The sequence below is a fragment of the Nonomuraea monospora genome, assembly GCF_039531895.1.
Lineage (GTDB): Bacteria > Actinomycetota > Actinomycetes > Streptosporangiales > Streptosporangiaceae > Nonomuraea > Nonomuraea monospora.
Genome location: NZ_BAAAQX010000002.1, coordinates 115,344 through 171,551, shown reverse-complemented (window position 1 = coordinate 171,551; position 56,208 = coordinate 115,344). Strand labels below are relative to the sequence as shown.

The 56,208-nt window shown below is 72.0% G+C and carries 53 protein-coding genes and 1 tRNA gene (2 of these 54 running past the window's edge); 35 read left to right on the top strand and 19 right to left on the bottom strand.

The window, feature by feature from the left end:
• The 5 genes from ABD331_RS04120 to ABD331_RS04100 all read left to right on the top strand — a co-directional run.
• Positions 1-210, top strand: partial view of a carboxypeptidase regulatory-like domain-containing protein gene (locus tag ABD331_RS04120; protein ID WP_344470886.1) — the 3' portion only. The gene continues 3,768 nt to the left of window position 1, outside the view; only the last 210 of its 3,978 coding nucleotides appear in the window; the start codon falls outside the window, past its left edge; the stop codon is at positions 208-210.
• A gap of 5 nt (positions 211-215) precedes the next feature.
• Positions 216-1,229, top strand: coding sequence for a LacI family DNA-binding transcriptional regulator (locus ABD331_RS04115; RefSeq protein ID WP_344470885.1), 1,014 nt, complete (start codon positions 216-218; stop codon positions 1,227-1,229).
• Positions 1,230-1,398: 169 nt separating this feature from the next.
• Positions 1,399-1,806 carry a hypothetical protein gene (locus ABD331_RS04110; protein WP_344470884.1) on the top strand — a complete coding sequence of 136 codons (408 nt, stop codon included), beginning with the start codon at positions 1,399-1,401 and terminating at the stop codon, positions 1,804-1,806.
• A 48-nt stretch (positions 1,807-1,854) separates the two neighbouring features.
• Positions 1,855-2,178, top strand: coding sequence for a YbaB/EbfC family nucleoid-associated protein (locus tag ABD331_RS04105; protein ID WP_344470883.1), 324 nt, complete (start codon positions 1,855-1,857; stop codon positions 2,176-2,178).
• Between the two features lie 246 nt (positions 2,179-2,424).
• Positions 2,425-2,616, top strand: coding sequence for a hypothetical protein (locus ABD331_RS04100; protein ID WP_148439593.1), 192 nt, complete (start codon positions 2,425-2,427; stop codon positions 2,614-2,616).
• Between the two features lie 82 nt (positions 2,617-2,698).
• Here the strand turns inward: ABD331_RS04100 and ABD331_RS04095 are convergent, their stop codons facing one another.
• Positions 2,699-4,129 (bottom strand): vanadium-dependent haloperoxidase, encoded by a 1,431-nt coding sequence (locus ABD331_RS04095; RefSeq protein ID WP_344470882.1) that lies wholly within the window; start codon positions 4,127-4,129, stop codon positions 2,699-2,701.
• A gap of 284 nt (positions 4,130-4,413) precedes the next feature.
• Here ABD331_RS04095 and ABD331_RS04090 point away from each other — a divergent pair, with 284 nt between their 5' ends.
• The gene (locus tag ABD331_RS04090; protein ID WP_344470881.1) at positions 4,414-6,744 is read left to right on the top strand and encodes a beta-glucosidase; all 2,331 of its coding nucleotides are present in this window, start codon (positions 4,414-4,416) and stop codon (positions 6,742-6,744) included.
• On the opposite strand, the gene ABD331_RS04085 is transcribed toward ABD331_RS04090, so the two are convergent.
• The 9 genes from ABD331_RS04085 to ABD331_RS04045 all read right to left on the bottom strand — a co-directional run bounded on the left by ABD331_RS04085 (position 6,737) and on the right by ABD331_RS04045 (position 18,084).
• Entirely contained in the window at positions 6,737-8,518 is a 1,782-nt protein-coding gene (locus ABD331_RS04085) for a PA14 domain-containing protein (protein WP_344470880.1), read from the bottom strand. The genes ABD331_RS04090 and ABD331_RS04085 overlap by 8 nt on opposite strands.
• A gap of 86 nt (positions 8,519-8,604) precedes the next feature.
• The gene (locus ABD331_RS04080; RefSeq protein ID WP_344470879.1) at positions 8,605-9,615 is read right to left on the bottom strand and encodes an endonuclease/exonuclease/phosphatase family protein; all 1,011 of its coding nucleotides are present in this window, start codon (positions 9,613-9,615) and stop codon (positions 8,605-8,607) included.
• Positions 9,616-9,682: 67 nt separating this feature from the next.
• Positions 9,683-10,474: an SAM-dependent methyltransferase gene (locus ABD331_RS04075; protein ID WP_344470878.1), complete on the bottom strand. Its 792-nt coding sequence runs from the start codon at positions 10,472-10,474 to the stop codon at positions 9,683-9,685.
• A gap of 85 nt (positions 10,475-10,559) precedes the next feature.
• Positions 10,560-11,435: a Cof-type HAD-IIB family hydrolase gene (locus tag ABD331_RS04070; protein WP_344470877.1), complete on the bottom strand. Its 876-nt coding sequence runs from the start codon at positions 11,433-11,435 to the stop codon at positions 10,560-10,562.
• Positions 11,428-13,857: a phosphoketolase family protein gene (locus tag ABD331_RS04065; protein ID WP_344470876.1), complete on the bottom strand. Its 2,430-nt coding sequence runs from the start codon at positions 13,855-13,857 to the stop codon at positions 11,428-11,430. The genes ABD331_RS04070 and ABD331_RS04065 overlap by 8 nt, the downstream gene beginning before the upstream one ends.
• 99 nt (positions 13,858-13,956) lie before the next feature.
• The gene (locus tag ABD331_RS04060; RefSeq protein ID WP_344470875.1) at positions 13,957-15,312 is read right to left on the bottom strand and encodes a dipeptidase; all 1,356 of its coding nucleotides are present in this window, start codon (positions 15,310-15,312) and stop codon (positions 13,957-13,959) included.
• Between the two features lie 3 nt (positions 15,313-15,315).
• Positions 15,316-15,765, bottom strand: coding sequence for a hypothetical protein (locus ABD331_RS04055; protein ID WP_344470874.1), 450 nt, complete (start codon positions 15,763-15,765; stop codon positions 15,316-15,318).
• Positions 15,762-17,204, bottom strand: coding sequence for a glutamate/gamma-aminobutyrate antiporter GadC (gadC, locus tag ABD331_RS04050; protein ID WP_344470873.1), 1,443 nt, complete (start codon positions 17,202-17,204; stop codon positions 15,762-15,764). Before gadC ends, ABD331_RS04055 begins: the two co-directional genes overlap by 4 nt.
• 124 nt (positions 17,205-17,328) lie before the next feature.
• Entirely contained in the window at positions 17,329-18,084 is a 756-nt protein-coding gene (locus ABD331_RS04045; RefSeq protein ID WP_344470872.1) for a PP2C family protein-serine/threonine phosphatase, read from the bottom strand.
• A gap of 314 nt (positions 18,085-18,398) precedes the next feature.
• Here ABD331_RS04045 and ABD331_RS04040 point away from each other — a divergent pair, with 314 nt between their 5' ends.
• From ABD331_RS04040 to ABD331_RS04030, 3 genes are read left to right on the top strand one after another with little or no spacing between them, the layout of a single operon-like run.
• The gene (locus ABD331_RS04040) at positions 18,399-19,553 is read left to right on the top strand and encodes a sensor histidine kinase (RefSeq protein WP_344470871.1); all 1,155 of its coding nucleotides are present in this window, start codon (positions 18,399-18,401) and stop codon (positions 19,551-19,553) included.
• A gap of 31 nt (positions 19,554-19,584) precedes the next feature.
• The gene (locus tag ABD331_RS04035) at positions 19,585-20,703 is read left to right on the top strand and encodes a hypothetical protein (RefSeq protein WP_344470870.1); all 1,119 of its coding nucleotides are present in this window, start codon (positions 19,585-19,587) and stop codon (positions 20,701-20,703) included.
• Positions 20,673-21,365, top strand: a complete 693-nt coding sequence (locus ABD331_RS04030) for a response regulator (RefSeq protein WP_344470869.1) — start codon at positions 20,673-20,675, stop codon at positions 21,363-21,365. The genes ABD331_RS04035 and ABD331_RS04030 overlap by 31 nt, the downstream gene beginning before the upstream one ends.
• Before the next feature lie 60 nt (positions 21,366-21,425).
• On the opposite strand, the gene ABD331_RS04025 is transcribed toward ABD331_RS04030, so the two are convergent.
• Both ABD331_RS04025 and ABD331_RS04020 read right to left on the bottom strand, forming a co-directional pair.
• Positions 21,426-21,992 (bottom strand): Uma2 family endonuclease, encoded by a 567-nt coding sequence (locus tag ABD331_RS04025; RefSeq protein ID WP_344470868.1) that lies wholly within the window; start codon positions 21,990-21,992, stop codon positions 21,426-21,428.
• A gap of 316 nt (positions 21,993-22,308) precedes the next feature.
• Positions 22,309-23,526 (bottom strand): helix-turn-helix domain-containing protein, encoded by a 1,218-nt coding sequence (locus ABD331_RS04020; RefSeq protein ID WP_344470867.1) that lies wholly within the window; start codon positions 23,524-23,526, stop codon positions 22,309-22,311.
• Between the two features lie 275 nt (positions 23,527-23,801).
• On the opposite strand from ABD331_RS04020, the gene ABD331_RS04015 reads away from it, so the two are divergent.
• Positions 23,802-24,467 (top strand): lytic polysaccharide monooxygenase auxiliary activity family 9 protein, encoded by a 666-nt coding sequence (locus ABD331_RS04015; protein WP_344470866.1) that lies wholly within the window; start codon positions 23,802-23,804, stop codon positions 24,465-24,467.
• A gap of 51 nt (positions 24,468-24,518) precedes the next feature.
• Here ABD331_RS04015 and sigJ read toward each other — a convergent pair whose 3' ends face one another.
• The gene (gene sigJ, locus ABD331_RS04010; protein ID WP_344470865.1) at positions 24,519-25,418 is read right to left on the bottom strand and encodes an RNA polymerase sigma factor SigJ; all 900 of its coding nucleotides are present in this window, start codon (positions 25,416-25,418) and stop codon (positions 24,519-24,521) included.
• Between the two features lie 164 nt (positions 25,419-25,582).
• Between sigJ and ABD331_RS04005 the strand changes: the two genes are divergently transcribed.
• Positions 25,583-25,945: a hypothetical protein gene (locus ABD331_RS04005; RefSeq protein ID WP_344470864.1), complete on the top strand. Its 363-nt coding sequence runs from the start codon at positions 25,583-25,585 to the stop codon at positions 25,943-25,945.
• A 20-nt stretch (positions 25,946-25,965) separates the two neighbouring features.
• The gene (locus ABD331_RS04000; protein ID WP_344470863.1) at positions 25,966-27,132 is read left to right on the top strand and encodes an NAD(P)/FAD-dependent oxidoreductase; all 1,167 of its coding nucleotides are present in this window, start codon (positions 25,966-25,968) and stop codon (positions 27,130-27,132) included.
• On the opposite strand, the gene ABD331_RS03995 is transcribed toward ABD331_RS04000, so the two are convergent.
• A complete protein-coding gene (locus ABD331_RS03995; RefSeq protein ID WP_344470862.1) occupies positions 27,129-28,145 on the bottom strand; it encodes a LacI family DNA-binding transcriptional regulator in 1,017 nt (338 codons plus the stop codon). The genes ABD331_RS04000 and ABD331_RS03995 overlap by 4 nt on opposite strands.
• A 288-nt stretch (positions 28,146-28,433) precedes the next feature.
• On the opposite strand from ABD331_RS03995, the gene ABD331_RS03990 reads away from it, so the two are divergent.
• The 9 genes from ABD331_RS03990 to ABD331_RS03950 are packed head-to-tail and all read left to right on the top strand — an operon-like array spanning position 28,434 to position 38,069.
• Entirely contained in the window at positions 28,434-30,338 is a 1,905-nt protein-coding gene (locus ABD331_RS03990) for a primary-amine oxidase (protein WP_344470861.1), read from the top strand.
• A 14-nt stretch (positions 30,339-30,352) separates the two neighbouring features.
• Entirely contained in the window at positions 30,353-31,969 is a 1,617-nt protein-coding gene (locus ABD331_RS03985) for an ABC transporter substrate-binding protein (protein WP_344470860.1), read from the top strand.
• A 2-nt stretch (positions 31,970-31,971) separates the two neighbouring features.
• Positions 31,972-32,940, top strand: a complete 969-nt coding sequence (locus tag ABD331_RS03980) for an ABC transporter permease (RefSeq protein ID WP_344470859.1) — start codon at positions 31,972-31,974, stop codon at positions 32,938-32,940.
• Positions 32,937-33,755: an ABC transporter permease gene (locus ABD331_RS03975; protein WP_344470858.1), complete on the top strand. Its 819-nt coding sequence runs from the start codon at positions 32,937-32,939 to the stop codon at positions 33,753-33,755. The genes ABD331_RS03980 and ABD331_RS03975 overlap by 4 nt, the downstream gene beginning before the upstream one ends.
• Positions 33,752-34,708, top strand: coding sequence for an ABC transporter ATP-binding protein (locus tag ABD331_RS03970; protein ID WP_344470857.1), 957 nt, complete (start codon positions 33,752-33,754; stop codon positions 34,706-34,708). The genes ABD331_RS03975 and ABD331_RS03970 overlap by 4 nt, the downstream gene beginning before the upstream one ends.
• Positions 34,705-35,442, top strand: a complete 738-nt coding sequence (locus ABD331_RS03965; protein ID WP_344470856.1) for an ABC transporter ATP-binding protein — start codon at positions 34,705-34,707, stop codon at positions 35,440-35,442. The genes ABD331_RS03970 and ABD331_RS03965 overlap by 4 nt, the downstream gene beginning before the upstream one ends.
• Complete coding sequence (locus tag ABD331_RS03960; protein ID WP_344470855.1) at positions 35,439-36,419, top strand: P1 family peptidase; 981 nt, start codon at positions 35,439-35,441, stop codon at positions 36,417-36,419. Before ABD331_RS03965 ends, ABD331_RS03960 begins: the two co-directional genes overlap by 4 nt.
• Before the next feature lie 4 nt (positions 36,420-36,423).
• Positions 36,424-37,008, top strand: coding sequence for an FMN-binding negative transcriptional regulator (locus ABD331_RS03955; protein ID WP_344470854.1), 585 nt, complete (start codon positions 36,424-36,426; stop codon positions 37,006-37,008).
• Positions 37,005-38,069: a C45 family autoproteolytic acyltransferase/hydrolase gene (locus ABD331_RS03950; protein ID WP_344470853.1), complete on the top strand. Its 1,065-nt coding sequence runs from the start codon at positions 37,005-37,007 to the stop codon at positions 38,067-38,069. Before ABD331_RS03955 ends, ABD331_RS03950 begins: the two co-directional genes overlap by 4 nt.
• A gap of 3 nt (positions 38,070-38,072) precedes the next feature.
• On the opposite strand, the gene ABD331_RS03945 is transcribed toward ABD331_RS03950, so the two are convergent.
• A complete protein-coding gene (locus ABD331_RS03945; RefSeq protein ID WP_344470852.1) occupies positions 38,073-39,236 on the bottom strand; it encodes an acyl-CoA dehydrogenase family protein in 1,164 nt (387 codons plus the stop codon).
• Positions 39,237-39,302: 66 nt separating this feature from the next.
• Here ABD331_RS03945 and ABD331_RS03940 point away from each other — a divergent pair, with 66 nt between their 5' ends.
• The 3 genes from ABD331_RS03940 to ABD331_RS03930 are packed head-to-tail and all read left to right on the top strand — an operon-like array spanning position 39,303 to position 42,513.
• A complete protein-coding gene (locus tag ABD331_RS03940) occupies positions 39,303-40,736 on the top strand; it encodes an aldehyde dehydrogenase family protein (RefSeq protein ID WP_344470851.1) in 1,434 nt (477 codons plus the stop codon).
• A complete protein-coding gene (locus tag ABD331_RS03935) occupies positions 40,733-41,854 on the top strand; it encodes a CaiB/BaiF CoA transferase family protein (protein WP_344470850.1) in 1,122 nt (373 codons plus the stop codon). Before ABD331_RS03940 ends, ABD331_RS03935 begins: the two co-directional genes overlap by 4 nt.
• Positions 41,851-42,513, top strand: a complete 663-nt coding sequence (locus ABD331_RS03930; RefSeq protein ID WP_344470849.1) for a GntR family transcriptional regulator — start codon at positions 41,851-41,853, stop codon at positions 42,511-42,513. The genes ABD331_RS03935 and ABD331_RS03930 overlap by 4 nt, the downstream gene beginning before the upstream one ends.
• 13 nt (positions 42,514-42,526) lie before the next feature.
• Here ABD331_RS03930 and ABD331_RS03925 read toward each other — a convergent pair whose 3' ends face one another.
• The gene (locus tag ABD331_RS03925; protein ID WP_344470848.1) at positions 42,527-43,105 is read right to left on the bottom strand and encodes a hypothetical protein; all 579 of its coding nucleotides are present in this window, start codon (positions 43,103-43,105) and stop codon (positions 42,527-42,529) included.
• A gap of 210 nt (positions 43,106-43,315) precedes the next feature.
• Between ABD331_RS03925 and ABD331_RS03920 the strand changes: the two genes are divergently transcribed.
• Positions 43,316-44,026: a thioesterase II family protein gene (locus ABD331_RS03920; RefSeq protein WP_344470847.1), complete on the top strand. Its 711-nt coding sequence runs from the start codon at positions 43,316-43,318 to the stop codon at positions 44,024-44,026.
• On the opposite strand, the gene ABD331_RS03915 is transcribed toward ABD331_RS03920, so the two are convergent.
• On the bottom strand, positions 44,023-44,886 hold the full coding sequence (locus ABD331_RS03915) for a MurR/RpiR family transcriptional regulator (protein ID WP_344470846.1): 864 nt from the start codon (positions 44,884-44,886) through the stop codon (positions 44,023-44,025). The genes ABD331_RS03920 and ABD331_RS03915 overlap by 4 nt on opposite strands.
• Before the next feature lie 149 nt (positions 44,887-45,035).
• On the opposite strand from ABD331_RS03915, the gene ABD331_RS03910 reads away from it, so the two are divergent.
• From ABD331_RS03910 to ABD331_RS03895, 4 genes are read left to right on the top strand one after another with little or no spacing between them, the layout of a single operon-like run.
• Entirely contained in the window at positions 45,036-46,409 is a 1,374-nt protein-coding gene (locus tag ABD331_RS03910) for an MFS transporter (RefSeq protein WP_344470845.1), read from the top strand.
• Entirely contained in the window at positions 46,406-46,828 is a 423-nt protein-coding gene (locus ABD331_RS03905) for a GAF domain-containing protein (protein ID WP_344470844.1), read from the top strand. The genes ABD331_RS03910 and ABD331_RS03905 overlap by 4 nt, the downstream gene beginning before the upstream one ends.
• Positions 46,825-48,033, top strand: a complete 1,209-nt coding sequence (locus tag ABD331_RS03900) for a metal-dependent hydrolase family protein (RefSeq protein WP_344470843.1) — start codon at positions 46,825-46,827, stop codon at positions 48,031-48,033. The genes ABD331_RS03905 and ABD331_RS03900 overlap by 4 nt, the downstream gene beginning before the upstream one ends.
• Positions 48,034-48,081: 48 nt before the next feature.
• Complete coding sequence (locus ABD331_RS03895; RefSeq protein WP_344470842.1) at positions 48,082-48,909, top strand: alpha/beta hydrolase; 828 nt, start codon at positions 48,082-48,084, stop codon at positions 48,907-48,909.
• Between the two features lie 264 nt (positions 48,910-49,173).
• Here the strand turns inward: ABD331_RS03895 and ABD331_RS03890 are convergent, their stop codons facing one another.
• A complete protein-coding gene (locus tag ABD331_RS03890) occupies positions 49,174-49,746 on the bottom strand; it encodes a hypothetical protein (RefSeq protein ID WP_344470841.1) in 573 nt (190 codons plus the stop codon).
• 27 nt (positions 49,747-49,773) lie between these two features.
• The gene (locus ABD331_RS03885; protein WP_344470840.1) at positions 49,774-50,010 is read right to left on the bottom strand and encodes a hypothetical protein; all 237 of its coding nucleotides are present in this window, start codon (positions 50,008-50,010) and stop codon (positions 49,774-49,776) included.
• A gap of 46 nt (positions 50,011-50,056) precedes the next feature.
• Here ABD331_RS03885 and ABD331_RS03880 point away from each other — a divergent pair.
• The 6 genes from ABD331_RS03880 to fdnG all read left to right on the top strand — a co-directional run.
• Positions 50,057-50,150: transfer RNA gene (locus tag ABD331_RS03880), tRNA-Sec, on the top strand.
• A gap of 17 nt (positions 50,151-50,167) precedes the next feature.
• Positions 50,168-51,055, top strand: a complete 888-nt coding sequence (locus ABD331_RS03875) for a hypothetical protein (protein ID WP_344470839.1) — start codon at positions 50,168-50,170, stop codon at positions 51,053-51,055.
• On the top strand, positions 51,046-53,049 hold the full coding sequence (selB, locus tag ABD331_RS03870; RefSeq protein ID WP_344470838.1) for a selenocysteine-specific translation elongation factor: 2,004 nt from the start codon (positions 51,046-51,048) through the stop codon (positions 53,047-53,049). The genes ABD331_RS03875 and selB overlap by 10 nt, the downstream gene beginning before the upstream one ends.
• On the top strand, positions 53,042-53,794 hold the full coding sequence (locus tag ABD331_RS03865; RefSeq protein WP_344470837.1) for an LLM class oxidoreductase: 753 nt from the start codon (positions 53,042-53,044) through the stop codon (positions 53,792-53,794). The genes selB and ABD331_RS03865 overlap by 8 nt, the downstream gene beginning before the upstream one ends.
• A gap of 68 nt (positions 53,795-53,862) precedes the next feature.
• Positions 53,863-54,438 carry a hypothetical protein gene (locus tag ABD331_RS03860; RefSeq protein ID WP_344470836.1) on the top strand — a complete coding sequence of 192 codons (576 nt, stop codon included), beginning with the start codon at positions 53,863-53,865 and terminating at the stop codon, positions 54,436-54,438.
• Positions 54,439-54,450: 12 nt separating this feature from the next.
• Positions 54,451-56,208, top strand: the 5' portion of a protein-coding gene (gene fdnG / locus ABD331_RS03855; protein ID WP_344470835.1) for a formate dehydrogenase-N subunit alpha. Its footprint extends 666 nt past the window's final position; only the first 1,758 of its 2,424 coding nucleotides appear in the window; it begins with the start codon at positions 54,451-54,453; its stop codon lies off the right edge, out of view.

Here is a 56,208-nt window from a genome sequence, read left to right as displayed (position 1 = left end):
CTGTGGTGGGGCACCAACGGCACCACCTACCGCCTCTACGAGGACGGCGTGCTCATCGACACCCAGCAGCTCACCGCCGCCACCCCCGCCGCGCAGAGCGCCGCCACCGTCCTGACCGGACGCCAGGCGGGCACCCGCACCTACGTCGCGGAGCTGGCGAACGAGGCGGGCTCGACCCGCAGCGAACCGCTGGCCGTGGTGACAAAATGACCGCCATGGACGACGGGGCCGCGCCCACCCTGCACGACGTCGCCCGGGAGGCGGGGGTCTCCGTCGCCACCGCCTCCCGCGCGCTCAACGGCAGCTCACGCAACGTCAGGGCCGAGAACGCCGACCGCGTCCGCGCGGCGGCGGCCCGGCTCGGCTACGAGCCGCACCTGTCGGCCCAGGCCATCGCCAAGGGCTCGACCAGGACCGTCGCGCTCGTGGTGCGCGACGTGGCCGACCCGTACTTCTCCTCCATCGCCGCCGGCGTCGGCCAGGCGGCCGAACGGGACGGGCTCATCGTCACCATGGCGGTGGCCGGCGGGTCGCCCGAACGGGAGCTGGAGATCGTCAGGACCCTGCGCGGCCAGCGCCCGCGCGTCATCATCGTCACGGGCAGCCGCATCGACGGGGCGGGCACCAGGGACGAGCTGATCGACGAGCTGGAGGCGTACCGGACGGCGGGCGGGCGGGTCGTCCTGATCAGCCAGCGCGACCTGCCGTTCGGCACCGTCACCATCGACAACCACGGCGGAGCCGCCGCCCTGGCCCGCGCCCTGGTCGGCGCGGGCTACCGCCGCTTCGCCGTCCTGCACGCGCCGCCCGCGCTGCGCACCTCCCGCGACCGGCACGAAGGCTTCCTGTCCGCGCTGCAGGGGCTGCCGCCGCCGCTCGCCCTCGAGACCGACTTCACCCGCGCGGGCGGCTACGACGCGGCGCGGCGGCTGGTGGAGCGGGGGATCGGTGACGTGGAGGCGGTGTTCGCGGTCAACGACGTGATGGCGATCGGCGCGATGACGGCGTTACGCGACGCCGGGGTGGTGCCGGGGGCCGGCATCGGGGTGGCGGGGTTCGACGACATCGCCTCGACCGTGGACGTCGTGCCCGCGCTCACCTCGGTGGCCGTGCCGCTGCGCGAGGCGGGGGTGAGCGCGATGCGGCTGGCGCTGTCGGACGACGAACTGGGGGAGACCCGCCTGCCGGCCACCGTCGTCCTGCGCGACAGCACCCCGCCTTTAACGTGATGCGGACCGCGCGGCCCGTCCGCTCGCCTCCCTCACCCCGCTGCCCCCGCGCGCCGCCGCCACGGAGAGCCACCCGCCGAACCTGCCCATCGCCAGAACCCGCCTGGCGCCCCTGGGCGTCGAGGTCGCCGGCCACCCCCGCGCCTTCCCCGGCGCCTCCTTCGACCTCATGCTCAACCGCCACGCGGGCTACGACCCGGCCGAGGTCCGCCGCCTGCTCGCGCCCGGCGGGACGTACCTCACCCAGCAGGTGTCCGGCCACGACCTGGCGGAACTCAACACCGCCCTCGGCGCCCCGCCGCACCCGGCCCACGGCTGGGACCTCGCCACGGCCACGGCCGGCCTGGGGCTGACGGTCACGTGGAGCGCGGCGGCGTCCTTCACCACCACGTTCCACGACGTGGGGGCGCTCGTGCTGTTCCTGCGTGCGGTCTCCTGGCAGGTGCCGGGGTTCGAGGTGGCCGCGTACGAGGACCGGCTGCGCGCCCTGCACGAGGAGATGTGCCGCGGCCGTCCCCTCAAGGCCACCGCGCACCGCTTCGCCCTGCTCGCCATGAAATCGCAGGAAATTTTGTGAAGTGACCGCGTGTGCCCGTACGCTCCCCGCAACAGAACGGGAGGTTCGGTGAACGACTTCGATCCCGATGACCTGGGACGGATCACGGCACGGGCCGAGGAGATGCTGGTCCACGTCGAGCAGCTCAAGAACGAGATCGACGTGGTGGTCGGCCGTGGGGAGGCGGCGGACGGCCTGGTGCGCGTGACGGCGGGCGCGACCGGCAGGCTCACGGACGTCACACTCGCGCCGGGCGCCCTGCGCCTGGACGGGCGGCGGCTGGCGGAGGCCGTGCTGCGCGCCGCGCAGGAGGCGCACGACGACGCCGCCCGCCAGGTGGACGCGATCATGGTGGGGCCGCCCGGAGACGATCTGGATGCGTTCCGGTTCTAGGCGAACGGCTGTGACGGGTGCGTCACTCGCCCACCTATGACCGATGTGTCCACCCTGGTGGGCTGCCTTTTTACCACCCGGCTACAAAGATCAGCATCTATGGAGGGGTTTTCCTCACCGGTTCGCCCGCGATTGAGGTGGCCTTCTGGGCCGCCGGGATGCGAGGCTGCCCGCAACCGCCCCGGTCCTCCTGCGAATGGGTGACCGGGGTGGCGCCCGCAGGGTGCACCGAGAGGAGTGCTGCAGATGTCACACGACGCCAGCCGCGTCGCGGCGAAGCGGATCAACGACCACGTGGAGCTCATCCACGCGGACAACCCGGACACGGTGTTGGAAGTTCCTCGCCGTGACTGGGAGGCGTTCACCGCGGCCGTCAAGTCCGGCGCGTTCGACCTCGAAACGCTCAACCGCCAGGCCGAGCAGAGCAACGTGGCCTGACCTTCCGCAGCACAACGGCGCCCGCCCCTCAGCCAAGGGGCGGGCGCCTTCCGCGCTGTCGTGGGAAGCCTCAGCCTCAGCCTCAGCCTCGGCCCGACCAGTAGGCCTGTGCGCGCTCCCAAGCCGCCGCCCCCACCGCACGCCCGAGCGACCGCCCCTGGAGGTCGCCGGAACGGAAGTGGATGCCGCCGTAGCGGCGCGACATCCCCGCCTCGTCGGCGGCCCCGCTGAACGTGGCCCACCGCAGCGTCACGTCCTGCGCGGGCACCACCCCCGGCTCCACCAGGGACGACCCGCGGGCGACCACGGCCTGCCCGCCGAACGTGTCGGCCCCCGTGAACCGCGTGAGCACCTCGGCCGCCGCCGCGCTGAACGTGCTGTGCCCCGACACGTACTCGGCGAACGGCGGCGTCGGGAAGGTGGACACCTGGTAGGGCGTCCACGAGGCCCCGTCCACGGTCCGCCCGCCCCAGGTCGGGATCCGCTGCCCCCGATACAGAAAGCGGATCGCGGTGATCGGCCGGGCGGAGTCGTGGTCGCGCTTGACCTCCCAGGAGGCGATGCCCGCGTCCATGACCGCGTTGGACAGCGAGAAGAACAGCTTGACGTCCTGGTCGAGGCCGTGCCGGTCGCGCGCGGAGACCTGCTGGGCGAACAGGCACCAGTGCCCGGGCGGCGTCTCGCTGCTGGGCCCGTCGGCCCAGTACTCGGCGATCGCCTTCTGCCGGTCGGTCAGCGCGGCCGTGCCGGACACGATCTCGGCGGCCTGGGTGCGGAACCCGGACGAGCCGTACGCGTACGGCGCGGGCACCCCGTCGGCCAGCGAGCGGGCGGCGCCGCTGAACGAGGTGACCCCGCCCCAGTGCGGCGCGAGGAACGGCGGCGTCACCAGGACGCCGGCCCGGTTGACGAACGTGAGCGGCGCCCACCGGCCGGGCGCGTTCAGCGTGGTCAGCGGGTCGGCCACGACGACGGGCGCGTTGACCGGCGCGTAGCCGCTGGTGTCGGCGTAGCCGCCGGACTGGTTGGAGCCGTCGGCGTGCCGGTGGCCGAGCACGGCCTGGCACGCGGCGACCCCGGTGCGGGCGGCCTGGCTGGCCGGGTCGGCGGGGTCGTACCCCAGGTCGGCCATCAGCGCGTCGAACTCGGCCCGCTGCGCCGGATAGAGGTCGGCCGCGGCGAGGTGAGCGGCGAAGCTGATCGCCTCGGCCTTGCCGGCCTGGGTGTGCTCGGCGGCGGGCCGCCGCAGCGTGCCGCCCAGCCGGGTGCCGACGGCCACCGGGTCGTAGGCGGCCCAGGCGTCGTGGGCGCAGGTGTGCGTGATGGCGAGCGCTCTGGCGACCATCGGCGGGCCGAGCGTGCCCGCGCGTACGGCGCTCAGCAGTGCCTGGTTCCACCGGACCACCACGTTCGGCGACGTGGCGGCCTGGGCGGTGGTGCCGGGCAGGACGGTGAGCGCGATCGCCGTCCCCAAGGCGATCGTCAGGGCGAGTAAGGATCTTCGAGCGGACATGAACGTCTTCTCCTGACGTGATTTCGTGAACCCCCGTGCGTCAGCCGACACTTCCAGCTTCGAACGTATTTTCGAAACTGCCGGAAAGGTGACAAGGCCCTGGCGCGACCGCCACGCCGCACAAGTTTCCTGAAAGTTTCACCGGCCCCGTGAAGCGGGCGCCGCTGGTCAATGAGGGCAGCGAAGAAGGGTTTCCCGGCTTACCGAAAGAGGGTCGCCGAAATTTTCGGCGGGATGTCGAAATATTCTTGACGAGCTTGCGGGCGCCACCTACGGTCGCACCCATGACATCTGTCGACGCGCCAGGCCTCGCGCCCTGGCGGGACGCCGCCCGTGCGGCCGAGGAGCGGGTGGAGAGCCTGCTGGCCGAGCTCACCCTGGAGGAGAAGGCCGCGCAGCTCGGATCCGTGTGGATCCAGAGCGGCGAGTCCGGCAACGTGGCGCCTCTGCAGGACCGGTTCGCGGTGGACGGCGGGATGGAGGAGCGGCTGCGCTACGGGCTCGGCCACCTCACCCGCGTCTACGGCACCGCCCCGCTCAGCCCCGCCGAGGGCGCGGCGCGCCTGCGCTCGCTCCAGGAGCAGGTGACGGCCGCCAACCGGCACGGCATCCCGGCGATCGCGCACGAGGAGTGCCTGACGGGGTTCGCCACGTACGGGGCCACCGCGTACCCGACGCCGCTGGCCTGGGCGGCCACCTTCGACCCCGGCCTGATCGAGCGCATGGCCGCGGCGATCGGCGCCGACCTGCGCGCGGCCGGGGTGCACCAGGGGCTCTCGCCCGTCCTGGACGTGGTGCGCGACTACCGGTGGGGCCGGGTCGAGGAGACGCTCGGCGAGGACCCGTACCTGGTGGGGCAGCTCGGGGCGGCGTACGTGCGCGGCCTGGAGAGCGCCGGCGTCATCGCCACGCTCAAGCACTTCGCCGGGTACGCCGCCTCGCGCGCCGGTCGCAACCAGGCGCCGGTCAGCATCGGCCCGCGCGAGCTGGCCGACGTGATCCTGCCGCCGTTCGAGACGGCGCTGCGCGAGGGCGGGGCGCGCTCGGTGATGAACTCCTACACCGACCTCGACGGCGTGCCGGTCGCCGCCAGCTCGCACCTGCTGCGCCGCGTGCTGCGCGAGGAGTGGGGCTTCGACGGGACGGTGGTGTCCGACTACTGGGCGATCCCGTTCCTGGCGTCCATGCACGGGGTGGCCGAGGACCTGGCGGGGGCCGGGGCGCTGGCGCTGGCGGCGGGCATCGACGTGGAGCTGCCCGAGACGCACGGCTACGGCGCGCACCTGGTGGCGCACGTCCGCGCGGGACGGGTGGACGAGGCGCTGGTGGACGAGTCGGTGCGGCGGGTGCTGCGGCAGAAGATCGAACTCGGCCTCCTGGACGGCGACGCCGCTGCCCAGCCCATCCCGGATCTCGACCTGGACAGCCCGCGCAACCGCCGCCTGGCCGCGACCGTCGCGGAACGTTCCATCGTCCTGCTCGGCAACCCCACCCGCGTCCTGCCCCTGGCCCCGGCCACCACCGCCCGCATCGCGGTCATCGGCCCGTGCGCCGACGACCCGCGCACGTTGCTGGGCTGCTACGCCTTCCCCAACCACGTGCTCGACCGCTACCCCGACCACGGCATGGGCCTGCCGATCGCCTCCGTCAGGGACCGGCTGGCGGCCGAGTTCCCGCACGCCGACCTGCGCCACGCGGTCGGCGCCGACGTGACGGGCGAGGACCGGTCGGGCATCGAGCCGGCGGCGGAGCTGGCCGCCGGGTGCGACCTGGCGCTGCTGTTCGTCGGCGACAGGGCGGGCCTGTTCGGCGGCGGCACGTCCGGCGAGGGCTGCGACGCGGCGGACCTGCGGCTGCCCGGCCTCCAGCCGGAGCTGGTGGAGGCGGTGCTGGCCACGGGCACGCCGGTGGTGCTCGTGGTGGTGTCGGGCCGGCCGTACGCGCTGGGGGCGTACCAGGACCGGGTAGCGGCGGCGATCCAGGCGTTCCTGCCCGGCGTCGAGGGCGGCGCGGCGCTGGCGGGCGTGCTGAGCGGCCGGGTGAACCCGTCGGGGCGGCTGCCCGTGCAGATCCCCGCCTCGCCGGCCATCAACCCCTCCACCTACCTGCAGCCGCCTCTCGGGAGGAAGGCCGAGGGCATCACGGTGCTGGACCCGACGCCCGCGTACGCGTTCGGCCACGGCCTGTCGTACGCGCCCATCGAGTACGTCTCCATGGCCACCGACCTGGCCGAGTACCCCACCGACGGCGAGATCGAGGTGTCGGTGACCGTGCGCAACGCCGGCGACCGGGCCGCCGAGGAGGTGGTGCAGCTCTACGCCGCCGACCCGGTCGCGCAGGTGGCCAGGCCGGCCGCGCAGCTCGTCGGGTTCGCGCGGGTCGCGCTGGAGCCGGGGGAGAGCCGCGTGGTGGTGTTCGAGGTGCCGGCGGACGCGTTCTCGTACACGGGCGTCGAGCTACGCCGCATCGTCGAGCCCGGGCTGATCACGCTCGCCGCCGGCCCCTCGGCGGACGAGCCGCCGCTGCGCGAGGTCATCCGGCTGACCGGTGACACCCGCGAGCTGGTAGGGGCGCGGCGGCTCACCACCGGGACGCGGCTCCTGGACGTCAGGTGAGCAGCTTCTCCTTGGGCACGATCTGCCTCGGGACGGTCGGGCTCGACCAGTGGAGCTGGGCGATGGCGTCGTAGCCGCCGTCGTAGAACTCCATCCTGAGGTCGTGCGTCCCGGCCGTCAGGGCGATCTGCCCGCTGTCCTCCCGTTTGGAGTGGTCGGTCCAGGCGTCCACGAGCAGCGTCCCGTCCACCCAGAGCCGCACGCCGTCGTCGCTGGTGGTGATGAACGTGTACGTCTCGGCGCGGTCCGCGATCACCTTGCCCGTCCACCGCACGCTGAACGTGTCGGGTGACACGGCGGGGTCGGGGGCGTTCGCTCCCCAGTCGAAGTCGACGTTCGGATCGACGCGGGTCACCTTGGGGGCGGTCAGGTCGGCATTGTCGAAGTAGGTGGCGCTCAGCCCCTGCTCCGAGATGACCAGGGTGGTGACCGAGCCGGCCGGGAGCGTGAGCGTGGCGGCGCCGCCCGCGACGGCGGCGGTCCCGGCGGGGTGCGGGGCCCACGCGTCGGAGGTGCTCCGCCAGACGGCGGCCGTGCCGGTGGTCAGGCCGCCGAACGTGAGCGTGGTGTCCATCGGCTGGTCGCCGACGTTGACCAGGACGACGTTCTTGGCCGCGTCGGAGGCGAACACGTGCAGGAGGTCGCTGTCGGCGGTCGCCGTCACCATCGTCGTGCCGAACGGCCTGAACAGGCCCTCGCCGGTGAACATGCCGATGCCGTGGTACATGGGCAGCGGCTCGTTGCGCGGCACCCCGCCCTCGCCGTCGGTGCTGGTCAGGCCGAGCCGGCCGTTCTTGTCGCCGTACTGGTAGGCGGCGGCTCCCGCACGCAGGATGCTGCCGAGCGCCGCCGCGCCCCACAGCGTGTTGAAGTGCGTCAGCGTACGGTGCCCGTCCTCGTCCTCGTAGTCCGAGTTGTACTCGCCGATCTGGAGGTCGATCTTCCGGCCGAGCACGGACTCGGCGAGCGCGGACACCTCCTTCAGATCGGTCTCGTACTGGCGGACGACGGGGCCGAGGAGCTGCTCGTCGGTGGCGGGGTCGGCGCCGCCGGTGCCGTAGTCGTGGTAGTCGAGGAAGTCGACCCGGTCGCCCGACCCCTCCAGGAACGTCCTGATGTAGCCCAGGTCGTTGTAGGCCGCGGCGGGCCCGCCGATCTTGACCTGCGGGTCCTCGGCGCGCAGGGCGTCGGCGATCAGGTTGAAGCGGGCGCTGTACTCGGCGGCCGGGATCGCCGCCTTGCCGGGCACGCAGCCGTCGCAGTCGGTCTCGTTGCCCGCGATGAACCGCCGCACCGGCTGCCCGGTGGCCGCGAAGTGCCGGTAGAGCGCGACGGCGTCGTCGCGGTTCACCTCGGCGCTCTGGCGCGGGTCCATCGGCAGGATGAGGACCGGCTCCGCGCCGAGGTCGCGGATGGCCGCGATCCAGGCGTCGCCCGTGACCTCGGTGTCGCAGTAGTAGCCGCCGCAGACGATCCGGCTGTCGTGGTCGCCGGGCCGCTCGTAGTGCAGCTCGATGCGCATCCGCCCGGCGCCGAGCTTGCCGATCAGCTCGCGGTGCCGGGCGTCGTTGGTGATGTAGGACTGGTTGCCGTACCCCGTGATGCCGATGCCGTAGTCGGCGGCGGACAGCGTACGGACGGGCTTGGTGAAGTCGACCGAGACGGACACGGGCGCGGCGGCCCGCGCCGGCGATGTCATCGGCCCGATCGCGACGGCGGCGGCCAGGCCGCCCGCGAGGGCGGCGCTCAGCGCCCGGCGCGCTAATGCGATCATCGTGCTCCTGTCACAAGATCCGGAATTTCCCGTGGATCATGACAGAGATCCATGACGATCGGGTGAACCGGGATGTGACGGCCAGGTCAGGGCAGCCGCAGCTCGGCGAGGACGGCGCGATGATCCGTCCTGGGCACGTTCAGGATGTCCACCCGGCTCACCGCCACGCGCCGGTCCGCCACCACGTGATCGATGGCGATGATCGGCGGCATCGCCCGGCCGCTCGGCCAGGTCGGCGTCAGCCCCTTGCCGGCCTGCTCGGCCGCGTCCACGTAGCCCCTGCTCAGGAGGTCGCGGAAGGCCCGGTGGTCGAGGGTGGCGTTGAAGTCGCCGGCCAGCACCCGCACCGCCGATGGCGAGGGCGCGGGCAGGGCCCGCAGTGAGGCGTTCCAGTCGGCCTCCTTCGGCCCCAGCGGCGGCCTCGGGTGCACGGCCACCAGCTCCACCCGGCCGCCGCCGGGCAGGGTCACGGCGGCGGCCGGCATGTTGTGCCCGATCACCGTGAACAGGCCGGGCAGCTCCGTCGCCGGATGCCGGGAGTAGATGCCGCTGCCGATCGCGTCGGACTCCGGCTGCAGCACCCGGTGCGGCATGAGCTGCCTCAGCCCGGCCGCGTCCAGCGACTCGGCCCCGGCGTGGGTGAGCTCCAGAGCGGTGAGCACGTCCACGTTGTTGCGGCGGACGAGGTCCACCACCGCCTGCGCGTCGCCCTTGGTGAACAGGTTGATCGTCAGGACCCGCAGCGCCGGGCCGCCAGCCGCCGGCTGCTCGGCGGCGATCGTCCGGGGCATCAGGACCGCGACCATCGCCACGCACGCCAGCGCGGCCACCAGCGCCCCCCAGCGGTTGCGCCGCAGCAGCGCGATCAGCGCGACCAGCGCCGCCAGGGCGGCGCCGTACGGCGTCACGGTCACGAGCTGCACCAGCAGCGTGCCCTGCTCCCAGCCGCCGATCCTGACCACGGCCCACGCGGCCAGCAGCACGGCGACCGCCCAGGAGAACCATCGCCTGCGCCGCCTCCTGGCCGGCGGCCGGTCGCCGGCCCCGGCCTCCTCGACGCCGGCCGTGGCGCTCACGCCGTCCCCGATGCGATTCACAGCCTGCACCTTAAACGGCTTCGGCGAAGAGGGCGCAGCGCTACCTGTGAACGCGCTCAGGTTCGGGCTACCGCTTGCGGCCCACCCCGGCGTACATCCAGGCCGCCTCCTCGGCGAAGAGCGGCTCGTCGCGCCACTTGGAGACCGCCACCAGGCCAGGGTCCAGCAGGTCGAAGCCCTCGAAGTAGCGGGCGATCTGCTCGCCGGTCCGCGGCGTGCGGTGCATCGCCTGCGGCCGGGTCGCCTTCAGGTAGTCGCCGGCCACCTTCGGCGGGACGAGGTCGAGCGTCAGGTGGCTGAGCACGAGGTAGCTGCCGGGCGGCAAGGCCTGCGCGTAGGCCTTGACCAGCCGCTCGGGGGCGTCGTCGTCCGGGATGTGCATCAGGATCGCCACCATGACCAGCGCGATCGGCCGGCTGAAGTCCAGCGTGGCCAGCACGTCGGGGTGCTCCAGGATCGACTGCGGCTCGCGCACGTCGGCCTCGATGTAGGCCGTCCGGCCCTCGGGGGTGCTGGTCAGCAGCGCCCTGGCGTGCGCCATGACGATCGGATCGTTGTCCACATAGACGACGCGGGACTCCGGCGCCTGCGCCTGGGCGACCTCGTGCGTGTTGCCCTGGCTGGGGATGCCGGTGCCCAGGTCCAGGAACTGGCGCACGCCGAGGTCGCTCAGGTGCCGCACCGCCCGGCCGAGGAAGGCCCGGTTGTTCCTGGCGCTCTCGCGGATGCCGGGCACCGCGGTCATGGTCTGCTCGGCCACCCGGCGATCGGCCTCGAAGTTGTCCTTGCCGCCGAGCCAGTAGTCGTAGACGCGGGCGGAGTGCGGGATGTTCGGGTTGATGCCGTGCGGTGCGCTCACAGCGACGATCTTAAGTCAGCCGACTGCCGCTATGGTGCGAAATCAGGTCACAGTGCTGGCGCGGCGACTTCGGTGCGAAGTCAGGTCACAGTGGTGGCGCGGCGACGGCTCTCGGCAGCACGTACTGCTCGATCGCCTGGGCGAAGCCGTCCTCCTCGTTCGACGCCGTCACGTACGTGGCCTGCCGCTGCACCTCCGGGCTCGCGTTCCCCATGGCGACGCTCATGCCGCTGCGCACGAACATCAGCACGTCGTTCGGCTGGTCGCCGACCGTGACGACCTGCTCCAGCGGGATCCGGTAGTAGCGCGACAGCCGTTCGACCACCACGCCCTTGTTGGCCGTCGGATGGGTGACGTCCAGATAGTACGCCTGCGACCGCGCGGCCGACACGTGCGCGGAGTAGCGCGCCTGGACGTCGGCCTCGCACCGCGCCACCAGGTCGTGGTCGTCGCTGACCCCGACGATCTTGACGACCCGGTCGAGCAGCCCGTCGTACGACGGCACCACCGTGGGCTGGAACCGCACCGTCCTGGACTCCCGCTCGGCGTGCGGGGCGTGCGGGTCGGTGACGAACCAGTCGGCGCCCCGGTAGATCCAGGCGTACAGGCCGTGCGAGCGGATCGTGGCGATCACGTCGGCCGCCACGTCCGCCGGGATCGACCGCTCGTCCACGACCGTCAGGTCCGGCAGGACCAGGATGCCGCCGTTGAAGGCGGCCATCGGGCCGGTCAGGCCGAGCGGCTCGATCAGCATGAACATGCCGCGCGGCGGCCGGCCGCTGGTGATCGCGAAGAGCGTGCCGCGCTCGTGCAGGCTCCTGATGGCCCGGATCGTGCGCGGCGTCAGCTCCTTGGTCCTCGGCACGAGGGTGCCGTCCACGTCGGCCAGCACGGCGGCGATCGGCTGCTCCTTGTCGCCGGGCAGCCTCCCGCCGCCGCTCAGGCCCGCCTCGTCAGTCATGGTCGGTCCACACCCAGTCGCGGATCTCGGGCTGGTCCTCGAAGTGCTCGCGCGCGTACGCGTTGGCCTCGGCGATGCGCGCCTCGCACTGCGCCACCAGGTCGGGAGCCCGGTTGCTGAGGCGCGGCACCCGCCGGATCGCCTCGGCCGCCAGGTGGAAGCGGCTCATCTCGTTGAGCACGACCATCTGGAACGGGGTGGTCGTCGTGCCCTGCTCGTTGAAGCCGCGCACGTGGATGCGGCCCACGTGCGGATGCCCGTGCACGATCTCGTGGATGGCCCGCCGGTAGCCGTGGAAGGCGAACACGACCGGCTTGTCCTCGGTGAACAGCTCGACGAACTCCTTGTCCGTCGTCCCGTGGGGGTGGTACTCGACCGGGAACAGGCGCATCAGGTCGACCACGTTGACGACACGTACCCGCAGGTCAGGAACGATCCTGCGCAGGTACCAGGCCGCCGCCACCGTCTCCATGGTCGGGATGTCGCCCGCACAGCCGAGCACCACGTCCGGGTCCCCGCCGTCGTCGTTGCTCGCCTGGTGCCAGATGGACACGCCGTTCTCGCAGTGCCTGATGGCCGTCTCCATGTCGAGGAACTGGAGCTGCGGCTGCTTGTCGATCACGATGAGGTTCACGTAGTCGCGGCTGCGCAGGCAGTGGTCGCCCACCGACAGCAGGCAGTTGGCGTCCGGCGGCAGGTAGATGCGGGTCACCGTGCCGCGCTTGGACAGCATCACGTCGATCAGCCCCGGGCCCTGGTGGCTGAACCCGTTGTGGTCGTTGCGCCAGCAGGTGGAGGTGAGCAGGATGTTGAGCGAGGCCACCGGCTCCCGCCACGGCACGTTGCGCGCCTCCTGCAGCCACTTGGCGTGCTGCACCGCCATCGACGCGGAGACCATCGCGAACGCCTCGTACGTGGCGAAGACGCCGTGCCGGCCGGTCAGCGTGTAGCCCTCCAGCCAGCCCTCGCACAGGTGCTCGCTGAGCACCTCCATGACGCGGCCGTCGGGCGACAGGTGGTCGTCGATGTCCAGCGTCCGGCCGACGAAGCAGCGGTTCTCGACCTCGAAGACGTTGCCGAGCCGGTTGGAGTTCGTCTCGTCCGGGCAGAACAGGCGGAAGTTGGCCGCCTCGGCGTTGCGCGAGTAGATGTCGCGCAACATCATGCCGAGCTGGCGGGGCGACTCGCGGCGGATCACGGCGGGCTGCTCCACCTTGACCGCGTAGTCGCGGAAGTCGGGGATGTTCAGGTCGATGAGCACCTTGCCGCCGTTCGCGTGCGGGTTCGCGCTCATGCGGCGCTCCCCGGCGGGCGCCAGCGCGGCCAGCTCGGGCACGAGCCGGCCGTTCTCGTCGAACAGCTCCTCCGGCCGGTACGACCGCAGCCAGTCCTCGAGCTGCGCCAGGTGCGCCGGGTTGGTCCTGGTGTCCGACATCGGCACCTGGTGTGAGCGGAAGGTGCCCTCGGCGGGCCGCCCGTCCACCTCCTTGGGCCCCGTCCAGCCCTTGGGCGTGCGCAGCACGATGGCGGGCCAGCGCGGCCGGTCGAAGACGCCGTGCCTCCTGGCCTCCCGCTGGATCGCCCTGATCTGCTCGTGGCAGCGGTCGAGCGTCGCGGCCAGCTCCTGGTGCACGCCGGGCGGGTCGTCGCCCTCGACGAAGTGCGCCTGGTAGCCGTTGCCGCGCAGGAACGCCTCGATGTCGGTGTCGCTGTCACGGCTGATCACGGCCGGGCCGCTGATCTTGTAGCCGTTCAGGTGCAGGATGGGCAGCACCGCGCCGTCCCTGGCCGGGTTGAGGAACGCGGTGCTCCGCCAGGCGCCCGCCAGCGGGCCCGACTCGGCCTCGCCGTCGCCCACCACCGCCGCGACGATCAGGTCGGGGTTGTCGAAGGCCGCGCCGAACGCGTGCGACAGCACGTACCCCAGCTCGCCGCCCTCGTGGACCGAGCCGGGCGTCGGCACGCTGACGTGGCTGGGTACGCCGTCAGGCGTCGAGAAGCGGCGGCACAGCAGCCGCAGCCCCGCCAGGTCCGACGTCACCGCAGGGTAGAACTCCGAGTACGTGCCCTCCAGCCACGCCTGGCCGACCAGGGCGGGGCCGCCGTGGCCCGGCCCGGCGAGGTAGATGACGCTCGCGTCCTCCTCCTTGATGAGCCTGTTCAGATGCAGGTAGATCAGGTTCAGGCCGGGGGAGGTGCCCCAGTGGCCGAGCAGCCGCGGCTTCACGTGCTCACGCCGCAGCGGCTCCCTGAGCAGGGGGTTGTCCTGCAGATAGATCTGCGCCACGGTGACGTAGTTGGCGGCCTGCCAGTACCGCTGCATCAGGTCCAGCTCCTCGGGCGACAGCGGTCCCGCCGTCGCCCTGCGCCGCTGCTCCTGTGCGCTCACCGCGCTGGATATGGTGACATCGAACCCGTACATGGGCGTGCGCCTCCTCGGGACGTGCCGTCATGCCGCTGGCCTCAACAGTCGGACCCGCCCAGGGCAGGGGCATCACCCGCGACGGGTGACGCGGCCGGGTCAGCGCGACAGGGCCGCGTACCTGCACAGGAACAGGGCCTCCGTCAGCGCCATCGAGGCCAGCTCGGCAGGGTCCACGCTCTCGTTGGGTGCGTGCATCAGCGTCCTCGGCTCCTCGACCCCCATCAGGATCAGCTCGGCCGCGGGGTAGGTCTCGGCGAGCACGTTGCACAGCGGGATCGAGCCGCCCTGCCCGAGCAGCGCCATGGGGCTGCCGTACGCCTCCTCCATGGCCCACCCGATCGCCTTGTACGCGGGCCCGTCGAGCCCCGCCATGAACGGCCGGCCCATGGCCTCGGTCCTGGTCGCCACCCGCACCCCCCACGGGGCGGCGGCGTGCAGGTGGGCGACGAGGGCGTCCCTGGCCTCCTCGACGTTCATGCCGGGCGGCACGCGCAGGTTGAGCCGCGCGGCGGCCCTGGGCACGATGGCCGCCGCCGACCCGACCACCGGCGGGCAGTCGATGCCGAGCACGGTCACCGTCGGGCGCGCCCACACCATGTCGGCGACGCTGCCGTCACCCAGCAGCACGACGTCGTCCAGCACGCCCGCGTCGCCGCGGAACTGCTCCGGCGGGTACGGCTCGCCGGTCCACAACTGCGTGGAGTCCAGCCCCGTGACGGTGGTGTTGCCGCGTTCGTCCCGCAGGCTCGCCAGCACGGCCACCAGCGCGGCCAGGGCGTCGGGCGCGGCTCCGCCGAACATGCCGGAGTGCACCTCCGAGGCCAGCGCCTCGACCGTCACCACGACGGTGACCAGGCCGCGCAGCGTGACCGTGGTGGCCGGGCGGCCGACCGCCGCGTTGCCGGTGTCGCAGATCAGGATCGCGTCGGCGCGCAGCAGGTCGGGATGGTTCTGCACGAACGTCTCCAGCCCGCCGGTGCCCTGCTCCTCCGACCCCTCGACGACCAGCTTCAGGTTGACGGGGACGTCGTCGCCGAGGGCCCGCAGCGCCAGCAGGTGCATGAGGATGTTGCCCTTGCAGTCGGCCGCGCCGCGCCCGTACCAGCGGCCGTCCACCTCAGTGAGCGTGAACGGCGGCGTCCGCCACTCGGACTCGGCCAGCGGCGGCTGCACGTCGTAGTGAGCGTAGAGCAGCACGGTCGGCGCGTACGGGTCGGCGCACGGCCTGGACCCGACCACCGCCTGGCTGCCGTCGGCCGTCTCGGCGAGGAACGCGTCGGCGAAGCCGAGCGCCGAGAACCTGCCGAGGACCCAGCGCGCCGCCCGCTCGCACTCCTCGGGCGGGAACTGGCGCGGGTCGGCCACCGACCTGATGGCGACCAGCTCGGCCAGCTCGTCGCGGGCCGCCGGCATGAGCTCCTGGACGCGTGATCGCAGCTCGGTCAGCTCCATGGCTCACCCTCCCGCCACGTCGGCCGTCAGCAGGCCCTCGATGAACTCCTGGTAGGCGGCGAGCTGGTCGGGGCAGTACGTCTGCACGATCAGCTTGCCGCCCTGGAGCACCTTGCTGTCGGCGATGACGGGCCGCGTGCCGGGCCCGCCGGCCCCGTTCGAGAGCTGGGCCTGCAACTGCGCCTGGTTCAGCGCCTCGTTGGGGCCCGCGCAGACGGCGCCGCCGTCCTCGCCGAGCACGCCCACGACCTGCTCCTGGGACGGCACGCGCGTCGCCCCCGCCTGCTGGAGCGCCGCGATGAACTGGTCGGCCTTCTGCTCGGCCGTGTCGGTCGGCGCGGGCGTGGGGACGACGAGCAGGGCGGCGACCATGGAGATGACCAGGACGACGCAGATGACGACGTACACGGTGGAGCGCTGCCCCCTGGTGGCGGTGCCCATGGTGGTGGTCATGACGCGTCCACCTGCTTCCACGAGGGCTTGCGCAGCCGGTAGAACAGGTACGGCACGACCAGGCCGAGCCCGAGCGCGCCGCCCGCCACGAACACGATGTAGAGCGCCGTGTTGCCCGACTCGAACTGCGACGGCGGCACGAACCCGACCAGCAGCGCCGCGAGCGAGGCGGCGAAGCCGACGCCGCAGAGCCCGGTCAGCATGGGGGCGCGGTAGCCGCGCGGATGGTCGGGGTGGCTGCGGCGCAGCCGGACCGCGGCCACGAACAGCAGCAGGTACATGATCAGGTAGACCTGCGTGGTGATCACCGAGAAGATCCAGTACGCGCTGGAGACGTCGGGGATGAACGCGTACAGCATCGCGATCACCGTGGTGATCAGGCCCTGCACGACCAGGATGTTCTGCTGCACGCCGTGCTTGTTGAGCCGCTGCAGGTACGGCGGCAGATAGCCTTCCTGGCGCGCGATCAGCAGCAGGCCCTTCGACGGCCCGGCCAGCCACGTCAGCATGCCGCCCAGCGAGGCGGTGACCAGCATGATGCCGATGATCGGGGTCAGCCACTGCGAGCCGAACTCGGCGAACACCGCGTCGAACGCCTGCATCACGCCCGCCGTCAGCGAGAGCTGCTCGGCCGGGACGACCCAGCTGATGGCCAGCGCGGGCAGGATGAAGATCGCCAGCACCAGGGCCATGGCCAGGAAGATCGCCTTCGGGAACTCCTTGCCCGGCTCGCGCAGCGACGACACGTGCACCGCGTTCATCTCCATGCCCGAGTACGACAGGAAGTTGTTCACGATCAGCACCAGGCTCGCCAGCCCGGCCCAGGCCGGCAGCAGGTTGTCGGTCGTCATCGGCGCGGCCGAGGCGTTGCCCTGGCCGAGGAAGACGATGCCGAGCACGACCAGCAGGACGCCCGGCACCAGCGTGCCGATCACGAGGCCGCCGCTGGCCAGGCCCGCCACGCCCTTCGTGCCGCGCGCGGAGATCCACACGCCGGTCCAGTAGCAGACCATGATGACCAGGGCGGTCCACACGCCGCTCGACGCCAGGTCCGGGTTGAAGACGTAGGCGAGCGTGCTGGCCACGTACCCCAGCAGGCTCGGGTAGTAGAAGATGGTCATCGCGAACTGGCACCAGACCGCGAGGAAGCCCATCGGCTTGGAGATGCCGAGGCTGACCCAGTTGTAGACGCCGCCCTCCCAGCCCGAGGCCAGCTCCGCCGACACCAGAGAGGTCGGCAGCAGGAACACCAGGGCCGGTATGAGGTACAGGAAGATGCAGGCCAGGCCGTAGACGGCCATGGTGGGTGCGGGGCGCAGGCTGGCCACGGAGCTCGTGGTCATCATGGCCAGGGCCACCCAGGAGATCCACACGGTGGCGGGGACGCGGGCTCGCGCCGTGGTCTCCCGCGGGTCGATCGGCGTGTCGGCGGCGCTCACGGCGCGTCCGTCCGCTGCGGAACCGTCATCCTGATACCCCCTGACATGGTGACAAAGGTGTTAATCAGGGTGGGTGACGGTAAGACGGCCGGATTCACCTCTTACGGGTGAGACCGGCCGCCTATCACGCCGTGACGTACTCCGCGATGATCACGGTGGCGTCGCCCTTCGGCTCCGCCGCGGCCATCTCGTCGTACATCCGGTCCAGGCAGGCCGCCGGTGACGCGCCGCCCGCGAACAGCTCCTTCATCCGCGCCGGGCCCAGCGTCTTGATCGCCCCGTGCGTGACGATCGCCACCCGGTCGCCCGGACGCAGCACCACCGCGCCCACCTCCGGCTTCAGCCCCGGCGGCAGCCCGATCCCGCGCAGCGGCGGGTCCTCGCCGAACACGTGCGGCGTCGTCAGCCGGCGCGGCTCGCCGCCCCTCGGGCACAGCCAGATCTCGCCGTCGCCCACGTGCGCGTACCGCAGCCGCGGGTTCTCCGCACGCTCCAGCACCACCAGGTCCAGGGTGCTGGCCAGCTCCGGCACGGCCGGGTCGCGCAGCGCCGCGTTCCGCACGGCGCGGTGCGCCGCCTGCGCGCACTCGTCCAGCGCCTCCTCGCCGTGCTGGGGGCGCGCCGCGACCACCGCCCCCAGGGTCAGTGCGGCGGCCAGGTGGGCGGGCTCGGCGCCGCCCACCCCCCGGGCCGCCGCGATCAGCCGCTCCTGGACGACGTACGCGTCCGACGGCCGCCCGTGCCCGCCCTCGTACGTGCCCCCGACCGCCACCAGCCGCGGCCGTGCGACCGGCATGCCGGCCGGCCAGTTCCCCTTCCTGCCCCTGACCGTCATCACCGACAGGCAGCCCAGCAGGAACGTGATCACGAACACTGTCATGAGGTCCCCTCCCACCGCGATCTCCGCGGCACATCGCGTCCTAGTACACGCTCTTGTGAAGGGACGCGGCTGACGGCCGTTCGGCCGTCGTAGCGCTCTGACGGCCGTTCAGCCGTCATGCCGCGGGCCTGGCCGCCGGAGAAGGTTCGATCAGGGCGGGACCACCGCAGCAGAGCCGAGGAAGACCACCATGAGGCCCACGACGCCAGGCGTCATCGCAAAAAGCACAAAATGCGCGGAGGAAACCCTTTCGCGTGCGCTTTTACCCGTTATCGTAAGATCCGTTCGATGCCCATATCGCGTGCGGACGGCTCATGGCTTCATCCGGCTCCACGAGATACGACTCGGCCACCAGGCAGCTGACCAAGGCCGTCGCGCGGACCGGGGCCGGGGCGCGCAGCGCGGTGGGCGCGGTGGCCGTCATCGCGGCCCTGTTCGGCGCGGTGCCGCCGGTGTCCGCGGCGTGGCTGACGCCGCTGCTGCTCGTCCACGCCGTGTGGACGGGGCTCTACATGCGGGTGTTCTTCCGCAAGGAGCTGCTGCCCTACTGGCTGGTGGCCAGTGACGTGGCCATCGTCGTCGCGCTGGGTCTCGCGCAGAGACACCTCGTCGCGACCGAGACGCTCGTCACGGGGTCGAGCTGGGTGCACGGGCTGGTCACGATGACCATCGTCATGGCCGGAGTGACCTGGCGGCCCGCGATCGCCGTCCCCATCGGCCTCGTCCTGGCCGGCGCCTTCGCCGCCGGCGTGCGACTGGCCTCACCCGAGCACGACGTGTACGGGCCCCTCGGCATCCACCTCGTGCAACTCCTCGCGATCGTGCTGCTCATGACGCTGCTGCGCCGCTCGGCCGCCTCGGCCGACACCTTCCTGCGGGAGAGCGCGCGTACCGAGATCTCCCTCATGGTCGAACGGCTCCGCCGCGAGGACGAGCTGCACCAGGTCGGCAGCATCCACGAGACCTCCCTGCACACGCTCACCATGGTCGGCCTCGGCACCTACGACCGGCCGTCGGCCACCCTGCGCGACCAGGTCGCCACCGACCTCGCCGCCCTGGAGAAGCTGCGCGACCAGCCGCACGCCGACTCCGCCCCCATCGCCCTCGACGCGCTGCTCGACGAGGTCGCCGGGCGGGCCACCGGCCTGGACGTACGCCGCCGCCTCACCCCCGAGACCGTCCCCGGCGACGTCGCGGAACGCTTCGCCCGCGCCGTCACCGAGGCCCTGGCGAACATCGCCCTGCACGCCGGCGTCCGCGAGGCCGAACTGGTCTCCGCCAGGCGCGGCGGCGAGATCGTGGTCGAGGTCGCCGACGCGGGCCGCGGGTTCGACCAGGAGCGGCTGCCGCCCGACCGGTTCGGCGTGCGCGGCTCCATCCTCGACACGATGCGCTCCCTGCCGAACGGCGGCGCCCAGATCTCCTCCGGCGACCGCGGCACCCGCGTCAGCCTGTGGTGGCGGCCATGACGGGGGAGACCGAGCGGGACGGGGGGCGCTCATGACCGAGGAGATCGAGCAGATCGCGCTGCGCTACGCCCGCTACACCGCCCTCGGCGCCGTCGTCATCGCCGGCGTCTGGCACCTCGGCTACGACCTCACCGTCACCCTCACCGGCTGGACCTCCTTCCGCTGGCCCTGGCTCGCCGTCGCGGCCTGGATCCTCTACTCCGTGATCTTCGTCATCGGCGCCCTCACCCTCTCGCGCCGCTCCCGCGGCCCCGACCGCATCCTGGCGCTCGCCCTCGCCACCCTCGCCGTGGACATCGCCGTGATCGTCGCCAGCCGCCCGGAAGAGCTGCTCGGCATCAGCGACTGGGGCTGGGGCTCCATCGGCTGGATCGGCGTCATGCTGATCTGGGGACGGCCGCGCTGGCGTACCGAGATCGTCGCCTTCCTGGCCGCGAACGCCCTCATCATGCTCACCGCCATGGCCCTGCTCGGCTCGTTCGACCGCGTCTCCATCGCCAAGTACCTGGTCGTCATCGCCGGCGGCGTCACCATGCAGCTCGGCTACATGGCGGGCTGCCACCTGCTGCGCACCCGCGCCGAGGAGACCGTCCTGCTGGCCCGCAAGCTCGCCGCCGACGACGCCTGGCGCGAGTCCGCCCACCGCATCCACGCCGACCGGCTGCGCCGCTACGAGGCCATCCGCGACGTCGCCGAGTCGCTGCTCACCCAGCTCGCCAACGGCGCCGACCCGGGCGACCCGCGCGTACGCGAGGACTGCACCGCCGGCGCGATGCGGCTGCGGCGGCTCATCACCGAACGCGAGGACGTCCCCGACGAGCTGGTCTCCGTCCTGCGCGAACGCATCGACGCCGCCGAACGCCGCCAGGTCCTCGTCACCGCCCCGCCGTTCGGCGAACACCTGCCCACCCTGCCGGACGGCGTCCGCGAAGACCTGCTCAGAGCGCCCGTCAGAGCACTGGACGGCGCCAGGACCCGCGCCAGGGTCACCGTGTCCGCCATGTCCACCATGGTGAGCGTGGCGGTCGTGGCCGACAACGACGACCTGCCCATCAGCCCCACCCCCGTGCAGGAGGCCAGCGGCGTCGTCGTCAGCTATCAGCGGCTGGGAGGTGAGGTATGGGTGAACAGCATCTGGCAGGACCGGTGACGGTCGCCCTGGTCGAGGACCATCAGGTCGTGGTGGACGGCGTACGGTCGTGGTTCGGGCCGCCCAGCCCGATCGAGCTCGTCGCCCAGGGCCCCACCATCGAGTCCGTCCGCGGCGCCACCGCCGACGTGCTCCTGCTCGACCTCAACCTCAACGGCACCATGGTCGTCGACCGCGTCGCCGAGCTGTGCGCGGGCGGCCAGCGCGTGATCGTCTTCTCCGAGCACGAGGAACCGGAGATCGTCCGCAAGGTCCTGGACGCGGGGGCCTCCGCCTTCATCGGCAAGGGCCGCGCGACCCGGGACTCCTGCGTGGAGACCATCCTGGAGGTGGCCGCCGACCGGCCCTCCGTCACCCCGCCGATGGCCCAGGCCATCGCGACCGACGAGGGCCCGCACCGGCCACAGCTGTCCGACAAGGAACGGGCGGCGCTGCTGTACTGGTTCCAGTCCATGTCCAAGGCGTCGGTGGCGGCGCGGATGGGGATCAAGGAACGGACGGTGCGGCAGTACATCGACCGGGCGCGGGTCAAATACGCGGCGGCCGGAAGGCCCGCGCCCACCAAAGAGAAACTGCTCATCTGCGCCATCCAGGACGGGCTGGTCCAGCCTGACGAGGTGACCGTCTACACTTCGCTGGCCGCTCGGGAGCAGCGGGAATGAGGCTCCTGGACCTCGGCACTCCCGGCAGGAGGGGGCCGGCAGAGCCGGGGTCCAGGTCTGTCAGAGGAGCTGGGCGGGGTCGAGGCTCACGGGAAACGGCTTCGTCAGCTTCGCCACTGTGCCGGCCTTGTGGGCGGTCGGTGGCTTGTACGCGCCGCCGTCGAGCTCGTAGACGTACAGGGTCGGGCCTTCGTCCGGCTCGACCCGCCAGTATGTGGGGACACCTGCCTCCGCATACGCCAGGGGCTTGAGTCCTCTGTCCTGCTTACTGGTGGCCTGGCTAACGATTTCCCCGATGAGCAATATGTGGTGAGGTGAGGCCATGGGCTCTGTGCTGAACGCTGCATCTCTGGGCATGACTACAAAATCGGGAATGTAGCAATCCGCGTCCGACGCGCGGAAGCCGACCTGCATCAGTGTCACCAAGTCATTCGTCGCTGCGTCTTCGAGGACGAACAGGGCGTTCTTGAGGGTCACTTGATGGCGAACGGTGTGCGGAGGGCTCACCAGAAGGCTGCCATTGCACAGTTCGTAGCGGTTTCCGTCGTCGGGGAACTGGAGTAAGTCGTCGGTGCTGAACGGTGGCTTGCCAGGAAGAACCGTGGGGCCGAAATCGTACGTGGTCACGTGCTCAGCCTAGACTCGGACAACAAATACTTGGCCAGCTCATCCAATGTGGCTCCACAGCGGACATTGGACAGCGGGCTTTCCCTGGGCACCAGGCTCGTGCGAACTGCCGCCCAGCCTCCGGCCATGTCGTGAATGTGCCATCCTGGGAAGGCGTCGATCACTTGTTGCAGGGTCATGGACATGGCTGAGCCTCGCGCACTTGTGCAGCCCATAGCCGTCGTGCACGTCCGAGGTTGCTTTGTCGCATGCCCTCTAAACTAGAGGCGTCCAGTGCGGGGAAATCGCATGCCTTGTGCGACCTGCCTTTACGGGGCTATGCGGTTGTCGTTTGGATACGTCGCGCCAATGACCGTAACGGCTCCGGAATGCGAGCGTGCGCACCAAGAAGTCCTCTGACGGTTTCGCGCGCCATGGGGTGATATGCGGTATGCTGCGGCGAGATTCGGTCGGCGTTCTTCAGAGAAGTCAGGGCGCGGTCCGCCTTTCCCGCCATGAGTTGCACGCGCGCGAGATCGATGTAGTGGTGTGAGGATCGCTCCGGGGAAAGGGTACGGGGCGGCGCAAAACCTTCGTTTCGCCGCAACGCCTCATCGGGATCTTCCAGTTCGATCGCGGCGGCTATCTCATGAATGCGTACGTTGCTCGGCCCGAAGGAAAGCCCGTAGTGGCTGGTGTCACGTCCGATGCGTGCGGCATATTCCCGCGCCAGCTCAAGGTGTTCCCAGGCTTCCGAGCTGCGTGGATGCATACGGGCGGACAGGATGGCGGATCGCAGATGCATGGAGCCCGCGACGGCGAGCCCCGGTTCGCTTCCTGAGATCAACGCGTCGAAGCTTCGATGGGCACGATCGAGAAAGGTGAGACCGGCACGGTAGGCCGCCGAGGCAAAGAACACCTGGGAGCGTTCTTCGGCGACGTAAGCCAGCAGTGCCGGGTCGTCAGTCTCGCGTGCCGCCTGCGTCGCGCGGTCCACCGCAACCGACGTCAGATCGACGTATCCCAGCCGGTATGCGATCGATTTCGCCGCCACGAAAACGTGCAACAGCATCTCCGCCACGGTCCGGCGGCCGGCGCCCGCGCTGCCGTGCAGGAGAAAGGCCAGCTCCTCGATCAGCCCCGGCAGGCGCTTGCCGAGTTCCACGTAGTCGATTTTGTCGAGCAGGGCGACGACCGCGCGCACGTCTTGTCGCAGCGCGTTCAGGCTTCTCGGCTCGGCCTCCAGTTCGGGCGGTACGTCCCAGTAGTTGAGCGCGACACGGATGGCCGGAATGCTGGCATGGACGCGGTCGGCGTGTCCGGTGGATCCCCGGTAGGGCTGGCCGGTCAAGTCGGTGACATCGATGCGCAACGCCCGGGCTATGGCCGCGATGAACCAGGGGGTCGCGGATTTGCTGCCCCGCTCGACCTGTGACACGAGACTCTTCGAGCAGGGAACGAGCATGGCCAGCCCGTCCTGTGTCAGTCCTGCGAGCTTCCGGGCTTCGGCGATGCGCGGGCCGATGCGTCCTTGATCCATGATCAGGATGTCCATCAGTTGCATCCTCTCCGGGTCCGCTGGCGACCTTCTGCCCAGAGTAAGCGGTAGTCGTTCGGACGGCTACGCAGAGCGAACAGCAGTCAGATTGAAACTTTCAACTTTGTGACCAGCTTCCGGAAAGCCCTTTCCGCAGTTCAGTCAGGGCTCCGGCCCGCCGCACCGCCCACTGACAACCGCCCTCACTTGGCCGCGCCCACCCCGTCAGATACCGTCCCCCACCGGGAGCGCTCCCCACCACCGGACCCCCGACCGGAACACGGAGACCGCACATGCCCCACGTAGCACCACCCCGCCGGGCGAAGCGTGCCCTGATCCTGCTGATGTCCCTGGCGATGATCTTCACCGTCCCGCTGACCGGCACCGCCTCGGCGCACGGCTCGGTCGTCGACCCGGCCTCCCGCAACTACGGCTGCTGGCTGCGCTGGGGCAGCGACTTCCAGAACCCCACCATGGCGCAGTCGGACCCGATGTGCTGGCAGGCGTGGCAGGACAACACCAACGCCATGTGGAACTGGAACGGCCTCTACCGTGACGGCGTCGCCGGCAACCACCAGGGCGTCATCCCCAACGGCCAGCTCTGCAGCGCCGGTCAGACGCAGGACGGCCGCTACCGCTCCATGGACACGCCCGGGGCCTGGAAGACGACGAACCTCGGCAGCACGTTCGACATCCGCCTGACCGACCAGGCCTACCACGGCGCCGACTACATCCTCGTGTACATCACCCGCCAGGGTTACGACGCGACGACCACGCGGCTCGGGTGGAACCACCTGGAGCTGGTGCGGACGACGCCCAGGTACGCCCCCGCCGGCACGTACCCGATCACCGGGCTCAGCAAGGGCTCGCGCACCGGCCGGCACGTGGTCTTCACGGTGTGGAAGGCCTCGCACATGGACCAGACGTACTACTTCTGCAGCGACGTCAACTTCAGCTAGCCGCCCCGCTTCGGCCCCGCCCGGCACCCGCCCGGCGGGGTCGTCCGTGACTCAGGACGTCCACGACCGCAGCTTGTCGGGGTTGCGGACGGCCCAGATGCGGGTGACCCGATCGCCGGAGACCTCGAACGCGCACACCGTCACCGTGACGCCGTCGCGCTGCACGATCAGCCCCGGCAGCCCGTTGACCGTCCGCTCCAGGATCGTCACGTCCCCCAGCACGCCGGACAGCCTGGTGAACCCCTGCACGATCTGCTCCGCGCCCTCCACCGGCCGGATCAGGGTGCTGACGACGCCTCCGCCGTCGGCGATCACCGTGGCGCCGGGGTCGAGGAGGGAGATGAGGGCGTCGATGTCCTTGGCCTCCCAGGCGCGCTTGAAGTCGCGTACGACGTCGGCCTGCCGGGACGGCCTGGCCTGCGTCGAGGTCGGGGCCTGCGCGTCGCGGATGCGGCGGCGGGCGGAGGTGGCGAGCTGGCGGCAGGCGGCCGGGCTGCGGCCGACGATGTCGGCGACCTCGGCGAACGGGTAGCGGAAGACGTCGTGCAGGATGAACGCGACGCGCTCGGCCGGGGTCATCGACTCCAGCACGACGAGGAAGGCCATGTTGACCGACTCGTCGAGGGTGACCCGGTCGGCGGGGTCGCCGTTGGCCGCCTCGGGCAGGTCGGGGAGCGGCTCGGGGATCCACTCGCCCACGTACGTCTCGCGCCGGACCCGCGCCGAGGAGAGCACGTTGAGGCAGAGGCGGCCGGCCACCTTCGTCAGCCAGGCGCCCGGCGACTCGATGGCCTGCTGCTCCTCGCGCGACATGGCGTACCAGCGGGCGTAGGTCTCCTGGACGATGTCCTCGGCGTCGGCGAGTGAGCCGAGCAGGCGGTAGCCCAGGTTGATCAGGTGCCGCCGCTCGCTCATGATCACGCTCAGGGCTGGGTCGGTTTCGGTGCCCATGGTGTCGCTGACTCCCTTGCTCGTCTCCGGCTGCACCTATTCGACCGCAGAGCCCCGCGAACTGTGAGGGCGGGGTACTCACCTCACATTCCGGACGGCAGTCCTGTCGGACGTACTGGAGCCGAAAGGCGCAAGCAAGGTACGAGCCGAGAAGAGAACACCTCATGCCCACACCCACGACGACCACGTTCCTGCGTGTCGTGATCGCCCTGCAAACCCTGGCCGTCTTCGCCGCACCCGTCACCGCCGGGCTGCTGCTGACCACGCCCAACGGCCACGTGCTGCACAGCGCCTCGGCGTACACCGTGTTCGTCGTCGCGGTGGTGCACGTCCTCGCGGCGGTGCTGGCGTGGCGGCCCGGCGGCGGCTCGCCCAAGGCCATCCTGTACGCGGCCGGATTCCTGACGGCCACGTCGGCGCAGGTCGCGCTGGGCATCGCGCACCTGACGACGCTGCACATCCCGCTGGGCGTGCTGATGTTCGGCATGAGTCTCCTGCACCTCAGCCGCGTGCTGAAGAAATCGTGATCGAGAAGGGACCCCGCATCATGTCCACACCGCACAAGGTCGTCGTCATCGGCGGCGGTTACGCCGGCACGCTCGCGGCCAACCACCTGCGGATGCGCTCCGACACGCACATCACGCTGGTCAACTCCCGCCCGGAGTTCGTCGAACGCGTCCGGCTGCACCAGTACGTCGCCGGCACCGGCGAGGCCGCCGTCGACTACGGCACGCTGCTCGGCGAGGGCGTCGAGCTGGTCGTGGACAGCGCCGCGCGCATCGACACCGCCGCCCGCGAGGTACGGCTGGAGTCGGGCCGCGCCCTGGACTACGACTACGTCGTCTACGCGGTAGGCAGCGTCGGCGCGACGCCGTCGGGGGTGCCGGGCGCGGCCGAGTTCGCCCATGACATCGCCGAGTACGAGCCCGCGCGGCGGCTGCGCGCCAGGCTGGCCGAGCTGCCCGCCGACGCCGCGATCACCGTGGTCGGCGGCGGGCTGACCGGCATCGAGACGGCCGCCGAGCTGGCCGAGCAGGGGCGGCGGGTCACGCTGGTGTGCGGGCAGAGCCTGGCGCCGTCCTTCAGCACGGGAGGACGCCGGTACGTGTCCGGCTGGCTGTCGCGGCACGGCGTCGAGGTCGTCGAGGGCGCCGTGGCGAGCGAGGTCCTGCCGGACGCGGTCGTCCTGGACGACGGCTCCGAGCGGGCGAGCGCGCTGACGATCTGGGCGGCCGGCTTCGGGGTGCCGCAGCTCGCCGTCGCGAGCGGGCTGAGCACCGACGAGCTCGGCCGGCTGATCACCGACGAGACGCTGACCAGCGTGGACGACGACCGCATCGTCGCCGCGGGGGACGCCGCCGCGCCGTCGGGACGGGCCCTGCGGATGAGCTGCTACGCCGCCGGGCCGCTCGGCGCGCAGGCCGCCAACACCGTGCTGAGCCGCATCGAGGGCACCGAACCGAAGAAGATCAGCCTGGGCTTCTCCGGGGCGTGCGTCAGCGTCGGGCGGCGGGCCGGGATCCGGCAGTTCGCCCGCAAGGACGACACCGCGATCAACGTGTACGTGAGCGGCTGGGCGGGGGCCGCGATCAAGGAGCTGACCTGCAAGTTCGCGGTGGCCAGGATCCGTGGTGAGGCCCGGCGGCCGGGCTCGGCCAAGTGGGTGAAGGGCGACCCGCGTCCCGCGCGCAGCGAGATGACGGTGTCGCGTTAGATCGATGTCGAGGCGCGGATCTGCAGCTCGATGGGGTGCACCCGCTCCGTGCCCGTCTGTGCCGCGCCCGAAAGCAGCTCGAACAGCAGCTCGGCGCAGCTCGCCCCGGCCTCGCGGGGGCGCAGGTCGATCGCGGTGATGGGCGGGTCGGCCATTCGGGTGGCGGCGCTGTCCACGCACGAGGCGAGCAGCACCCCGCTGCCCGCCTCCCGCAGCAACGGCGCCACCTCGGTCGCGGCTCCCGCCGGAGCGCACACGAGCGCGTCCATCGGCGCCGCACGATCACCCGTCCTGAGCGCGTCCCCGGCGTTCGGGGTTGCGGCGAGGAGGGCGCGGGCGGCGGCGCGGATCTCGTCGCCCGTCGCGTCGAACGACACCCGCCGCACCAACGGCGCCACCCCGTGCGAGCCGCACCAGTCCAGATACCCCCGATGCACACTGCCCGCCCAGTCGCTCTCGTCCCCGGCCACGATGAGCCCCGGCCGCACCGCCCCGGCGCCCCGCAGGTGGTCGAGCAGCCGCCCCAGCATCGACGCGTGCTCCGACCACACCACCCCGTCGGCCTGCCGAGCCCCGGGGAACCGCTCGCACGACACCGTGGGCAGCCCGGTTGCCATGAGGCTCTCCACCACGGGGTCCCCGCCGAGCGGGTCGCCGAGCACGAGCCCGTCCACGCGGGGCGGCCGGGCGCGCCGCTGACCCGAGGTGATGAGCGTGACGTCGTAGTCGTGCCGCGCCGCCTGCTCCACCACGCCGAACACGAACGACATGTAGTACGAGGACCGGGTCAGCACCTCGGGCACGTGCAGCCCGATGGTGCCGGTGCTGGCCTTGCGCAGGTGCCGGGCCGAGCCGTTGGGCACGTAGCCGAGCCGTTCGGCCACCGCCACCACGCTTTCGCGGGTGCGCTCGGACACGCGTCCTGAGCCGCGCAGCGCGTCGGAGGCCGTCGTCTTGGACACCCCCGCCTCGCGGGCGACGGTGAGGATCGTGACCGGCTCGTCTGCTCGCACGCCCCGATGTGTGACCGGCTCGTCTGCGCGCACGCCCCGATGTGTGACCGGCTCGTCTGCGCGCCCGCCCCGATGTGTGACCGGCTCGTCTGCGCGCACGCCTCGACGCGTGACCGGCTCGTCTGCTCGCACGCCCCGATGGTAGCGGCCCATTCGCGCCTCTCTTCGAGCCCCTCGTCCGTAAACGATGTGTTTCGGCTGGGCTCCAGGTCTTGTGCCCCCCGTCGGTCGCCGTTAGGTTAGCGCGAAACTTGCCGGAACGTTCCGGCATCAGAAAGGGGCCGAACGTTGCACCTGTCCACCGGGAAGCATCCCCACCCTCTCGACCCGCTCGCCGCACAGGAGATCGACGAGGTCAGACGGGTTCTCATGGCGGAGGGCCTGCTGTCCGGCACCGTCCGGGTGGCCTATCTCGGGCTGGAGGAGCCGCCCAAGGGCCAGGTGCTCGCGTACGAGGACGGCGCCGCCCGTCCGGCGAGAAAGGCCCGCGCGCTCCTGCTGGACCTGGCCACCGAGGCCGCGCAGGACGTGGTCGTGTCCATCGGCGAGGGCCGGGTCGAGACGACCGCCCCGATCGACCCGCTGACCGACGGCCAGGTGCCGATGCTGGACGAGGAGCACGCCCTGGTCCGCCGGGTGCTCCGCGAGGACCCCGGCTGGGCCGAGGCGCTGGCCGCGCGGGGGATCGACGACCCCGCGCGGGTCTACCTCGCCGCGCTCAGCGCCGGCCACTTCGGGCTGGCGAAGGAGGAGGGCAGGCGGGTCGCCAGGGTGCTGGCGCACCTGATGCCGACCCCCGAGAGCCTCCCGTGGGCGCACCCCGTGGACGGCCTGGTCGCGTACGTCGACCTGGTCAAGGGCGAGGTGCTGGAGATCGTGGACACCGGCCCCCAGCCCATCCCGCAGGAGAGCGGCGACTACACCCAGGTCGAGCACCGCACCACGCAGAAGCCCATCCACATCACCCAGCCGGAGGGCCCGAGCTTCACGATCGACGGCCCGCTGGTCACCTGGGAGAAGTGGAGCCTGCGCCTCGGCTACGACATGCGCGAGGGCCTCACGCTGCACCGCATCGGCTTCGAGGACGACGGCCGCACCAGGCCGATCGTCTACCGGGCGTCGGTGGCCGAGATGGTCGTCCCGTACGGAGACCCGAGCCCGATCCGGTTCTGGCAGAACTACTTCGACACCGGCGAGTACCAGCTCGGCAAGCTCGCCAACTCCCTCGAACTCGGCTGCGACTGCCTCGGCGAGATCACCTACTTCGACGTCGTCGTCACCGACGGCGCCGGCGTGCCCAAGGTGATCAAGAACGCGATCTGCATGCACGAGGAGGACTACGGCGTGCTGTGGAAGCACACCGACCCCGCCAACGGCTCCAGGGAGACCCGCAGGCAGCGCCGCCTGGTGATCTCGTTCTTCGTCACCGTCGGCAACTACGACTACGGCTTCTACTGGTACCTCTACCTCGACGGCGCCATCGAGCTGGAGGTCAAGGCCACCGGCATCGTCTTCACCGGCGCCTACGACGAGCGGGCCGCCCCGTACGCGTCGCAGGTCGCCCCGGGGCTGGCGGCGCCGTACCACCAGCACCTGTTCAGCGCCAGGCTCGACATGACCGTGGACGGCGTGGCCAACGCCGTGGACGAGGTCGAGGCCAGGCCGCTGGAGAGCCCGTACGGCAGCGCGTTCGGCCGCACCGCCACCCGGCTGCGCACCGAACGGGAGGCCAGGCGCGACGCCGACCTGAAGGCGGAGCGCACCTGGCACGTCGTCAACCCCGAGGTGCGCAACCGCCTCGGCGGCTCTGTCGGCTACGCGCTGTACCCCGAGGGCAAGCCGACCTTGATGGCCGCCGAGGGCTCCAGCATCCACAGCAGGGCCGAGTTCGCGACCAACCACCTGTGGGTCACCCGCTACCACCCCGCGGAGCGCTATCCCGCCGGCGACCTGGTGAACCAGCATCCCGGCGGCGCGGGCCTGCCCGACTACACCAGGGCCGACCGCGACATCGACGGGCAGGACATCGTGCTGTGGCACACGTTCGGCCTGACGCACTTCCCCCGCACCGAGGACTGGCCGATCATGCCGGTCGACACCTGCGGGTTCGTACTCAAGCCGGTCGGCTTCTTCGACCGGAACCCCACGCTCGACGTCCCGCCGAGCGCCTCCCAACGCTCATCCTGCCACTAGAGGAGAAGAGGCCCATGCGTCCCATACGCCTGGCCTGCGGTGTCGCGGCAGCCCTGCTGGCATCGGCCTGCGCCGCCACCGGAACGACCACCACCCCGACGGCCGCCGCCCAGGAGACCGCCGCCCCCGGCTATCTCGCCGTCGCCGACGAGGCCCTCGCCAAGGGCGGCGCGCTCAACCTTCAGGTGCACATCGACAGCGGCGCGGCCACGGGCTACGACCCGCAGCTCGCCGACGTGGCCACCACCTGGCAGCTCCTGTCGCTGTCGTACGAGACGCTGGTCACGGTGGGCCCCGACTTCAGCGTCCAGCCGCTGCTCGCCGAGAAGTGGGACACCCCCGACGACCGGACGTACGTCTTCCACCTGCGCAAGGGGGTGACGTTCTCGAACGGCAGGGCGATGACGGCCGACGACGTGGTGGGCAGCCTCAAGCGGCTGCTGGCCTCGAAGGGCGTGTGGGCCGGCCAGCTCGGCCCGGTCGAGGAGGTCGTCAAGGACGGCGACGACCAGGTCAAGGTCACGCTGAAGGAGCCGTACACGCCGTTCCTGGCGTCGCTGGCCAACGTGCCCGCCGCGATCCTGCCGATGAAGGAGATCGACGACAAGTCGGTCGATCCGGCGACCACGCTGCTCGGCACCGGCCCGTACGTGGTGGACAACCACCGCCAGGACGTGTCGTGGACGTTCAAGCGCAACGAGAAGTACTGGAACCAGGGCAAGCCCGCCGCCGACACCCTCAACATCACGATCGCCCCTGAGGAGGCCGCCCGCATCGCGGCCCTGCAGAACGGCAGCGCCGCCCTGGCCACGCTGGGCAACGTGGACTCCGGGACGATGCTGGCCGGCGCGAAGGACGTCAAGGTCGTCACCCAGGCGACCACGGACTTCTACTACCTGATGCTCAACAGCCTGAAGCCGGGCTCCAAGCTGGCCGACCCGAAGGTGCGCCAGGCGATCAACATCGCCCTCGACACCAAGCAGATCGCCGAGGTGGCGCTCGGCGGCAAGGGCAAGCCGACCGCCGTCACCCCGGCGGGCCTGCCGGGCTCCTGCGACCCGGCCGCGCTGCCGTCGGCCGCGAAGAGCGTGGACGAGGCCAAGCAGCTCCTGGCCGAGGCGGGGGCGCAGAACCTGTCGTTCACGCTGACCATCTTCAACACCGAGCCGGCCCCCGCCGTCGCCCAGGTGATCCAGCAGAACCTCCAGCAGGCCGGCATCACCGTCAAGATCGAGCAGATGGACGAGGCGAGCTGGTCGGGCAAGGTGTACGGCAAGGCGCCCGCCGAGTTCGACGCCGCCCTGTCGTGGTTCGCCGGCTACGCCGACCCCGGCATGGTCACCAAGTGGTGGAACCCGGAGACGGCCGGCTTCAACGTCGGCTTCATGAAGCCGGACCCCGAGCTGAACAAGCTGATCGACACGGCCAACAAGCTGACGGGCGACAGGGAGAAGGCGCTGGCCGACGTCTGCGCCAAGGCCGACGCCGACGCGCAGATGATCCCGCTGGTCACCCGCCCGGCCACGGTCGCCTACCGGGGCGACCAGCTCAGCCCGAGCCTGTACGCCACCGAGGGCTACGGCAACGTGCTGCGCCTGGTCGCCGACGCCCGCGTGAAGAAGTCGCAGTAACCATGCGGTTGCTGATGTGGTGGTCCGGCCGGGCGCTCAGCTCGGCCGCCACGCTCCTGGGCGTCTCCGTGCTGATCTTCGCCGCCGTGCGCCTGATGCCCGGCGGCTTCGCGGAGACCGTGCTCGGGCCGTTCGCCACCGCCGGGCAGAAGGCGGAGCTGGCCGCCCGCTACGGGCTCGACCAGCCGGTCTTCATGCAGTACGGGCACTGGCTGGGCGCCGTCGCCGGCGGCGACTTCGGCGTCTCCATGATCAGCCGCCAGCCGGTCGGCGCGGAGCTGCTGGCCCGCCTGCCGGTGACGGCCGAGCTGACCGTGCTGGCGGTGGCCGCGAGCGTGCTGCTCGGCGTGCCGCTGGGCGTCCTCACCGCCGTCCGCGCCCGCCCGGACGGCGGCGGGGCCGCGGGACGGCTGCTCAGCGGCCTGGGCGTGAGCGTGCCGGAGTTCGTGCTGGGCAGCCTGGTGGTGTTCGTCTTCTCCAGGTACGCCCTGGGCCTGGAGGTCGGCACCTGGACGCCGCTCACCCAGGACCCGGCCGCGAACCTGGCCACGATGATCCTGCCCGCGGCCGTCCTGTCCGTCTTCTCCATCTCGGTGACCGCCAGGACGACCCGCGACGCGGTCATGGGCGTGCTGGTCGAGCCGTACGTGACGGCCGCCGTCGGGCGCGGCGAGTCGCCGTGGTTCATCGTCAGGCACCACATCCTGCGCAACGCCGCCACCCCCGTGGTCACGCTCATCGGCACGACCACGGCGTACCTGCTGGGCGGCGCGCTCATCGTGGAGCACGTGTTCAACCTGCCGGGCGTCGGCTCCTACATCGTGCAGGCCGTCGGCCGCCGCGACTACGCGGTCGTGCAGGCGGGGGTGCTGCTCGCGGCGGGCGTGTTCATCGTCATGAACGTGCTGATCGACCTGCTCGTCGGAGTGATCGACCCCCGGCTGGGCGTCATGGCGGGGAGGCGCTCATGAGGAGGCTGGACAGATTGTCCGCCGGCGGGCTCGCCGTGCTGGCCGTGCTGGTGCTGTTCGCGCTGGGCTCGCTGGCCGGCGCGGGGGGAGATCCGGACGCGATCGTCGGCCCGCGCCTGCAACCGCCGGGGCCCGGCTGGTGGCTGGGGACCGACAACCTGGGCCGCTCGGTGCTGCCCCGCGTGATGGAGGGCGTCGGCACCACGCTGCTGCTCTCCTCGATCGCCGTGCTGCTCACGGCGGTGTTGAGCGCGGCGTTCGGCATCCTCGCCGGATACCGTGGCGGTTACCTGAACGAGCTGGTGATGCGCCTGGTGGAAGTGCTCTACTCCTTCCCTGCCATCGTGCTGGCCATTCTGGTCGCGGCCGTGCTCGGCCCCGGGCAGACGGCGGCGCTGGCCAGCATCGTGCTGGTGACGATCCCGCTGATGACCCGGCTGGTGCGGGGCGCCGCCGTGGCCGTCTCGCAGCGCGACTACGTCACCTCCGCCGTCATCAGCGGCGCCCGGCTGCCGCGCGTGCTCGTCCGGCACGTGCTGCCGAACGTGGCCGGCACGATCGCCGTGCAGGGCACGTACGCGCTGTCGGTCGGCATCGCGGTCGAGGGCGGGCTGAGCTTCCTCGGCTTCGGGGTGCAGCCGCCGCAGGCCTCGCTCGGGGTGCTCATCCAGCAGGGCGGCACGTACATGATCGCCGCGCCCTGGCTGATCCTCGGCCCAGGCGTGGTGCTCGTGGCCGCGATCCTGGCGATCAACGTGGTCGGCGACGGGCTGCGCGACCGGCTCGAACCCCGAGAGACGAGGTCACTGACATGAGCCTGCTCTCCGTACGGAACCTGGTGATCGACTACGCCCGCACCCGTGCGCTCGACGGCGCCGACCTGGAGGTGGCGCAGGGGGAGACGGTCGGGCTGGTCGGCGAGAGCGGGTCGGGCAAGTCCACGCTCGGCTCCGCCGTCGGCCGCCTGCTGCCGCGGGCCGCGCGGCGCACCGAGGGCGAGGTGACGGTGGCCGGCGAGCCGGTGTTCGACCTGCCGGACGCCAGGCTGCGGCACCTGCGCAGGAAGCATCTCGGGTTCGTCTTCCAGGACCCGATCGGCTCGCTCGACCCGACCATGCGCGTCGGCGACCAGCTCAAGCTCGTGCTCGGGCGCGGCGGCGACGTGCGCTTCCACCTCGGACGGGTCAGGCTCGACGACCCGCGCGTGCTGCGCGCCTACCCGCACCAGCTCTCCGGCGGCATGGCGCAGCGGGTGGCGATCGCGATGGCCATGGCCACCTCGCCCGAGCTGCTCGTCGCCGACGAGCCGACCGCCGCGCTGGACAGCCAGGTGCGCGAGGAGGTGTCGAACGTGATCTTCTCGCTGGCCGCCGAGGCGGGCACGAGCATCCTGTGGCTCAGCCACGACCTGCCCGCCGTGGCCCGCCGCTGCGATCGGGTCGCCGTCATGTACGGGGGCCGTGTCGTCGAGTCCGGCCCCGCCCGCGAGGTGCTGGGCAACCCCGCCCATCCCTACACGGCGGCGCTGGCCGGCTCCGCGCCCGCCGCCGCGGCCCATGGCGTGCGCCTGGAGCCCGTGCCGGGCCGCCCGCCGGTGCTCACGGGCGCGTCCCCGGGCTGCGCCTTCGCGCCGCGCTGCGCGTTCGCCGAGGAACGCTGCGAGCACGAGCGCCCTGCGCCGGTCCGGATCCGCGAGCAGGACGTGCTCTGCCACAGAGCCGCAGACCTCCAGGACGAGCTCACGAAGCACGAGGAGGTGAGCGCGTGATCCTCGAACTCGACGACGTCACCGTCACCTTCGCGGCGGGCCCGCCGTTCCGCCGCATCCACCTCGACGCCATGCGGCGCGTCTCGCTCCAGGTCGCCGAGGGGGAGACGCTCGGCCTGGTCGGCGAGTCCGGCTCAGGCAAGACGACCACCAGCCGGGTCGCGCTCGGCCTGCAACGCCCCACGTCCGGCACGGTCAGGTTCGACGGCCGCCCGTTCCCGAAGCGGCGGCGCGAGCTGGCCGGCCGCATGCAGGCCGTGCTCCAGCACCCGCACTGGTCGCTGAACCCGCGCATGCGCGTCGGCCAGAGCGTCGCGGAGCCGCTGGACGTGCTCGGCCGCACGGAGCGCAACGCCGTCACCGAGATGCTGGAGCACGTCGGCCTGGGCGCCGACTTCGCCGACCGCTACCCGCACGAGCTGTCGGGCGGCCAGCGCCAGCGCGTCTCGATCGCCCGCGCCCTGGTCACGAGGCCAGGCTTCATCGTCTTCGACGAGGCCGTCAGCGCGCTGGACGTCTCCGTCCAGGTGCAGATCCTCAACCTGATCAAGGACCTGCAGGCGGAGTACGGCTTCAGCGCCCTGTTCATCTCGCACGACCTCGGCGCGGTCCGCTACGTCGCCGACCGGATCGCCGTCATGCGCGGCGGCGAGGTCGTCGAGACGGCCGACACCCGCACCTTCTACACCGCACCCGCCCACGAGTACTCGAAGCAACTGTTGGAGGCCCTATGACCACCGAGCACCGGCTCGCGACGCCGTCGGCGTTCGCGCCAGGCGTCCCGCGCAACGCGGACCTGCCGCTGACCCCGCAGCCCAGCCCGGGGCGCGGCTCGGTCGCGTTCGACCTGCCGGGCGTGCGCGTGGGCACCGCCGAGTACGGCGAGGGCCCGACCGGCTGCACCGTGATCCACCTGCCCAAGGGCGCCCGCACGGCGGTGGACGCGCGCGGCGGCGCGGTGGGCATGAGCGGCGGCTACGACTACAACCACGCCATCTGCCTGGCGGGCGGCTCGGTGTACGGGCTGGCCGCGGCGGCGGGCGTCAGCGACGAGCTGCTGTCGCAGCGCGACAACCTCACCAAGTGGGACGAGCTGCAACTGGTGTCCGGGGCGGTGATCTACGACTTCTCCTGCCGCGACACCGCCGTCTACCCGGACGCCGAGCTGGGCAGGGCCGCGGTGCGGTGGGCGAAGGAGGGCGAGTTCCCGGTGGGCCGGTGCGGCGCGGGGCGCACGGCGAGCGCGGGGAAGGTGGACTTCGGCCGGGCCGAGTTCGCCGGGCAGGGCGCCGCGTTCGGCACGTTCGGCGAGATCAAGGTGCTGGTCGCGACCGTGGTCAACTCGGTGGGCGCGGTGATCGACCGGCAGGGCCGGGTCGTGCGCGGCAACTACCACGCCGAGCTGGGCGAGCGCCGCCACCCCAGCGCCGACTACGCCGAGCTGACCGAGGCGCCGGCCGTCATGGGCAACACGACGCTGACCGTGATGGTCACCAACGTGAAGCTGTCGGACGTCGAGCTGCTGCAGGTGGGCCGCCAGGTGCACAGCTCGATGCACCGGGGCATCCAGCCGTTCCACACGCTGACCGACGGCGACACCATGTTCGCCATGACGACCGACGAGGTCGAGCTGGCGGGGGTCAAGCCCACGGGTCTGGGCACGCTGGCCTCCGAGGTCGCGTGGGACGCCATCCTGAGCGCGGCGGAGTAGCGGCATGTGGACGTCCCCTCGTTACGGGGCCAAGGATCCCGCCGACGAGACCCGGCTCATCAGGGAGAACCCGTTCGCCCTGGTCGTCAGCACGGCCGACGGCGTGCCCACGGCCACGCACGTGCCCGTCCTGCTGGGGGAGGAGGGCACGCTGGTCGGGCACATGGCGCGGGCCAACCCGCAGTGGCGCTCCTTCGAGTCCTCGCCCGAGGTGCTCGTGGTCTTCTCAGGGCCGCACGGCTACGTCTCGCCCACCGTGTACGGCACCGATCCGGCCGTGCCGACCTGGGACTACGCGGCCGTGCACGTGACCGGGCGGGTGGAGCTGCTGGACGACGCGCTGGAGGTGGTGGAGGCCACGGTGGCGGCGGCGGAGTCGCTGCGCTCGCCGTCCTGGGAGCCGTCGCCCGCCTCCCGGGAGAGGTTCCGCGAGCTGCTGCCCGGGGTAGTGGCCTTTCGCGTACATGTTCGTACGCGGCAGAGCGTGTTCAAGCTGAGCCAGGACATCGACGCCGAGCGGTACGCCCGCGTCCGCGCCTCCGCCGCCGCCGAGAACCCGAGGCTCGCCGAGTTGATGGACAGGTCATGACATTTCCCACGTTCACCTCCAGCCAGACCGACCCCCGTGCCCGTGGCAAGGAGCTGGGCACGCACCTGCGCGAGCAGGTCACCGCCAATCTGACCGGCTACACCGACCTGTTCACCGTGGCCGGCGCCACCGCCGGGCAGGTGCGCGCGTGGGGCGAGCGGGCCCTGGAGGCCAGTGCCGCCTGGGCGCCCCCGCTGGCCGAGGAGATCGCCGGCATCGCGGCGGGCGCGGGGCTCGATCCGTGGCAGGTGGCCGTGGTCAACGCCCGCACCGAGATCCTGGCCGGCATCGACATGGTCGGCCACGGCGAGTGCTCGACGTCCGTGGTGCTGCCGAAGGACGGGCCGCCGCGCACGGTGCAGACCTGGGACTGGCACGACCACCTGCGCGACGCGCCGGTGCTGTGGGAGTACGAGCAGGCCTCGGGGCGGGTCGTGCGCACGTTCACCGAAGCGGGCACGCTGGCCAAGATCGGCGTCACCTCGGCGGGCCTCGGCGTGCACTTCAACATCCTGCGCCACGACTCCGACAGCGCCGACCTGGGTGTGCCCGTGCACCTGATCGCCCGCCGCATCCTCGACGAGGCGTCCACCGTCGAGGAGGCGACCGAGATCGCCCGCTCCGCCAGGGTGTCGGCCTCGACCGTCATCACCGTCGTCACCGAGAGCCAGGCGGCCTCGATCGAGATCTCCCCGGCCGGGGTGGCCGCCATCCCGCCCGGCCCCGACGGCGTCCTGCTGCACTGCAACCACTTCCTCGACCCCGATCTGGCGGCGGGGGAGCGGCACGCCACCGAGCGGCCGGGCACCTACCGCCGGATGCGGCACCTGGAGGAGCACGTCGAGGGCCTGAGCGTCGCCGACGTGAACGGCCGGGCGCTGGCCATGCTCAGCCACGAGCCCGACGGCGCGCCCGTCTGCGCCCACCCCGACCTCTCCCAGCCGATCAACCAGCGCTGGGAGACGGTGGCGACGATCGGCCTCGACCTGCCGGCCGGGCGGCTGCGGGTGCACCAGGGCGGGCCCTGCCAGGTCACCGAGGCGACCTGGCAGACCTGCTGAGTGTCACTTGAAGGCGGCGATGCCGGTCAGCGCCTTGCCGATGACCAGCGAGTGGATCTCGGAGGTTCCCTCGTAGGTCAGCACCGACTCCAGGTTCACGGAGTGCCTGATCACCGGGTACTCCAGGGTGATGCCGCTCGCGCCGAGCAGCGTGCGGCACTTCCTGGCGATCTCCAGGGCCTCGCGCACGTTGTTCAGCTTGCCGGCGCTCACCTGCTCGGGGGTGAGCGTGCCGGCCTCCTTCAGCCGGCCCAGGTGGACGGCCAGGAGCAGGCCCTTGCCCAGCTCCAGCGCCATGTCCGCGAGCTTCTCCTGGGTGAGCTGGTACGACGACAGCGGCTTGGCGAACACCTCGCGGTCGGCCGCGTACGCGATGGCCGTCTCCAGGCAGTCGAGCGCCGCGCCCATCGCGCCGAACACGATGCCGAACCTGGCCTCGTTCAGGCAGCCCAGCGGCCCGGACAGGCCCCTGGCGCCGGGCAGTATGGCCTCGGCCGGCAGGCGCACGCCGTCGAGCACCAGCTCGCTGGTCACGCTCGCGCGCAGGGAGATCTTGTGCTTGACGTCGTTGACGGTGAAGCCCGGCGTGCCGGCCGGGACCAGGAAGCCCCTGACGCCCTCGTCCGTGCGCGCCCAGACGACCGCCACGTCCGACACCGAGCCGTTGGTGATCCACAGCTTGGTGCCGTTCAGCACCCAGTCGCCGCCCTCGCGCTTGGCCGTGGTGCGCATGCCGCCCGGGTCGGAGCCGAAGTCGGGCTCGGTCAGGCCGAAGCAGCCGATGCGCTCGCCGGCCGCCATCGCGGGCAGCCACTCCTGCTTCTGCTCCTCGCTGCCGTACTTCCAGATCGCGTACATGGCGAGGGAGCCCTGCACGGAGACCAGGCTGCGCAGGCCGGAGTCGGCGGCCTCCAGCTCCAGGCAGGCCAGGCCGTAGGAGACGGCGCCCAGGCCGGCGCAGCCGTACCCGTCGAGGTGCATGCCGAGCACGCCGACCGAGCCGAGCGTGCGGGCCAGCTCGCGCGCGGGCAGCTCGCCCGCCTCGAACCAGCCGGCGACGTGCGGCCGGATCTCCCGGTCGCACACGCGCCTGACCGTGCTCCTGATCTCGCGTTCCTCCTCGGTCAGCAGCGTGTCCAGGGCGAACAGGGCGGTGGGTGCGATCATCGGCGATCTCCGTATTTTGGATCCAATATTGAAAATCCAATATGGCACAGTTAGGGTGCGTTGACCATGGACGTTCTGAATCTCATCGGTGGCCGCTGGGCCGAGGGGGACGGCGAGGAGTTCGCCGACACCAACCCCGCGCGGCCCTCCGAGGTCGTGGCGCGCGGCCGGTTCGCCTCCGCGCGCGAGGTGGAGCGGGCGATCGCCGCGGCGCGCGACGCCGCGCCCGGCTGGGCCGCCACCCCGCACCACGCCCGCGCCGCCGTGCTGACGGGGGCCGCCGACCTCGTGGACGCGAGCGCCGGCGACTGGGGCGCCGAGCTGGCCCGCGAGGAAGGCAAGACGCTCGCCGAGGCCGTCGCCGAGGTCAGGGGCGCCGCCCGCATCCTGCGCTACTACGCGAGCGAGGCCGACAGGGAGAGCGGCGAGGTCTTCGCCTCCCCGCGCCCCGGCGAGAGCGTGCTCGTCGTCCGCAAGCCCATCGGCGTCGCCGGGCTCATCACGCCGTTCAACTTCCCGATCGCCATCCCCGCCTGGAAGATCGGCCCCGCGCTGACGTACGGCAACACCGTGGTGTGGAAGCCGTCCTCGCTGGTGCCGCTGCTGGCCTACCGCCTCGCGCGGGCGCTCGCCGACGCCGGGCTGCCCGACGGGGTGCTCAACCTCGTGTACGGCGAGGGCGAGGTCGGTTCGGCCATCGTCGACCACCCCGGCGTGGACGCCGTGTCGTTCACCGGGTCCACCGCCGTCGGCCAGGCCGTCATCGCCCGCTGCGGCGAGCTGGGCAAGCCGGTGCAGACCGAGATGGGCGGCAAGAACGCCTCCGTCGTGCTCGCCGACGCCGACCTCGACCACGCCGCCGAGCAGGTCTGCCTCGGCGCGTTCCGGTCCACCGGGCAGAAGTGCACGGCCACCTCGCGGCTCATCGTGGCCTCGCAGGTGGCCGACGAGCTGCTCGAACGGGTGGCGGAACGGGCCTCCAAGCTCGTCGTCGGCGACCCGCTGTCACCCGAGGTGGAGATGGGCCCGCTGGTCAGCTCGGCCGCGCGCGACCGGGTGGCGGCCGGGGTCCGGCAGGCCGTGGACGAAGGCGCCAAGCCGCTGGCCGGCGCCGCGCCGCTGGAGCGCGAAGGCTGGTTCGTCCCGCCCACCCTGCTCGACCTGCCCGGAACCGGGGTGGACTTCTGGCGCACCGAGCTGTTCGGGCCCGTCGTCGGGGCCGTGCGGGCGTCCAGCGCCGAGGAGGCGCTCGGGCTGGCCAACCTCAGCGAGCACGGCCTGTCCGCCGCCGTCTTCACCCGCGACCTCGGGGTCGCGCTGTCGGCGGTGGACCGGCTGGAGGTGGGCGTGCTGCACGTCAACTCCGAGTCCGCGGGGACGTTCCCGTACGTGCCGTTCGGCGGCGCCAAGCAGAGCGGGTTCGGGCCCAAGGAGCAGGGACGGGCCGCCAGGGAGTTCTACACCCGCACCGTCACCGTCTACCTGGGGTCGCCGGCGTGAGCGGCGCGCTCTCCGGGCTGCTCGTCGCCGACTTCAGCCGGGTGCTCGCCGGGCCCTACTGCACCATGCTGCTCGCCGACCTGGGGGCCGAGGTGGTCAAGGTCGAACGGCCGGGGACCGGCGACGACACCCGCGCCTGGGGGCCGCCGTACGCGGGCGGCGACGCCACGTACTTCCTGGCCGTGAACCGCAACAAACGCTCCGTCGCCCTTGACCTGCGGGCCGACGCCGAGGCGGCCCGCGCCCTGGCGGCGCGCGCCGACGTGCTCGTGGAGAACTTCAAGCCGGGGACGATGGAGCGGCTCGGGCTGGGGTACGAGGCGCTGCGGGAGCTCAACCCCGGGCTGGTGTACTGCTCGATCACCGGGTTCGGGTCGGGGGCCGGAGCAGGGCTGCCCGGGTACGACCTGATCGCGCAGGCCGTGGGCGGGCTGATGAGCGTCACCGGCGAGCCGGAAGGGCCGGGGACGAAGGCGGGCGTGGCGCTGGTGGACGTGATCACCGGGCTGCACGCCGCCCTGGGCGTCATGGCCGCCCTGCGTCACAGGGACACCTCCGGAGCCGGTCAGCATGTGGAGGTCTCCCTCCTGTCGTCGCTGCTGTCGGCGCTCACCAACCACGCCTCCGCCTACGCCGCCGCCGGGGTCGTCCCCCGCGCCATGGGCAACCGGCACCCGAGCATCGTCCCCTACGAGGTGTTCCAGGCCGCCGACCGGCCGATCGTGATCGCGGCCGGGAACGACCGCCAGTACCAGGCCCTGTGCGCCGCCCTGGACCGCCCCGGCCTCGCGGGCGACCCCCGCTACGCCACCAACGCCGCCAGGGTGGCCGCCCGCGAGCCCCTGGTCGCGGACCTGAACGCGGCCCTCGCCGAACGCACGGCCGACGACTGGTTCGAGCGGCTCACGGCGGCCGGGGTGCCGTGCGGCCCGATCAACGACCTGGCCGCCGCCTTCACCCTGGCCACCGACCTCGGCCTGGAACCCGCCGTCGAGCTCGACGGCGTCGGCCAGGTCGCCCACCCCATCCGGCTCAGCGCCACCCCGCCCTCCTACCACCGCCCGCCGCCCGCGCTCGGGCAGGACGACGGGTGGCTCCGTGAGATATTGGACCGGTGAGTCCGGACGAGGCCCGACGCAGGCCGCCCACCGCCCAGCAGTTCGTGCTGGGCGAGCTGCGCCGGGCCATCACCACCGGCCGCCTCCGCCCCGGCGCCCCCATCAGGCAGGACGCGCTGGCCGAGGAGCTGCAGGTCAGCCGGGTGCCGCTGCGGGAGGCGCTCAAGACCCTCGAAGGTGAGGGGCTGGTCACGTACAAGCCGCACAAGGGCTACTGCGTCGCCGTGTTGTCGCTCGACGATCTGCGCGAGGTCTACCGCATCCGCGAGCTGCTGGAGGAGGAGGCCGTGCGCGCGGCGGTGGCCCGGCTCACCGACGACGACCTCGGCCGGATCGAGGCGGCGCAGGAGGAGGTCGAGCGGGCCGCCGCGGCGGGTGACGTCGCGGCCATGGCGTCGGCCAACCGCACGTTCCACATGACGTTGTTCGACTGCGCGGGGATGCCCCGGCTGGCCCGGCTGATCAGGACGTTGTGGGACACCACCGACGCCTACCGGTCGATGTACTACGGCGACGCGGGCAACCGGGAACGGGTGGTCAAGGAGCATCGGGCCGCGCTCGACGCGTTGCGGCGCCGCTCCGCCGACGAGGCCGTGACCACGCTCAACGTCCACCGTGATCACGCGGTCGCCGAGCTGCAGCCACTCCTGGACACCTGAACACGGGGCACTGTCAGCGCAGGGGGAGGGCCGAGAGGTGCTCACCCCGGTGCCCGAGCAGCTCCACCGCCACGTCCGCCCGCCCCGCCCGCCACGCCAGCGCCTGCAACCCGTGCTCCGGCACCATGACGTCATGCCCCCCGAGCCGCACCATCCCCACCTCGGCCGACAGCCGCACGATCCCGTAGCGGACCCACCGGTAGGGGCGGCGCAGCCACGGCACCGGGCTGGCGTTGTAGCGGGCGCTCTCCCCGGTGTGGGCGTGCCCGCTGAGCGCGGCGGACCCGGGACGCGGGCGCAGCACGTTCTCGTCCGCCGGGTCGGCCGCGACGGTGCTGCCCGTGCGCAGGGTCCACCGGCCGCCGCGCTTCGGGGACAGCAGCCACACGTCCAGCCAGAACGACCCCACCCCGTCGAGCCGGGCGAAGGCCGTGGCCGCCAGGTGGTCGCCGACGTACAGGGAGAGGGGGGTGAAGCGGTGCCGGCCGCCGAGCGTCTCCGGCAGCTCCTTGGGCAGGCCGTTCGTGATGAGACGGCGGCTCTCGGTGGCAGGCGTGTACCCCAGGTACTCGGCACGGTCCACAAGCCTCATCGGACCTCCTGGCTCGCGGTCGCCGGCGCGCGGCCGGGGACGGTGGTGCTCCCGGCCGCCGCGTAGCGCTTCCTCCCGATGGTGACGTCCGTCAGCGGGCGCGCATAGCCCCTCTGGGGGTGACCTGTCCGCGGGGCCCGCGTGGCGCTCCTCGCGGGCGGGCTGGTTCAGTAGGAGGTGACCTTGAGCCGCCGCCCCCGAGGAGCTCGGATGACCTGGTTCCACACGCTCGACCCCCGCCCGAGGGCCGCCATGCGGCTGTTCTGCTTTCCGCACGCGGGCGGCGCCGCCGCGGCCTTCCGCGACTGGCACCGGGCGTTCCCGCCGAGCGTGGAGGTGCGCGCCGTGCAGTACCCGGGCCGCGCCGACCGCCTGCGCGAGACGCCGCTGGACGACGCGCACCTGCTGGCCGACCAGGTCGCCGAGGCCATGGGCCCGCTGCTCGACCGCCCGGCCGTGCTGTTCGGGCACAGCCTGGGCTCGGTGGTCGCGTACGAGACGGCGCTGCGCGTCCGCCCCGCCCACCTGGTCGTCTCAGGCCGCCGGGCCGCGCACGTGCCCCGCCCCGGCAGCGTCCACCTGGGCACCGAGCAGGAGCTGGTCGCCGAGCTGCGGCGGCTCGGCGGCACCGAGCCCGAGCTGCTCGACCAGCCGGAGGTGCGCTCGTACATCCTGCCGATCATGCGCGCCGACTACCGCATGGCGGAGACCTACCGCAGCCGCCCCGCCGAGCCGCTCGACTGCCCGATCACGGCGATCATCGGCGACGACGACCCCGAGGTGGACGCCACGAACGCGGGCGGCTGGGCAGAGCTGACCCGTGGCGGCTTCAAACTGCACGTCCTGCCAGGCGACCACTTCTACCTGGTGCCGCGCCGCACCGAGGTGATCGACCTGATCGTCGAGGCCGTGAGCCGTTAAGGGGCGGCGGGGCGGCGGTGCAGGAGGCCGAACTTGGTCCACATCGCCTCCGCCGCCTCGATCGAGGCGCCCGTACGCGCCGGGTCCACCGCGGCGAGCTGCGTGACCAGCGCCTGGGCCACGGCGATGCCGGCCGTCAGGGAGGGGAAGAACGCCTCGCCCTCGGCGGGCACCAGCACGACCTCCTCCGCCGCGGCGGCCAGCGCCGGGCTGGCCGCGTCCGTCACGGCGAACACGCGGACGCCGCGCGATCGGGCCTCGTTGGCGGCCAGCACCGTGCTCTCGTACAGCCGCCAGAAGCTGATCGCGATCAGCACGTCGCCCTCGCCGATCGCGGCCATCACGTTCGCCAGCTCCGCGTCGCCGCCCGTGACGGCCTGCACGGGATATCCGGCCAGCCGGGCGTTGTGGGCCAGCGCGATGCCGACGGCCGCGTAGCTCCCGTCGGCGACGATCGCGGTGCGCCGGGCCGCCGCGACGGCCTGGGCGATGGTGAGCAGCACGCTCTCGTCCAGGCGCCGGTTGAGCAGGGCCAGGCTGTCGAGGTCGCGGCGCAGCGAGCGTGAGCTGGGCGAGCCGCTGCCGCGGTGCTCGGCCGCGACCTGGCCGGCGCTGAGCGAGGACAGGTAGCGGGCGCGCAGCTCCTGTTGCAGGGCCGGCCAGCCGGCGAAGCCGAGCGCCTGCGCCGTGCGGGTGACGGTGGCGACGTTGACGCCCGCGAGCTGCGCCAGCTCCCCGGCCGATCCGAACGCGGCCCTGCGCGGCTGCGAGAGCAGGACCTCCAGGACGGCGGCGGACTTGCCGCGCAGGCCGCGCGCCGGCGACCGCTCGCGCAACCAGTCCTGGAAGCTGTCCGTCACGTCATCCCTTTCCGAGGTCTTCGGGATCAGCATGCTACGCGCTCGCAACAAACCTAACTTGCAAAGACCGTTGCAATTTTACCAATCTGCACTATATGTTGCTGCGCAATCGACTTGCAGGGCCATGACCTGGTGAAAGGTGTTGTTCGATGACCTTGTTGGCCCGTCTGGACCGGCTGCCGCTGAGCCGTCCGCACTACCTGCTGCTCCTGATCGGGGGTCTCGGCTACACCTTCGACGGCATGGACTCGGCCGTCGTCGCCTTCCTGCTGCCCAGCGCGCAGGAGGCCTGGGACCTGTCCAACGGCCAGCTCGGCTTCATCGGGTCCGCGACGCCGTTCGGGTTCCTGTTCGGCGCGACCATCGCGGGCCTGCTCGGCGACCGCATCGGCCGCAAGAAGGTGATGATGTATGCGCTCGCCTTCTACGCCGTCTTCTCGGTGATCGCCGCGTTCGCGCCGAACTACGAGGTGTTCCTCGTGGCCCGCGTGCTGGCCGGAGCCGGGGCGGGAGCGGAGAGCGCGATCATCGCGCCGTTCCTGTCGGAGTTCGTGCCCGCCAAGCGGCGCGGCTGGTTCATCGGGGCGCTGGCCGGGTTCTTCTCGTTCGGGTTCGTGATGGCCGCGCTGATCGGGCGGTTCGTCGTGCCGACGTTCGACGACGGCTGGCGGATCGCGCAGGTGATCACCGCGCTGCCGATCCTGATGCTGCTGTGGTGGCGTCGCTCACTGCCCGAGTCGCCGCGCTTCCTGCTCCAGCAGGGCCGTGCGGACGAGGCCGAACAGGTGGTCGCCGACCTGGAACGGCGCGTGGAGAAGGCCACGGGGCAGCCCCTGCCGCCGGTGCCCGAGACGGCCGTCGCCCCCACGACGAGCGCTCCCAAGGTGAACCTGATCAGTGCTCTGCGCTTCCTGTGGAGCCCGGCCATGGCCAGGCGCACCGCGGTCATCTGGCTGATCTGGTTCGTGATCACGTTCTCGTACTACGGGTTCTTCTCCTGGATCCCCACGCTGCTCGTGCAGCGCGGCATCACGGTCACCAAGAGCTTCGAGTTCTCGATCATCATCTATCTGGCGCAGATCCCCGGATACTTCTCCGCGGCCTGGCTGTCGGAGCGGATGGACCGCAAGAACACGATCGCGCTCTACCTCGCGGGCTCGGCGGTCAGCGCGTTCTGGCTGTCGCAGATGGACTCGCCTGTCATGATCACGGTCGCGGGCGCGGTGCTGTCGTTCTTCCTGAACGGCACCTACGCCGGCGTCTACTCCTACACCCCCGAGGTCTTCCCCACCTGGATCCGCGCCACCGGCACCGGGCTGTCGAGCGCGTTCGGCCGGGTCGGCAGCATCCTCGCGCCCACGATCATCGGCCTGTCGGCCGCCAGCCTCGGCTTCGCCGGCGTGTTCGGGCTGACCACGGCGGTGCTGGTGGCCGGGGTGGTGTGCGTGATCGTGTTCGGTCTGGCCACTGCAGGACGATCACTGGAAGAGCTGACGGAGACGACTGAGGAGGCAAGGCGATGATCGAGCTTGAGGACAGGGTCCGCAGGGAGGTGGGCGTGCGGCTGTTCACCGTGCTGGCCTGGGTGCCGGAACGGCGGGCGCTGCGCCGCGTGCACAGCAGCCACCCCGAGCAATACCCGGTGGGCGGCGAGAAGACCGTCGAGGTCGCCCAGGGCTGGCTCGCCACCTGCATCGAGGGGCGGCAGCCGTACTTCGGCAGGGACAAGGCCGCCGTACGCGAGATCTTCGCCGACCACGAGCTGATCGAGAGCCTCGGCTGCTCCTCCATCATCAACGTGCCCGTGCTCGGCGACGACGGCGAAGTGCTCGGCGTGCTCAACATCCTCGACGCCGAAGGCACCTACGACGACGCCTCCGTGGCCGCCGCCCAGGCCATCGCCAAGGACGCGGCCCCGTACTTCACGGGTGGTGCCGCATGAGTGGCCTGCTGCTCAGGAACGCGCTGCTGCTCGACGTGCAGACCGGCGAGTACGCCGAAGCCGACCTGCGGTGCGCCGACGGCCGCGTGGCGGAGACGGGCCGCGGCCTGACGGCCCCGGACGACACCCGGGTGATCGACCTGAAGGGCGCCCACGTCGTGCCCGGCCTGATCGACGCGCACGTCCACGTCACCGCCTCCACCGCCGACCTCGGCTCGCTCGGCTCCATGTCCCCCTCCTACGTGGCCGCCCACAGCGCCCGCATCATGGGCGACATGCTGAGCCGCGGCTTCACCACGGTCCGCGACGCGTCCGGCGCCGACTTCGGGCTGGCCGACGCGCAGGCCGAGGGCCTCGTACGCGGCCCGCGCCTGCTGTTCTGCGGCAAAGGGCTGAGCCAGACCGGCGGTCACGCCGACTTCCGCGGCAAGGGCCAGCACCTCAAGGACGACCATCCGTGCTGCGCGGGCGTCGGCCGGGTGGCCGACGGCGTGGACGCGGTCCGCGCCGCCGCCCGCGACGAGCTGCGCAAGGGCGCCCACCACATCAAGGTCATGGGCTCCGGCGGCGTCGCCTCGCCGACCGACCGCATCGACTCGACCCAGTACTCCATGGAGGAGTTGCGCGCCGTGGTCGAGGAGGCCGAGGCCGCCAACCGGTACGTCGCCGCCCACGCCTACACCGCCCGCGCCGTCAACCGGGCGCTGGAGGCGGGCGTGCGCTCCATCGAGCACGGCAACCTCATCGACGACACCAGCGTGGAGCTGTTCCGCAAGCATGAGGCCTACCTGGTGCCGACGCTCGTGACGTACTGGGCGCTCAAGGAGGAGGGGCGCGAGTTCGGCCTGCCCGAGCAGAGCTGGCGCAAGGTGGACGAGGTCCTGGACGCCGGGCTCGTCGCCCTCGAACGGGCCTCACGGGGCGGGGTGCGGATCGCGTACGGGACCGATCTGCTCGGCGGCATGCACCGGCACCAGAACCAGGAGTTCCGCCTTCGGGGCGAGGTGCAGCGGCCGATCGACGTGCTGCGCGCGGCCACCACCGGAGCGGCGGAGCTGGTCGGGCTCGGTGGCGAGATCGGCACGCTGGCCGTGGGAGCGCACGCCGACCTGGTGGTGCTCGACGGGGATCCGCTGGAGGACCTCGGCGTGCTGGCCGACCCCACACACGTGCGGCACGTCGTCCAGGCCGGCGCGCTCGTGTAACCAAAGGTCCCTTATCCACCTACGGGCGGTGTGCGTAACGTTGTCGTCGTGACGACGCTCGCGCGCACCGCCCTGGTCGTCGCCGCGGTGCTGCTCCTGCTGCTCGGGCTGCTGTGGGTGTTCCAGCGGCGGCTCATCTACCTGCCCGACAGCGCCCCCGTCCCCCCGGCCGCCGACGTCATCCCGGGCGCCCGCGACCTCACGCTCACCACCCGCGACGGTCTCCACCTCACCGCCTGGTATGTCCCAGCCGCCCACACCGGGACCGCGCCCGCCCCAGGCGAACCGGACGTCACCGTGCTCGTCACGGGCGGCAACGCGGGCAACCGCCTGCACCGCGCACCGCTGGCCAGAGCGCTGGCCGCCCACGGGCTACCGGTGCTGCTCCTCGACTACCGCGGCTACGGCGGCAACCCCGGCACCCCCACCGAGGAGGGCCTCCACCTCGACGCCCTCGCCGCCCGCGACGCCATCCGCAGCCCACGGGTGATCTACTTCGGCGAGAGCCTGGGCGCGGCGGTGGCCACCAGGCTCGCCCTGCGGCACCCGCCCGACGGCCTGGTGCTGCGCTCACCCTTCACCGACCTGGCCGCCGCAGGCCAGGTCAACTACCCGTTCCTGCCGGTACGCGCGCTCCTGCGCGACCGCTTTCCCGTCGCTGACGGCATCGCCTCCGTACAGGCCCCCGTCGTGGTCGTCTACGGCACCGGCGACACGATCGTCCCCCCGGACCTGAGCCGCACCGTCGCCGGCGCCGCCCGCGCCACGACCGTGGAGGTGGCCGGAGCGGAGCACAACGACCTCGCCCTGCTGAACGGCCGCGAGCTGATCGACGCGGTCGTCCACCTCGCCGACCGCATCCGCACGACGGGGTGACGCTTCGCGAACGTTCGCCTGCCGGAGGAGCATGGGCGCCTGGCGGTGCCGCACGGCCGCTTGACGCGCGCCTGGCGGTGCTGCACGGTCGCTTGACGCGCGCCCGGCGGTGCCGCATGGTCGCTTGACGCGCGCCCGGCGGTGCCGCATGGTCGCTTGACGTGCGCCTGGCGGTGGCGCACGGTCGCTTGAGACGCGCGCCTGCCTGGGGTGCCCGGCCGCTTGAGACGCGCATCCGCCTTGGGACGCGCGCGTGTGGCCCGGCTACAACCAGCTCGCCCGCACGCTCGTGGCCGACTCGGCGCCGTCCGGGGCGTTAGGGGCGGCGGCGCGGATGGATTCGAGCAGCCGCGCCACCGTGTCGACGATCTCCGGAGCACGATCGCGCAGCCCCGTCACGTCATCAGGGCCGACCTCGTCGCGCTTGACCCCGCACTCGTCCAGCACCCCCTCCAGATCGGCCAGCCGCTCCCCGAGCCACTTCAGCGGCTCCGCCGACAGCCGCTCGTCGAACACCCGCCGCCCCGGCTCCCAGCCCTTGAGCGTGGGATGGTGGTGGGTGCGGTCAAAGCTGCCGGGCGTGCCGGAGACGGATTCCAGCAGGTCGACACGCCAGATGGGCCGGTCGACGCTGATGGGGCGGGAGGAGTAGATCGAGCCCTTGAGCTCCCCGGACTCCAGCCGGCGCAGCTCCAGCCGGACCCCGCGTTCCGCGCCCTCCTGGCCCTTGATCGGGTTGGGGTCGACGAAGTAGATGTCGCTCACGGCCACGCCGATCCGATCGAAGCCGAAGAGGTAGAGCACGGTGACCACGTCCTTCGCGCAGGTGTCGGGCACGCCTGACCTTCAACGTAACACCGAGCCCTACCGGACGATCAAGACCGCGTCGCGGGCGGCCGTCAACTCCCCGATCACCGGCGCGCCCGGCACCTCCCCTGCCACCAGCAGCCCACCCGGCGTCTGCGCGTCCGCGAGCAGCACTCGCCCGCCCTCGTCTTCACGTCCGGGGAGCCCGGCCAGCACGGCCTCCAGCTCGCCGGGCGGGATCTTGCAGCCGCAACCGCCGCCACGGGCGTACTGCGTGAGCCTGATACCCGTCATATCCCGAGTCTCCTCCACGACCGTCGTATCGTGAGTTATTGGCCTTGGAGGCGCGTGTGTTCTGGTGGGCACCCCGGTCTTCAAAATCGGTGGGCGGCGCGCGGCGTCGCCGGCGGGTTCGATCCCCGTGCGCCTCCGCACTGCCAGGAGGTCCGCCGTGACGGGTGATCCACGGCGGCGCATCCCCCGTACCGACTCGGTGCTGCCGGACCCGAAGGTGGTGCTGTCGGACCCGAGGGTGACGGAGGCCGCCAGGGGAGCGGGGCGGGCCGCCGCCGGATGCACGGACGTGGAGTGCGACCTGGTGACGGGCGAACGGGCCAGGCGCGGGCGGGCGGCCATGGCGGCGGAGGCGGAGGCCGAGGACGTTCACGTCGTCAACAACAACGCCGCCGCGCTGGTGCTCACGGCCACCGCCTCCGCGCCCGTCGCCGAGCTGACTGCTCTGCCGGTGCCCGTCGTGGTCGACATCGGCTCCGGGCTGCTCGGCCCCCTGCCTCTGCTGCCGGACGAGCCCGATGCCCGCACCGCACTACGTGACGGGGCTGCCCTGGTCACGGCCAGTGGCGACAAGCTTCTCGGGAGGCCGCAGGCGGGGTTGCTGCTCGGGCGGGCCGAGGTGGTGCGGCGGCATCCGCTGGCGTGCACGTTGCGGGTGGACAAGCTCACGTTGGCGGCGCTGGAGGCCACCCTGCGAGGTGAGCCACCGGTGCGGGGCGCGTTGGCGGTGGGGGTGGGGACGCTGGAACGCCGCGCCCTCGCCGCCCGGCTGGAGGCGGGGATGGTGCGTGGCGCCCTGGCGGACGGCGGGGTGGTGGGCGGCGCAGTGGAGCCGTCGGCCGAGGTCGTGGGCGGCATGAGGCGGCCGGTCGAGGTCGTGGGCGGTATGGGGCCGTCGGTCGAGGTGGTGTGCAGTGTCAGTGTGGTGGGCGGGGGTGGGGCGCCCGGGGTGGAGCTGCCGAGCGTGGCGCTCCTGCTCGACCTGCGCTCCGTGCCGCCCGCACAGGACGAGGAGCTGGTGGAGGCGGTGCCGGTATGTACGTGATCGCCACCGCCGGGCACGTGGACCACGGCAAGTCCACGCTGGTACGCGCCCTGACCGGGATCGAGCCCGACCGTTGGGCGGAGGAACGCCGCCGCGGCATGACCATCGACCTCGGCTTCGCCTGGACCACGCTGCCCTCGGGCCGGCGGCTGGCGTTCGTGGACGTGCCGGGGCACGAGCGGTTCGTCACCAACATGCTGGCGGGGCTCGGGCCGGTGCCGGCGGTGATGTTCGTGGTGGCGGCGGACCAGGGGTGGCAGGCGCAGTCGCAGGAGCACTGGGAGGCGATCCGGGCGCTCGGGGTGGAGCGGGGGCTGCTGGTGGTGACGCGGTGCGACCTGATGGACCCGGCGCTCGCCGTGGAGGAGGCCAGGTCGCGGGTGCCGTGGCCGGTGGTGACGGTCAGCGGGAGCACCGGGGAGGGGCTGGACGAGCTGCGGGTGGCGCTCGACCGGATGGTGGCGGGGCTGCCCGTGCCGGACGTGCGGGCGCCGGTGCGGTTGTGGATCGACCGGGCCTTCACCATCAAGGGCGCCGGGACCGTGGTCACCGGGACCGTGGTGGCGGGGCGGCTGCGGGTGGGGGACGTGCTCGTGCTGGACGGGGAGCGGGTGCGGGTGAAGGGGCTGCAGGTGGCGGGGGAGGGGGTGGAGTCGGTGCGGGGAGCGGCCCGGGTGGCGGTCAATCTGCGGGGGGTGGAGCTGGAGCGGGTGGCGCGCGGGAAGGCGCTGCTCTCGGAGGGGGATTGGGTGGAGACGGCTGTGGTGGACGTGCGGGCGGAGGTGGGGGCTGCGGGCGATGTGCTGTCGGGGATGGGGGCTGTGGCCGAGGTGCGGGTGGGGGTGGGGGCTCCGCCGCGGGAGGCGGTGTTGCACGTCGGGTCGGCTTCGGTGCCGGTGCGGGTGCGTTCCTTCGGGGGGACGGGTGCGGTTCGGCTGGTGCTGGCCCGGGCGTTGCCGTTGCGGGTGGGTGATCGGGCGTTGCTGCGGTGTTCGGGACGGCCCATCGCCGGCGTGGTGGCGCTCGATGTGCAGCCGCCGTCGCTGCGGCGTCGAGGCACGGGGAGCAGGCGGGCCGCGGAGCTGGCACCGTTCGCCGCCCCGGCCCGCGCGACGGCTCGGGCGCCGGACGAGGGGGCGAGCGGGCGGCCGTCGGGGGCGAGGATGCCGGATGAGGGATCGAGCGGGCGCCCGTTGGCTGCGAGGGTGCCGGACGGGGGATCCCGTCGCCGAGCTGACTGCTCTTCCGGTGCGAGCGGGCGCGAGTTGGCTGCGAGGGTGCCGGATGAGGGGTCGAGGCAGTTGGGGGTGAGGGTGCCCGATGCGGCGACCGTGCTGGGGTGGCGGGGGGTGGTGCGGCGGGGCGAGCTGGTCGCGATGGGGCTGGATCCGCGCCCGCTCGACGTGCCCGGCGCGGGGGAGTGGCTGGTGGACGCCGGACGCTGGAAGGAACTGGGCGACCGGCTCGGGGCGATCGTGGCCGGGCAGCCCGGCATCCCCGTGGACGCCGCACGCACCGCGCTCGGGCTGCCCGCCCGTGAACTGGTCGAGGCGCTGGTGAAGGAGCATCCGCCGTTGCGGGTCTCGGACGGGCGGATCGACGGCGAAGGGGTGCCGGAAGCGGTGGTGGAGGCGGTCGGGCGGCTGCGGGACGAACTGGCGAGGACGCCGTACCTGGCGCTGGAGGCGGCACGGCTCCCGGCGCTGGGGCTGACCCGGCAGGCGGTGGCGCGGGCCGCGCGGGCGGGGCTGGTGCTGCGGCTGGCCGAGGGGGTGGTGCTGATGCCCGGGGCGGATGTCGCGGCGGTGCGGATCCTGGCCGGGCTGCCGCAGCCGTTCACGGCGGGGGACGCGCGGGTGGCGCTCGGCACCAACCGGCGCGTGGTGATCCCGCTGCTGGAGCACCTCGACCGGCTTCGCCTCACCCGGCGGCTGGACGATCGGCTGCGGGTGGTCGCGGAGCCGGGTGGGGAGGAGGAACGCGGTCATGAGTGAGGGAAGGCGGGTCAGGGTGGGGATCGTGCTGCCCAGGCCGGCGGGTGACCCTGGGGAGTGGCTGACCGAGGCGGTGGCGTTCGAGGCGGCGGGGGCCGATGCGTTGTGGGTCGAGCACGGGGCCGCGCCTGAGCTGGACCCGCTCACGCTGACCGCCGCCCTGGCCGCGGTGACGTATCGGGCGCTGCTGGTGGTGGCGGTCGCGCCGGATGATGGACGGTCGCACGCGCTCGCGACGGTGGAGCGGCTGAGTCGCGGTCGCCTCGCCCTCATCGGTGAGGTGAGTGGGATGCGAACCGTCGTGCGGTTGGAGGACGGCGGCTATCGCGAGGGCGCGAGCAAAGGCGAAGGCGAAGGCGAGGGTGTGGGCGAAGGCGCGGGCGAAAGCGAAAGCGAGGCCGTGAGCGAGGGCGGCGGAGCGGGCGGGGGAGCGAGCGAGGGCGTGAACGAGGGCGAGGAAGCGGGCGGGGGAGCGGGCGAGGGCGTGAGCGAAGGCGGGGGAGCGGGCGAGGGCGTAAGCGAGGGCGTGGACGAGAGCGGGGGAACGGGAGAAGGCGGGGGAGGGCGGCGGTGGGTGCCGGTTGGGGTGCCGGGTGGTAGGGCCGCGTGGCGGGAGGCGCTGCGGGAGGCGGAGGAACGCGGGCACCACGGCGTCCTGGTCCCCGCCGACCCCAGGCTCCTGGACCTGCTCCGCAACCCGGAAGACCCGGGCGGCCGGCACGACCTCCAGCTGGCCCAGGGCTAGACGATCCAGCCCCCGGATCATACGGTGAGAAAACGGTGCCCAGCGGCTGGAGTCGAGGGGAGGCCGACATGGAGGTCAGCCGACGGCGGTTCCTGAGCATCGGCCCGGCGGGCGTGCTCGGCGGCTCGGCCCTGGGGTTCGACCTGACCGAGTCGATCAAGGTGAAGCAGCGCCTGCGCATCGAAGGGGCGACGCTGTCCCACTCGCTCTGCCCGTACTGCGCGGTCGGCTGCTCGCTCATCGCGTACACCAGGAAGGCCGCGAGCGGACGGACGGAGCTGCTGCAGATCGAGGGCGACCCCGACAGCCCGGTCAACGAGGGCACGCTGTGCCCCAAGGGTGCGACGTCGCTGCAACTGGCCGTCTCGGGGCGGCGGGTGGCGCAGCCGCTCTACCGGGCGCCGGGCGCGGCCGAGTGGACGAAGGTCTCCTGGGAGTTCACGCTCGACCGCCTGGCCAGGAACATCAAGGCCTCGCGTGACGCCACGTTCGTCACGCAGGACGCCGACGGGAACGTCGTCAACCGCTGCGAGGGCATCGCCTTCGCCGGCGGGGCGGCGTTCAGCTCGGAAGAGGGATATCTCGCGACGAAGCTGATGAGGGGGTTGGGCCTGGTTCACCTCGAACAACAGGCCCGTGTTTGACACGGTCCCACGGTGGTCAGTTTGGCTGCCACGTTCGGCCGGGGGGCCATGACCAACCATTGGCGTGACATCAGGCACGCCGATCTCATCCTGGTCAACGGGGCCAACCCGGCCGAGGCCCATCCGGTGGGCTTCAGATGGCTGATGCGCGCGAAGCTCGACAGGGGCGCGAAGATCATCCACGCGGATCCGCGGTTCACGAGGACGTCGGCGGTGGCCGACGCGTACGTGCGGATCCGCACCGGGACGGACGTCGCGTACTTCGGCGGCCTCATCAATTACGTGCTGAGCAACCGGCTCTACCACGACGAGTACGTGCGCTGGGCCACCAACGCCGGTTTCGTGGTCAAGGAGGGGTACGCCTTCGAGGACGGCATGTTCAACGGCTTCGACCGCGAACAGGGCGTCTACAACACGAAGCTGTGGGCGTACGAGACGGATGGGGACGGCCACGCCAAGATCGACCTGAACCATCCGCGGTCGGTGCTCAACCTGCTGGCCGCCCACTACCGCCGCTACGACCCCGACACGGTGTCGCGGATCACCGGCATCCCGCGCGAGCAGTTCACGCAGGTGGCCAAGCTGGTCGGCGAGATGGGCCGGCCGGACAAGGTGATGACCATCGTGTACGCCGTGGGCCTGACCCACCACACCACCGGCGTGCAGCTCATCCGCTCGGGCGCCATCCTGCAACTGCTGCTCGGCAACATGGGCCGCCCGGGCGGCGGCATGAACGCAGAGCGCGGCCACGCCAACATCCAGGGCAACACCGACCACGCCATCTCCTGGGACATCCTGCCCGGCTACCTGCGCATCCCGGCTCCCGGCCAGAAGGGCATCGCCGCGTACCTGGGCGAGAGCGCCAGCGTCAAGCAGCACCCGCGCGCGGTGAACTTCTTCGGCGAGAACTACCGCCGCTACCTGGTCAGCCTGCTGAAGGCCTGGTACGGCGACGCCGCCACGAAGGACAACGAGTTCGCCTTCGACTACCTGCCGAAACCGGCCGCGAACGCCTCCTGGATCTCCATCTTCGACCAGGCGCTGCGCGGCAAGATGCAGGGCGTGATGCTGTCCGGGATGACCGCGACCAGCATCGGCCCCGACTCGAACCAGGTCCTGCAAGCCCTGTCGAACCTCAAGTGGCTGTGCGTCATGGACCCGTTCAACACCACCAGCTCCGAGTTCTGGCGGGCGCCCGGCACGGACCCGGCGAAGGTGCAGACCGAGGTGTTCATGCTCCCGGCCACGCACTGGATCGAGAAGGACGGCTCGTTCACCAACAGCGGCCGGTGGGCGCAGTGGAAGGAGCAGGTGCTGCCGCCGGAGGGCGAGGCCAGGCACGACCACTGGATACTCGCCGAGCTGTTCCTGCGCGTGCGGGAGCTGTACCAGACGCAGGGCGGCAGGTTCCCCGACCCGGTGCTGAAGCTGGCGCTGCCGTACCGCAACCCCAGGAAGCCCGAGCTGGACGAGATCGCGCAGGAGATCAACGGCCGCGACCTGCGAAGCGGCAAACGGCTGTCGACGTTCGTGGACCTCAAGGACGACGGCACCACCACCGCGGGCGACTGGATCTACACCGGCCACTACCCCGAGGAGGGGAATCTGACCAGGCGGCGCGACGGCGTCCAGAACCCCGTGAAGAACGACCCGAGCGGGATGGGCCTCTACCCCGGCTGGGCGTGGAGCTGGCCCGCGAACCGCCGCATCCTCTACAACCGCGCCTCCGCCGACGAGAACGGCCGCCCCTGGGATCCGGAACGCCCCGGC

What these genes read in the sequence shown, in the direction of transcription:
- ABD331_RS04115 (WP_344470885.1), top strand. Translation starts at nt 216, where the DNA reads ATGGACGACGGGGCCGCGCCCACCCTGCACGACGTCGCCCGGGAGGCG.
- ABD331_RS04110 (WP_344470884.1), top strand. Translation starts at nt 1,399, where the DNA reads ATGCTCAACCGCCACGCGGGCTACGACCCGGCCGAGGTCCGCCGCCTG.
- ABD331_RS04100 (WP_148439593.1), top strand. Translation starts at nt 2,425, where the DNA reads ATGTCACACGACGCCAGCCGCGTCGCGGCGAAGCGGATCAACGACCAC.
- ABD331_RS04095 (WP_344470882.1), bottom strand. Translation starts at nt 4,129, where the DNA reads ATGTCCGCTCGAAGATCCTTACTCGCCCTGACGATCGCCTTGGGGACG.
- ABD331_RS04090 (WP_344470881.1), top strand. Translation starts at nt 4,414, where the DNA reads ATGACATCTGTCGACGCGCCAGGCCTCGCGCCCTGGCGGGACGCCGCC.
- ABD331_RS04085 (WP_344470880.1), bottom strand. Translation starts at nt 8,518, where the DNA reads ATGATCGCATTAGCGCGCCGGGCGCTGAGCGCCGCCCTCGCGGGCGGC.
- ABD331_RS04070 (WP_344470877.1), bottom strand. Translation starts at nt 11,435, where the DNA reads ATGACTGACGAGGCGGGCCTGAGCGGCGGCGGGAGGCTGCCCGGCGAC.
- ABD331_RS04065 (WP_344470876.1), bottom strand. Translation starts at nt 13,857, where the DNA reads ATGTACGGGTTCGATGTCACCATATCCAGCGCGGTGAGCGCACAGGAG.
- ABD331_RS04060 (WP_344470875.1), bottom strand. Translation starts at nt 15,312, where the DNA reads ATGGAGCTGACCGAGCTGCGATCACGCGTCCAGGAGCTCATGCCGGCG.
- ABD331_RS04055 (WP_344470874.1), bottom strand. Translation starts at nt 15,765, where the DNA reads ATGACCACCACCATGGGCACCGCCACCAGGGGGCAGCGCTCCACCGTG.
- ABD331_RS04045 (WP_344470872.1), bottom strand. Translation starts at nt 18,084, where the DNA reads ATGACAGTGTTCGTGATCACGTTCCTGCTGGGCTGCCTGTCGGTGATG.
- ABD331_RS04040 (WP_344470871.1), top strand. Translation starts at nt 18,399, where the DNA reads ATGGCTTCATCCGGCTCCACGAGATACGACTCGGCCACCAGGCAGCTG.
- ABD331_RS04035 (WP_344470870.1), top strand. Translation starts at nt 19,585, where the DNA reads ATGACCGAGGAGATCGAGCAGATCGCGCTGCGCTACGCCCGCTACACC.
- ABD331_RS04030 (WP_344470869.1), top strand. Translation starts at nt 20,673, where the DNA reads ATGGGTGAACAGCATCTGGCAGGACCGGTGACGGTCGCCCTGGTCGAG.
- ABD331_RS04020 (WP_344470867.1), bottom strand. Translation starts at nt 23,526, where the DNA reads ATGGACATCCTGATCATGGATCAAGGACGCATCGGCCCGCGCATCGCC.
- ABD331_RS04015 (WP_344470866.1), top strand. Translation starts at nt 23,802, where the DNA reads ATGCCCCACGTAGCACCACCCCGCCGGGCGAAGCGTGCCCTGATCCTG.
- sigJ (WP_344470865.1), bottom strand. Translation starts at nt 25,418, where the DNA reads ATGGGCACCGAAACCGACCCAGCCCTGAGCGTGATCATGAGCGAGCGG.
- ABD331_RS04005 (WP_344470864.1), top strand. Translation starts at nt 25,583, where the DNA reads ATGCCCACACCCACGACGACCACGTTCCTGCGTGTCGTGATCGCCCTG.
- ABD331_RS04000 (WP_344470863.1), top strand. Translation starts at nt 25,966, where the DNA reads ATGTCCACACCGCACAAGGTCGTCGTCATCGGCGGCGGTTACGCCGGC.
- ABD331_RS03985 (WP_344470860.1), top strand. Translation starts at nt 30,353, where the DNA reads ATGCGTCCCATACGCCTGGCCTGCGGTGTCGCGGCAGCCCTGCTGGCA.
- ABD331_RS03980 (WP_344470859.1), top strand. Translation starts at nt 31,972, where the DNA reads ATGCGGTTGCTGATGTGGTGGTCCGGCCGGGCGCTCAGCTCGGCCGCC.
- ABD331_RS03975 (WP_344470858.1), top strand. Translation starts at nt 32,937, where the DNA reads ATGAGGAGGCTGGACAGATTGTCCGCCGGCGGGCTCGCCGTGCTGGCC.
- ABD331_RS03970 (WP_344470857.1), top strand. Translation starts at nt 33,752, where the DNA reads ATGAGCCTGCTCTCCGTACGGAACCTGGTGATCGACTACGCCCGCACC.
- ABD331_RS03960 (WP_344470855.1), top strand. Translation starts at nt 35,439, where the DNA reads ATGACCACCGAGCACCGGCTCGCGACGCCGTCGGCGTTCGCGCCAGGC.
- ABD331_RS03955 (WP_344470854.1), top strand. Translation starts at nt 36,424, where the DNA reads ATGTGGACGTCCCCTCGTTACGGGGCCAAGGATCCCGCCGACGAGACC.
- ABD331_RS03950 (WP_344470853.1), top strand. Translation starts at nt 37,005, where the DNA reads ATGACATTTCCCACGTTCACCTCCAGCCAGACCGACCCCCGTGCCCGT.
- ABD331_RS03945 (WP_344470852.1), bottom strand. Translation starts at nt 39,236, where the DNA reads ATGATCGCACCCACCGCCCTGTTCGCCCTGGACACGCTGCTGACCGAG.
- ABD331_RS03940 (WP_344470851.1), top strand. Translation starts at nt 39,303, where the DNA reads ATGGACGTTCTGAATCTCATCGGTGGCCGCTGGGCCGAGGGGGACGGC.
- ABD331_RS03925 (WP_344470848.1), bottom strand. Translation starts at nt 43,105, where the DNA reads ATGAGGCTTGTGGACCGTGCCGAGTACCTGGGGTACACGCCTGCCACC.
- ABD331_RS03920 (WP_344470847.1), top strand. Translation starts at nt 43,316, where the DNA reads ATGACCTGGTTCCACACGCTCGACCCCCGCCCGAGGGCCGCCATGCGG.
- ABD331_RS03910 (WP_344470845.1), top strand. Translation starts at nt 45,036, where the DNA reads ATGACCTTGTTGGCCCGTCTGGACCGGCTGCCGCTGAGCCGTCCGCAC.
- ABD331_RS03905 (WP_344470844.1), top strand. Translation starts at nt 46,406, where the DNA reads ATGATCGAGCTTGAGGACAGGGTCCGCAGGGAGGTGGGCGTGCGGCTG.
- ABD331_RS03900 (WP_344470843.1), top strand. Translation starts at nt 46,825, where the DNA reads ATGAGTGGCCTGCTGCTCAGGAACGCGCTGCTGCTCGACGTGCAGACC.
- ABD331_RS03885 (WP_344470840.1), bottom strand. Translation starts at nt 50,010, where the DNA reads ATGACGGGTATCAGGCTCACGCAGTACGCCCGTGGCGGCGGTTGCGGC.
- selB (WP_344470838.1), top strand. Translation starts at nt 51,046, where the DNA reads ATGTACGTGATCGCCACCGCCGGGCACGTGGACCACGGCAAGTCCACG.
- ABD331_RS03865 (WP_344470837.1), top strand. Translation starts at nt 53,042, where the DNA reads ATGAGTGAGGGAAGGCGGGTCAGGGTGGGGATCGTGCTGCCCAGGCCG.
- ABD331_RS03860 (WP_344470836.1), top strand. Translation starts at nt 53,863, where the DNA reads ATGGAGGTCAGCCGACGGCGGTTCCTGAGCATCGGCCCGGCGGGCGTG.